This window comes from Aeromonas sp. R7-1 (assembly GCF_040908115.1).
GTDB lineage: Bacteria > Pseudomonadota > Gammaproteobacteria > Enterobacterales > Aeromonadaceae > Aeromonas > Aeromonas caviae.
Genome location: NZ_JBFODD010000019.1, coordinates 57,672 through 114,165, shown reverse-complemented (window position 1 = coordinate 114,165; position 56,494 = coordinate 57,672). Strand labels below are relative to the sequence as shown.

51 protein-coding genes (2 of these 51 only partly in view) are annotated in these 56,494 nt (G+C 60.6%); 26 read left to right on the top strand and 25 right to left on the bottom strand.

Going from position 1 to position 56,494, the window contains the following annotated elements:
- Positions 1 to 1,327 carry the 5' portion of a ribulokinase gene (locus AB5Y51_RS03225; RefSeq protein ID WP_368178047.1) on the bottom strand. Its footprint begins 350 nt before the window's first position, so 1,327 of the gene's 1,677 nt are visible here — the first part of the coding sequence; its start codon is at positions 1,325 to 1,327; its stop codon lies beyond the left edge, outside the window.
- 360 nt (positions 1,328 to 1,687) lie between these two features.
- Between AB5Y51_RS03225 and AB5Y51_RS03220 the strand changes: the two genes are divergently transcribed.
- From AB5Y51_RS03220 to araC, 4 genes are all read left to right on the top strand, one after another.
- On the top strand, positions 1,688 to 2,671 hold the full coding sequence (locus AB5Y51_RS03220; protein WP_045524711.1) for an arabinose ABC transporter substrate-binding protein: 984 nt from the start codon (positions 1,688 to 1,690) through the stop codon (positions 2,669 to 2,671).
- 66 nt (positions 2,672 to 2,737) lie between these two features.
- Entirely contained in the window at positions 2,738 to 4,234 is a 1,497-nt protein-coding gene (gene araG / locus AB5Y51_RS03215; RefSeq protein ID WP_323922468.1) for an L-arabinose ABC transporter ATP-binding protein AraG, read from the top strand.
- 48 nt (positions 4,235 to 4,282) lie between these two features.
- Positions 4,283 to 5,284 carry an L-arabinose ABC transporter permease AraH gene (gene araH, locus AB5Y51_RS03210; protein WP_010674477.1) on the top strand — a complete coding sequence of 334 codons (1,002 nt, stop codon included), beginning with the start codon at positions 4,283 to 4,285 and terminating at the stop codon, positions 5,282 to 5,284.
- Positions 5,285 to 5,416: 132 nt separating this feature from the next.
- Positions 5,417 to 6,328 (top strand): arabinose operon transcriptional regulator AraC, encoded by a 912-nt coding sequence (gene araC, locus AB5Y51_RS03205; protein ID WP_039040092.1) that lies wholly within the window; start codon positions 5,417 to 5,419, stop codon positions 6,326 to 6,328.
- 68 nt (positions 6,329 to 6,396) lie between these two features.
- Here the strand turns inward: araC and ykgO are convergent, their stop codons facing one another.
- Together ykgO and AB5Y51_RS03195 are read right to left on the bottom strand one after the other, a co-directional pair.
- Entirely contained in the window at positions 6,397 to 6,522 is a 126-nt protein-coding gene (gene ykgO, locus AB5Y51_RS03200) for a type B 50S ribosomal protein L36 (RefSeq protein WP_010674479.1), read from the bottom strand.
- Positions 6,519 to 6,788 carry a type B 50S ribosomal protein L31 gene (locus tag AB5Y51_RS03195; RefSeq protein WP_039040091.1) on the bottom strand — a complete coding sequence of 90 codons (270 nt, stop codon included), beginning with the start codon at positions 6,786 to 6,788 and terminating at the stop codon, positions 6,519 to 6,521. The genes ykgO and AB5Y51_RS03195 overlap by 4 nt, the downstream gene beginning before the upstream one ends.
- A 225-nt stretch (positions 6,789 to 7,013) precedes the next feature.
- Between AB5Y51_RS03195 and AB5Y51_RS03190 the strand changes: the two genes are divergently transcribed.
- Entirely contained in the window at positions 7,014 to 7,268 is a 255-nt protein-coding gene (locus AB5Y51_RS03190; RefSeq protein WP_010674481.1) for a DinI family protein, read from the top strand.
- A 279-nt stretch (positions 7,269 to 7,547) separates the two neighbouring features.
- Here AB5Y51_RS03190 and AB5Y51_RS03185 read toward each other — a convergent pair whose 3' ends face one another.
- From AB5Y51_RS03185 to dcuC, 5 genes are all read right to left on the bottom strand, one after another.
- Positions 7,548 to 8,360, bottom strand: a complete 813-nt coding sequence (locus AB5Y51_RS03185; protein WP_368178046.1) for a DUF2927 domain-containing protein — start codon at positions 8,358 to 8,360, stop codon at positions 7,548 to 7,550.
- A gap of 20 nt (positions 8,361 to 8,380) precedes the next feature.
- Entirely contained in the window at positions 8,381 to 8,884 is a 504-nt protein-coding gene (locus AB5Y51_RS03180; RefSeq protein WP_010674483.1) for a M48 family metallopeptidase, read from the bottom strand.
- 131 nt (positions 8,885 to 9,015) lie between these two features.
- Positions 9,016 to 10,659 carry a hypothetical protein gene (locus AB5Y51_RS03175; RefSeq protein WP_143237441.1) on the bottom strand — a complete coding sequence of 548 codons (1,644 nt, stop codon included), beginning with the start codon at positions 10,657 to 10,659 and terminating at the stop codon, positions 9,016 to 9,018.
- A gap of 279 nt (positions 10,660 to 10,938) precedes the next feature.
- A complete protein-coding gene (locus AB5Y51_RS03170; protein ID WP_368178045.1) occupies positions 10,939 to 12,588 on the bottom strand; it encodes a bifunctional UDP-sugar hydrolase/5'-nucleotidase in 1,650 nt (549 codons plus the stop codon).
- A 90-nt stretch (positions 12,589 to 12,678) separates the two neighbouring features.
- A complete protein-coding gene (gene dcuC, locus AB5Y51_RS03165; RefSeq protein WP_010674486.1) occupies positions 12,679 to 14,031 on the bottom strand; it encodes an anaerobic C4-dicarboxylate transporter DcuC in 1,353 nt (450 codons plus the stop codon).
- Between the two features lie 323 nt (positions 14,032 to 14,354).
- On the opposite strand from dcuC, the gene AB5Y51_RS03160 reads away from it, so the two are divergent.
- A complete protein-coding gene (locus AB5Y51_RS03160; RefSeq protein ID WP_010674487.1) occupies positions 14,355 to 14,960 on the top strand; it encodes a DUF922 domain-containing protein in 606 nt (201 codons plus the stop codon).
- Between the two features lie 117 nt (positions 14,961 to 15,077).
- On the opposite strand, the gene mnmC is transcribed toward AB5Y51_RS03160, so the two are convergent.
- Complete coding sequence (mnmC, locus tag AB5Y51_RS03155) at positions 15,078 to 17,093, bottom strand: bifunctional tRNA (5-methylaminomethyl-2-thiouridine)(34)-methyltransferase MnmD/FAD-dependent 5-carboxymethylaminomethyl-2-thiouridine(34) oxidoreductase MnmC (protein WP_223952841.1); 2,016 nt, start codon at positions 17,091 to 17,093, stop codon at positions 15,078 to 15,080.
- Between the two features lie 90 nt (positions 17,094 to 17,183).
- Between mnmC and fabB the strand changes: the two genes are divergently transcribed.
- Entirely contained in the window at positions 17,184 to 18,395 is a 1,212-nt protein-coding gene (fabB, locus tag AB5Y51_RS03150; RefSeq protein ID WP_029314417.1) for a beta-ketoacyl-ACP synthase I, read from the top strand.
- A 69-nt stretch (positions 18,396 to 18,464) separates the two neighbouring features.
- Here fabB and AB5Y51_RS03145 read toward each other — a convergent pair whose 3' ends face one another.
- The 3 genes from AB5Y51_RS03145 to AB5Y51_RS03135 form a co-directional block, all read right to left on the bottom strand.
- Positions 18,465 to 18,989, bottom strand: a complete 525-nt coding sequence (locus AB5Y51_RS03145; RefSeq protein ID WP_042863767.1) for a GNAT family N-acetyltransferase — start codon at positions 18,987 to 18,989, stop codon at positions 18,465 to 18,467.
- Positions 18,990 to 19,086: 97 nt separating this feature from the next.
- Positions 19,087 to 19,401: a DUF4377 domain-containing protein gene (locus AB5Y51_RS03140; RefSeq protein ID WP_042863768.1), complete on the bottom strand. Its 315-nt coding sequence runs from the start codon at positions 19,399 to 19,401 to the stop codon at positions 19,087 to 19,089.
- A 93-nt stretch (positions 19,402 to 19,494) separates the two neighbouring features.
- Positions 19,495 to 20,781: a citrate synthase gene (locus AB5Y51_RS03135; protein ID WP_010674492.1), complete on the bottom strand. Its 1,287-nt coding sequence runs from the start codon at positions 20,779 to 20,781 to the stop codon at positions 19,495 to 19,497.
- Between the two features lie 423 nt (positions 20,782 to 21,204).
- Here AB5Y51_RS03135 and sdhC point away from each other — a divergent pair, with 423 nt between their 5' ends.
- From sdhC to sucD, 8 genes are all read left to right on the top strand, one after another.
- On the top strand, positions 21,205 to 21,594 hold the full coding sequence (gene sdhC / locus AB5Y51_RS03130) for a succinate dehydrogenase cytochrome b556 subunit (RefSeq protein ID WP_029314418.1): 390 nt from the start codon (positions 21,205 to 21,207) through the stop codon (positions 21,592 to 21,594).
- Complete coding sequence (gene sdhD / locus AB5Y51_RS03125; protein WP_010674495.1) at positions 21,588 to 21,932, top strand: succinate dehydrogenase, hydrophobic membrane anchor protein; 345 nt, start codon at positions 21,588 to 21,590, stop codon at positions 21,930 to 21,932. Before sdhC ends, sdhD begins: the two co-directional genes overlap by 7 nt.
- Before the next feature lies 1 nt (position 21,933).
- On the top strand, positions 21,934 to 23,700 hold the full coding sequence (gene sdhA, locus AB5Y51_RS03120) for a succinate dehydrogenase flavoprotein subunit (RefSeq protein ID WP_042015499.1): 1,767 nt from the start codon (positions 21,934 to 21,936) through the stop codon (positions 23,698 to 23,700).
- A gap of 17 nt (positions 23,701 to 23,717) precedes the next feature.
- A complete protein-coding gene (locus tag AB5Y51_RS03115) occupies positions 23,718 to 24,434 on the top strand; it encodes a succinate dehydrogenase iron-sulfur subunit (protein WP_010674497.1) in 717 nt (238 codons plus the stop codon).
- Between the two features lie 114 nt (positions 24,435 to 24,548).
- Positions 24,549 to 27,359: a 2-oxoglutarate dehydrogenase E1 component gene (gene sucA / locus AB5Y51_RS03110; RefSeq protein ID WP_010674498.1), complete on the top strand. Its 2,811-nt coding sequence runs from the start codon at positions 24,549 to 24,551 to the stop codon at positions 27,357 to 27,359.
- A gap of 87 nt (positions 27,360 to 27,446) precedes the next feature.
- On the top strand, positions 27,447 to 28,640 hold the full coding sequence (gene odhB / locus AB5Y51_RS03105; protein ID WP_042863770.1) for a 2-oxoglutarate dehydrogenase complex dihydrolipoyllysine-residue succinyltransferase: 1,194 nt from the start codon (positions 27,447 to 27,449) through the stop codon (positions 28,638 to 28,640).
- A gap of 106 nt (positions 28,641 to 28,746) precedes the next feature.
- A complete protein-coding gene (sucC, locus tag AB5Y51_RS03100) occupies positions 28,747 to 29,913 on the top strand; it encodes an ADP-forming succinate--CoA ligase subunit beta (protein ID WP_005300220.1) in 1,167 nt (388 codons plus the stop codon).
- Complete coding sequence (gene sucD, locus AB5Y51_RS03095) at positions 29,913 to 30,785, top strand: succinate--CoA ligase subunit alpha (protein ID WP_005300222.1); 873 nt, start codon at positions 29,913 to 29,915, stop codon at positions 30,783 to 30,785. Before sucC ends, sucD begins: the two co-directional genes overlap by 1 nt.
- Before the next feature lie 122 nt (positions 30,786 to 30,907).
- Here sucD and AB5Y51_RS03090 read toward each other — a convergent pair whose 3' ends face one another.
- Complete coding sequence (locus AB5Y51_RS03090) at positions 30,908 to 31,366, bottom strand: hypothetical protein (protein ID WP_085735108.1); 459 nt, start codon at positions 31,364 to 31,366, stop codon at positions 30,908 to 30,910.
- Complete coding sequence (locus tag AB5Y51_RS03085) at positions 31,366 to 31,602, bottom strand: hypothetical protein (protein ID WP_323942557.1); 237 nt, start codon at positions 31,600 to 31,602, stop codon at positions 31,366 to 31,368. The genes AB5Y51_RS03090 and AB5Y51_RS03085 overlap by 1 nt, the downstream gene beginning before the upstream one ends.
- A gap of 326 nt (positions 31,603 to 31,928) precedes the next feature.
- Here AB5Y51_RS03085 and AB5Y51_RS03080 point away from each other — a divergent pair, with 326 nt between their 5' ends.
- Entirely contained in the window at positions 31,929 to 32,384 is a 456-nt protein-coding gene (locus AB5Y51_RS03080; RefSeq protein WP_103260003.1) for a YcgN family cysteine cluster protein, read from the top strand.
- A gap of 720 nt (positions 32,385 to 33,104) precedes the next feature.
- Here AB5Y51_RS03080 and pflB read toward each other — a convergent pair.
- From pflB to ycaO, 3 genes are all read right to left on the bottom strand, one after another.
- Positions 33,105 to 35,387 carry a formate C-acetyltransferase gene (pflB, locus tag AB5Y51_RS03075; protein ID WP_010674504.1) on the bottom strand — a complete coding sequence of 761 codons (2,283 nt, stop codon included), beginning with the start codon at positions 35,385 to 35,387 and terminating at the stop codon, positions 33,105 to 33,107.
- Between the two features lie 41 nt (positions 35,388 to 35,428).
- Entirely contained in the window at positions 35,429 to 36,277 is an 849-nt protein-coding gene (gene focA / locus AB5Y51_RS03070) for a formate transporter FocA (protein ID WP_368178044.1), read from the bottom strand.
- Positions 36,278 to 36,658: 381 nt separating this feature from the next.
- Entirely contained in the window at positions 36,659 to 38,419 is a 1,761-nt protein-coding gene (gene ycaO / locus AB5Y51_RS03065) for a 30S ribosomal protein S12 methylthiotransferase accessory factor YcaO (protein WP_039039001.1), read from the bottom strand.
- Positions 38,420 to 38,749: 330 nt separating this feature from the next.
- Here ycaO and AB5Y51_RS03060 point away from each other — a divergent pair, with 330 nt between their 5' ends.
- A complete protein-coding gene (locus tag AB5Y51_RS03060; RefSeq protein ID WP_039039002.1) occupies positions 38,750 to 39,433 on the top strand; it encodes a B3/4 domain-containing protein in 684 nt (227 codons plus the stop codon).
- A 225-nt stretch (positions 39,434 to 39,658) separates the two neighbouring features.
- On the opposite strand, the gene sugE is transcribed toward AB5Y51_RS03060, so the two are convergent.
- On the bottom strand, positions 39,659 to 39,973 hold the full coding sequence (gene sugE, locus AB5Y51_RS03055) for a quaternary ammonium compound efflux SMR transporter SugE (RefSeq protein ID WP_039039004.1): 315 nt from the start codon (positions 39,971 to 39,973) through the stop codon (positions 39,659 to 39,661).
- Between the two features lie 340 nt (positions 39,974 to 40,313).
- Here sugE and asd point away from each other — a divergent pair, with 340 nt between their 5' ends.
- Complete coding sequence (asd, locus tag AB5Y51_RS03050) at positions 40,314 to 41,426, top strand: aspartate-semialdehyde dehydrogenase (RefSeq protein WP_104455834.1); 1,113 nt, start codon at positions 40,314 to 40,316, stop codon at positions 41,424 to 41,426.
- A gap of 116 nt (positions 41,427 to 41,542) precedes the next feature.
- On the opposite strand, the gene cspD is transcribed toward asd, so the two are convergent.
- Positions 41,543 to 41,761, bottom strand: coding sequence for a cold shock-like protein CspD (cspD, locus tag AB5Y51_RS03045; RefSeq protein ID WP_010674510.1), 219 nt, complete (start codon positions 41,759 to 41,761; stop codon positions 41,543 to 41,545).
- A 228-nt stretch (positions 41,762 to 41,989) separates the two neighbouring features.
- On the opposite strand from cspD, the gene clpS reads away from it, so the two are divergent.
- Both clpS and clpA read left to right on the top strand, forming a co-directional pair.
- Entirely contained in the window at positions 41,990 to 42,307 is a 318-nt protein-coding gene (clpS, locus tag AB5Y51_RS03040) for an ATP-dependent Clp protease adapter ClpS (RefSeq protein WP_005325410.1), read from the top strand.
- A 60-nt stretch (positions 42,308 to 42,367) separates the two neighbouring features.
- Positions 42,368 to 44,620 (top strand): ATP-dependent Clp protease ATP-binding subunit ClpA, encoded by a 2,253-nt coding sequence (gene clpA, locus AB5Y51_RS03035; protein WP_010674511.1) that lies wholly within the window; start codon positions 42,368 to 42,370, stop codon positions 44,618 to 44,620.
- Positions 44,621 to 44,689: 69 nt separating this feature from the next.
- Here clpA and infA read toward each other — a convergent pair whose 3' ends face one another.
- The 3 genes from infA to aat all read right to left on the bottom strand — a co-directional run bounded on the left by infA (position 44,690) and on the right by aat (position 46,397).
- Positions 44,690 to 44,908, bottom strand: coding sequence for a translation initiation factor IF-1 (infA, locus tag AB5Y51_RS03030; protein WP_005300033.1), 219 nt, complete (start codon positions 44,906 to 44,908; stop codon positions 44,690 to 44,692).
- 68 nt (positions 44,909 to 44,976) lie between these two features.
- A complete protein-coding gene (locus AB5Y51_RS03025) occupies positions 44,977 to 45,693 on the bottom strand; it encodes an arginyltransferase (protein ID WP_010674512.1) in 717 nt (238 codons plus the stop codon).
- Positions 45,690 to 46,397, bottom strand: a complete 708-nt coding sequence (aat, locus tag AB5Y51_RS03020) for a leucyl/phenylalanyl-tRNA--protein transferase (protein ID WP_279975804.1) — start codon at positions 46,395 to 46,397, stop codon at positions 45,690 to 45,692. Before aat ends, AB5Y51_RS03025 begins: the two co-directional genes overlap by 4 nt.
- A gap of 17 nt (positions 46,398 to 46,414) precedes the next feature.
- Between aat and AB5Y51_RS03015 the strand changes: the two genes are divergently transcribed.
- On the top strand, positions 46,415 to 46,885 hold the full coding sequence (locus tag AB5Y51_RS03015) for a glycine zipper 2TM domain-containing protein (protein WP_010674514.1): 471 nt from the start codon (positions 46,415 to 46,417) through the stop codon (positions 46,883 to 46,885).
- 83 nt (positions 46,886 to 46,968) lie between these two features.
- Here AB5Y51_RS03015 and AB5Y51_RS03010 read toward each other — a convergent pair whose 3' ends face one another.
- The 3 genes from AB5Y51_RS03010 to ald form a co-directional block, all read right to left on the bottom strand.
- Positions 46,969 to 48,210 carry a diguanylate cyclase gene (locus AB5Y51_RS03010; protein ID WP_029314438.1) on the bottom strand — a complete coding sequence of 414 codons (1,242 nt, stop codon included), beginning with the start codon at positions 48,208 to 48,210 and terminating at the stop codon, positions 46,969 to 46,971.
- Positions 48,211 to 48,268: 58 nt separating this feature from the next.
- Complete coding sequence (gene trxB / locus AB5Y51_RS03005) at positions 48,269 to 49,219, bottom strand: thioredoxin-disulfide reductase (RefSeq protein WP_010674516.1); 951 nt, start codon at positions 49,217 to 49,219, stop codon at positions 48,269 to 48,271.
- Positions 49,220 to 49,402: 183 nt separating this feature from the next.
- Positions 49,403 to 50,518, bottom strand: coding sequence for an alanine dehydrogenase (gene ald, locus AB5Y51_RS03000; protein WP_010674517.1), 1,116 nt, complete (start codon positions 50,516 to 50,518; stop codon positions 49,403 to 49,405).
- 150 nt (positions 50,519 to 50,668) lie between these two features.
- On the opposite strand from ald, the gene lrp reads away from it, so the two are divergent.
- The 5 genes from lrp to serS form a co-directional block, all read left to right on the top strand.
- Positions 50,669 to 51,160: a leucine-responsive transcriptional regulator Lrp gene (lrp, locus tag AB5Y51_RS02995; protein ID WP_005300047.1), complete on the top strand. Its 492-nt coding sequence runs from the start codon at positions 50,669 to 50,671 to the stop codon at positions 51,158 to 51,160.
- A gap of 189 nt (positions 51,161 to 51,349) precedes the next feature.
- The gene (locus tag AB5Y51_RS02990; RefSeq protein ID WP_103260007.1) at positions 51,350 to 53,854 is read left to right on the top strand and encodes a DNA translocase FtsK; all 2,505 of its coding nucleotides are present in this window, start codon (positions 51,350 to 51,352) and stop codon (positions 53,852 to 53,854) included.
- A gap of 71 nt (positions 53,855 to 53,925) precedes the next feature.
- Positions 53,926 to 54,534: an outer membrane lipoprotein chaperone LolA gene (gene lolA / locus AB5Y51_RS02985; RefSeq protein ID WP_039039163.1), complete on the top strand. Its 609-nt coding sequence runs from the start codon at positions 53,926 to 53,928 to the stop codon at positions 54,532 to 54,534.
- 70 nt (positions 54,535 to 54,604) lie between these two features.
- Positions 54,605 to 55,942 (top strand): replication-associated recombination protein A, encoded by a 1,338-nt coding sequence (locus tag AB5Y51_RS02980; protein WP_368178043.1) that lies wholly within the window; start codon positions 54,605 to 54,607, stop codon positions 55,940 to 55,942.
- Positions 55,943 to 56,223: 281 nt separating this feature from the next.
- Positions 56,224 to 56,494, top strand: the beginning of a protein-coding gene (gene serS / locus AB5Y51_RS02975) for a serine--tRNA ligase (RefSeq protein WP_039039009.1). Its footprint extends 1,025 nt past the window's final position; the window shows 271 of its 1,296 coding nt (coding positions 1–271); it begins with the start codon at positions 56,224 to 56,226; its stop codon lies off the right edge, out of view.

The window sequence follows — 56,494 nt, the reverse complement described above, 5'->3', positions numbered from 1 at the left end:
TGCTGCGGGCACCGAAGGCGGTGGAGGCCACCAGGGCGCCGAAAAGATCGGGGGCATCGGTGCCGAGGTTGATCCCCGTGAGGGTGCCCTGCAGGCGCTGGTTGGCATAGGGGGTGCGCCGGCCGTTGAACCAGTCGAGCACCACCGGCAGGTGCGCCAGGTCGCGCTGCTGATCCCAGGCGGCGGCGAGGCTGGGTAACAGGGCCTGCTTGTGGCGCTCGATGGCGGTATGCAGCTCCGGATACTGGGCGGCGAGGCTGTCAAGGGGCCAGCCGAGCTGGCGCTGATACCAGGCATAGATGTCACCGAACGCCGATTGTCCCGCCTCCAGCCCCACCATGCCCGGCACCACGCTGCCATCCACCTGGCCGCAGATCCCGGCAATGGCCCGATCACCGATGTTGGCCTCGTCGGCGATCAGGATGTCGCAGGTGGAGGTGCCTATCACCTTCACCAGCGCATTGTTGCCGGCCCCGGCCCCCACCGCGCCCATGTGGCAGTCAAAGGCGCCGCCGGCGATCACCACCTCGCAGGAGAGGTGCAGCCGCTCCGCCCACTCCGGGGTCAGGGTGCCGACCGGGAGATCGGCGGTCCAGCTGTCGGTAAAGAGGGGGAAGTCGAGATCCTCCGTCAGCAGGGGATCCAGCGCGTTGAGGAAGTCGGCGGGGGGCAGGCCGCCCCAGCTCGGGTGCCAGAGGGACTTGTGGCCGGCGGCACAGCGCCCGCGCTTGAGGGTGGCCGGGGCCTGGGTGCCGCTCAGGATGGCGGGGACCCAGTCACACAGCTCGACCCAGTTGCAGGCGGCGGCGCGCACGGCGGCATCGGCTCGGGAGACGTGCAGGATCTTGGCCCAGAACCACTCGGAGGAGTAAATGCCGCCGATGTAGCGGCTGTAGTCGGGGAATTGGCCGCCGTGGCACAGGGCGGTGATGGCCTCCGCCTCCTCGATGGCGGTGTGATCCTTCCACAGCACGAACATGGCGTTGGGGTTGTCGGCAAACTCCGGACGCAGGGCCAGCACGCGCCCCTCTCTGTCGATGGGGGCGGGGGTGGAGCCGGTGCTGTCCACCCCGATGCCGCGCACGGCGGTACGCTGACTCGGCGTGAGCTGGCTCACCACCGCCACCACTGCCTGCTCCATGGACTCCAGATAGTCGAGGGGGTGGTGGCGGAACTGGTTGTTGACCGGTTGGCAGTAGTGGCCTGCCTGCCAGCGCGGGTAATAGACGACATGGGTCGCCAGCTCGGCGCCGTCCTGGCAGCGCACGGCGAGTGCCCTGACCGAGTCGCTGCCGAAATCGAGTCCGATGACGATGTGTTCAGACATAAGTGCTCCTGACCATCAATGAGGGGTGACTGGGGGGAACCATAGGAGATGGGCAGGAGGGGCGGTTAGCCATTGGCTGCTGGAAATATGGATTTTAACGCTGTCAGTGCGACAGGGTGACGGCTCTCTAAAATTCAATATGTGACGAAATTGCTAATTATATAGACGAAATGGCTGCAATCTCATGGCGTGATCCTGCTCTCCATTTTTAATTGTGAAAACGATTACAACTTGGTTCGCTCAACCAGCAACAACAATAACGTCCTGTTTAAGCATGTTTTTATATGGCTGCGACTTGATTGACTCAACGAGCAGCACTGCGTGGATACATGGATTGATAGAACCGTTGGAGACATTCGCATGAACAAAATCGTTAAAGGCATGATCGCGATGGGGTTCGCCCTTGGTATGGCAAATTCTGCTTTCTCGGCCGAAGCGCTGAAGCTGGGCTACCTGGTCAAGCAGCCCGAGGAGCCCTGGTTCCAGACCGAGTGGAACTTCGCCGACAAGGCGGGCAAGGATCTGGGCTTCGAGGTGATCAAGATAGCCGTCCCCGATGGCGAGAAGACCCTCAATGCCATCGACAGTCTGGCGGCGAATGGCGCCAAGGGTTTCGTCATCTGTACCCCGGATCCCAAACTCGGTGCCGCCATCATGGCGAAGGCCAACAGCATGGATCTGAAGGTCATCACGGTGGATGACCAGTTCGTCAACGCCAAGGGCCAGCCCATGGAGCAAGTGCCGCTGGTGATGATGGCCGCCACCAAGATTGGCGAGCGTCAGGGTCAGGAGCTCTACAAGGAGATGCAAAAGCGCCAGTGGGACGTAAAGGCGACCGGGGTGCTCGCCATCACCGCCGACGAGCTCGACACCGCCCGTCGCCGGGTCGAGGGCTCCCTGAGCGCGCTCAAGGCCGCCGGTTTCCCCGAGGGCCAGATCTTCCGCGCGCCCACCAAGAGCAACGACATTCCGGGGGCGCTGGATGCCGCCAACTCCATGCTGGTGCAACACCCCGAGGTCAAGAACTGGCTCATCGTCGGCATGAATGACAACACCGTGCTCGGCGGCGTGCGCGCTACCGAAGGGCAGGGCTTCAAGGCGGAGAACGTCATCGGCATCGGTATCAACGGGGTGGATGCGGTGAACGAGCTCTCCAAGTCCAGCGCCACCGGCTTCCTCGGCTCCCTGCTGCCAAGCCCGGACGTACACGGCTACAAGAGCATCCAGATGCTCCATGACTGGGTCGTCAACGGCGCCGAGCCTGCCAAGTTCACCGAGGTGACCGACGTGGTGCTCATCACCCGCGACAACTTCAAGGCCGAGCTGCAAAAGAAAGGGCTGTGATCCCCATCCCTTGATACCCATGCCGGCATGGCGGAGTGCGCCGTGCCGGCTGGCTGGAGTCATCTCATGAATCAAGTTCCATATCTGGAGTTTTGCGGCATCAGCAAGGAGTTTCCCGGCGTCAAGGCGCTGCAGAACGTCTCCTTCGCCTGCCAGCAGGGCACGGTACACGCGCTGATGGGAGAGAACGGGGCCGGCAAGTCCACCCTGCTCAAGATCCTGAGCGGTTTTCAGGCGCCCACCCGCGGGGTGGTGAAGCTGGCGGGTCAGGAGAAAGTGTTCCAAAACACGGTCGATGCCCTTGAGAGCGGGATCGCCATCATCTATCAGGAGCTGCACCTGGTCCCTGAAATGAGCGTGGCGGAGAACATCTACCTGGGGCAGTTGCCGACCCGGCGCGGCGTCATCGATCGGGAGAAGCTCTATCAGGATGCGGCCAGGCAGCTGGCACGCCTCGGGATGGATGTCTCCCCCGAGACGCCTCTCAAGTACCTGTCGCTCGGGCAGTGGCAGATGGTGGAGATCGCCAAGGCCCTGACCCGGGACGCCAGCGTCATCGCCTTCGACGAGCCGACCAGCAGCCTGTCGTCCCGCGAGATTGAGCAGCTGTTTCGGGTCATCCGCCAGTTGCGGGACGAGGGCAAGGTCATCCTCTACGTCTCTCACCGCATGGACGAGATCTTCGCCCTGTGCGATGCCATCACGGTGTTCAAGGATGGCCAGTTCGTGCGCACCTTCGCTTCCATGGCCGAGGTGGACCGGGATCTGCTGGTCAAGACCATGGTGGGGCGCGAGCTGACCGACATCTATGGCTACAGCCCAAGGCCGCTAGGCGAGGCGGGCCTCAAGGTGGAGCACCTGATGGGGCCCGGCCTCAAGGCGCCGGTGTCGCTCGAGGTAAAGAGAGGGGAGATCCTCGGCATCTTCGGGCTGGTGGGGGCCGGGCGCAGCGAGCTGATGAAGCTTATCTTCGGCGCCGAGACACCTCGAGGGGGCGAGATATCGGTGTTTGGCAAACAGGTGGTCATTCAGAGCCCCATCGACGCCATTCGCAGCGGCATCATGCTCTGCACCGAAGACAGGAAGGCGCTCGGCATCATTCCCATCCATTCGGTGCAGGAGAACATCAACATCAGCGCCCGCCGCCACCGCGCGTGGGGAGGCTTCTGGATCAACCAGAAGTGGGAGGACGAGAACGCGAGGCTGCGGATCCGCGACATGCGGGTCAAGACCCCGTCTCCCCAGCAGGCCATCATGAACCTCTCCGGCGGCAACCAGCAGAAGGCCATTCTGGGGCGCTGGCTGTCGGAAGACATGAAAGTGATCCTGCTCGACGAGCCGACCCGGGGCATCGACGTCGGGGCGAAGAACGAGATTTACAACGTGATTTACGATCTGGCCAAGGTGGGCATTGCCGTGGTGGTGGTCTCGAGCGAGCTGCCGGAGGTGCTGGGCATCGCGGATCGGATCCTGGTCATGCGGGAGGGGGAGATCGCCGGCGAGCTTTCCCACGACGAGGCCAACGAGGTCAAGGCGCTCAATCTGGCCATGCCGGCCCGTTGATCTGCTGACCGCAACGAGATAGCACCCGGAATTTTCAGGAGAAATACCATGACAACAACGACCTCGGTCGGCCAAGCCGCCAACGACACCGCGGCGAGCGGTACCCGCCTGCAACTGACCCGCATCTGGGATCAGTACGGCATGCTGGTGATCTTCGCCATCCTGTTCCTGCTCGCCTGCGTACTGGTCCCCAACTTCGCCAGCCTGATCAACATGCGGGGGCTCGGGCTTGCCGTCTCCATGTCGGGCATGGTGGCCTGCGGCATGCTGTTCTGCCTCGCCTCCGGCGAGTTCGACATGTCGGTGGGCTCAGTGGTGGCCTGCTCCGGCGTCGCCTGCGCGGTGGGCATCAACGCTACCGAGAGCATCCCCCTCGGCATTCTGGCCGGTCTCTCGGTGGGCCTTGTCTTTGGCCTCATCAACGGCATCGTCGTGGCCAAATTCAAGATCAACGCCCTCATCACCACCCTTGCCACCATGCAGATGGCGCGCGGGGTGGGCTACATCATCTCCGACGGCAAGGCGGTGGGCATCGTGGAGGAGGGCTTCTTCGAGCTTGGCAACTCCGCCCTGCTCGGCATCCCGACGCCCATCTGGCTGACGGCGGTCTGCTTCGTGTTGTTCGGGCTGTTGCTCAACAAGACCACCTTCGGGCGCAATACCCTGGCCATGGGTGGTAACGAGGAGGCCGCACGTCTGGCCGGGGTCAACGTGGTGCGCACCAAGATCATCATCTTCACCATGACCGGGCTCATCGCCTCGCTCGCCGGCATCATCCTCGCATCCCGCATGACCTCGGGTCAGCCCATGACCTCCATCGGCTTCGAGCTGGTGGTGATCTCCGCCTGCGTGCTGGGTGGGGTCTCCATGAAGGGGGGGATCGGCAAGATCTCCTACATCATCGCCGGGGTGCTGATCCTGGGGCTGATGGAGAACGCCATGAACCTGCTCAACATCTCCCCGTTTGCCCAGTACGTGGTGCGTGGCCTCATCCTGCTCGCCGCCGTGCTGTTCGACCGCTACAAGCAGGTGCGCAAAGCCCGTATCTGAGCGATGTTTTTCCTCGTCACCGGGCCGGCCTCGCGCCGGCCCGGTATTTTCCCCGGCAAGCTGTGAGCCAGTTCAACAATTTCACAACGAACAGCTTGCGAACTTAGGGGGTTCCTACGCCGGATCTCTACAATGGCCCATGTCGACTTTTTTACCGAAACCCTGTTTTCCGCCATGTCCTCGATGCAAAAAGAGAAGCCGAAACAACTCAATCCCCTGCTGCCTGGCTACGCCTTCGACGTCTTCCTGGTCTCGGGGATGACTCCCATCGAGCAGGGGAGCGCGCTGGATTTCACCATCGACAGGCCCCACGGCATGAAGGGGTTCATCGTCAATCTGACCATCAAGGGCAAGGGGCAGATCTTTCAGGGGGACAAGGCCTTCACCGTGGAGCCCGGGGACCTGCTGCTCTTTCCACCCGCGGCGGTGCACCATTACGGCCGGGCGCCGGATGCCCGGGAGTGGTATCACCGCTGGGTCTATTTCCGTCCGCGGGCCTATTGGGCTGACTGGCTCAAGTGGCCCCAGGTGACGGAGCAGGTGGGGCGACTGCAACTGGCGGACAACCAGCTGCTCACCGAATTCGACGCCCTCTTCCTCGACATCGAGGAAACCCACAAGCAGCTGCGGCCCATGTCGGAGCAGCTCGCCATGAACCTCTTGGAGCGGTTGCTCATCCGCTGCTACGAGGCATCGTCCCAGAATGCCTATCCCGCCATCGATCACCGGGTCCACGAGGCGTGCCAGATCCTGAGCGAGTCCCTCTCGGCCGAGATCTCGGTGGAGGCGCTGGCGGAGCAGGTGTTCTTGTCCCCCTCGCGCCTCGCGCACCTGTTTCGCGAGCAGGTGGGGGTGAGCATAGTGCGCTGGCGCGAGGATCAGCGCATCATGCGGGCCAAGCTGCTGCTGCAGACCACGCCGCTGTCGGTCGCCACCATAGGCCAGCAAGTGGGCTATGACGATCAGCTCTACTTCTCGCGGGTGTTCCGAAAGCGGGTAGGGGTCAGCCCCACCGAATACCGCAAGTGCGCCACCCCGCTGTGAGCAGAGCCCAGAGATGACAAAGCCCTCATGACGAGGGCTTTTGTTATCCATGAGGGGCGGATGCGCAATCAGCCTTGACGAGCCTTGAACCTGGGATTGCTCTTGCAGATGACGAACAGCTTGCCGCGCCGACGCACGATCTGGCAGTCCGGGTGACGCGACTTGGCGGATTTCAGGGAGGCGAGGACTTTCATTGTTTCTCTTTTCCTTTGCTGAAGAACTGACCGAATCGCTGGCCGAAGCGAGCGACCTGACCTTCCTTGCCGACCTGCTTCTGTTTGCCGGTATAGAAGGGGTGGGACGCGCTGGAGACATCCAGCGTCACATAGGGGTAGGTGTTGCCATCTTCCCACTCTCTGGTGCGATCGGTGGCCAGCGTGGAGCCGATCAGAAAGTAGGTATTGCTGGCGAGATCGTGGAACAGAACCTTGCGGTATTCAGGGTGAATATGGGGGCGCATGATTGCCTCTTTTGTTATGTTATAACAACAAGTGAATAATGCGATGGATGAGAATCAATATCAACTGTTTTTTCCATGATGACAGCGATGGGGGAAAATCGGGGCCGTTCGGCTGCACATCGTCAGCAAGAAGGCATGGGCGGTGAGGGCCTATGTGCAGCCACCATCTTTACTTTTCAAAATTACTGTATAAAAATACAGTAAACTATCATGGAGACGTACCTTATGCGCCTGGAAATCATCATAGACAGAAAACACCAGATCCCCACCTCGACCATGGAGGCCTTGCGCCAGGAGCTGCTCAAGCAACTGGGTGAGCGCTTTCCCGATCTGCATGTGCGGGTGGCACCGGGTAGTGCCATGGCTCTGACGGTCAGTCGCGCCAGCAAGGAAGACAAGGAGCTGGCCGAAGCCATGGTGCAGGAGGTGTGGGAAAATGCCGATAGCTGGATGCCGGAAGAAGAGGCTCTGGAGGCCTGAAGATAAGCTCTCAGCGGCAAACATCGTCGTGATCCGCCAGGGCGCGAGGAGGAACCTCCAGTCGGGTGATGATCCCTGTACCGGCTTTGCCGAACCGCTCTTCAAAACACGCAGCCATGGGCTGCGTGTTGCGTTGATGGGGTAAGCGCATGACCATGAAGGCGAAAGGCGAAAGGCGAAAGGCGAAAGGCGAAAGGCGAAAGGCGAAAGGCGAAAGGCGAAAGGCGAAAGGCGAAAGGCGAAAGGCGAAAGGCGAAAGAGTAATGTCTCTGGCTGCGCTCAGAGTCCCGCCCAACGCTTGAGGCTGTCGACCTGCACCCGTTGGGTGGCCTGTGCTATGTCGCCATTGGCACGCAGTGCCTTGAGGGCGGTGGGGAGCGCCGCGCGTACCTCGTCTGATGTCATACCCGGTTGCAATGCCGGGTGGTAGGCAAGCTTGAGCAACACGTAATCGAGCCCGGTCAGAAAGCTGTCGATGCTGTTGTCATTGAAGATGGAGGGGAACACCTTGTCCGAGTCGTTGGGCAGTCCCATCACCTGGCTCAACTCTTCCACTACGCAATCCAGAAAACGGCCCTTTGCCCGGCTGTAATCCACCGGAATGATGATGGTGGCACGGGTGATCTCGTAGCGAGCGTTGGTGGCGAAATTGGCCAGGCAGATCCCCTCCTTGAGGGCGATGCGCACCGACTCGTCCTGGCGCATGGTGCGCGCAGCCCAGCTCGCCATCTGTTTGTGCCGGGTCATGATGAGGGTGAGATTGGGGTTGTCGCTGACAATCTCGATGGGGTGACCGGTGATCCTGCTCAGGTGACGGGTCTGTACCTTGACGACCTCGGCCTGCAGCGGCTTGTCGCCGAATTCGTTGACGAGCTTGAGACGAACAGGGCCCGGCCAGCGGGAGAAGTGCTCCTGTTGTTCATGGCCATACTCCCGTTTCATGGCGATTTCCATGAAGCTCTGGACAAGGTAGTCATCACGCTGCCAGCGTTCGGTGGCCGACAGCGGCAGTGAGAAGAGCCAGAGCATCAGCCCCGGGAGCAACCAGTGCCCATGGCGAACGGGCTGGACAGGTGTGTGCCATGGGCGCATCTTGCCTCCTTGCAAGGGGATCAGCGGGCGGTACGCTCGATATCACGCCAGGTGAGCCAGAGCCTGAGATCGAACTCCAGTTGATGATAGTCCGGTTCCATGTGCTGGCAGAGCTGGTAGAAAGCCTTGTTGTGATCCTTCTCCTTCAGGTGGGCCAGCTCATGCACCACTATCATCTTGAGAAAGGCGGGATGGGCCTCCTTGAACAGGGCGGCGATGCGGATCTCGTTCTTGGCCTTGAGCTTGCTGCCCTGCACCCGGCTGACATAGGTGTGCAGTCCCAGGGCATCCTTGATCACGTTGATCTTGCCGTCGAAGATCACCTTGGAAAGCGGCGCCGAGCTTTTCAGGTAGCGGTTCTTCAGCTCCATGGTATAGGCGAGCAGCGCCTTGTCGCTCTGGACGAGGTGGGTTTGCGGGTAGCGCTTGGCCAGCATCTCGCCGAGTTTGCCCGCCGCAATCAACTGCTGTACCTGAGCCTTGAGTGGCTCCGGATAGCCCCCCAGATAAGTCAGCTCCGCCATGATTCTTCCCTCTGCCGCGAAAAAGAGCGCCATTGTAGTCAGGATGGGGCGCCTTGAACATGGTCGGCCCCCCTCTTTATGACGACAACGAAAAGGGGCCATCACCAGGATGGCCCCTTCTGTGTGCCTGATTAGCGGCGCCGGTACAGGCCCGGGTCCACCTCTTCATACTGGCCTGCCAGATACTGGTAGAAGGCAAGGTGGGAGGGGGAAGTCGGAGTCTTGAGCTCCTGTGCCACCCGCTCCGGTTTGGCGATGATGAATTTGGGTTGTTGGCGCTGGATGTCAGCCAGCACCCGCTCGCGCACATCGTAGGGCGGGTTGACGTTGGCAAAGAACAGATAGGCGGAGGCCGGCTGGCGATCGGTCCAGAGGTAGTATTGCGGCTGGATGCCATCGACCCAGATCTTGTCGGTGGGCGCCGTCTCGGCCAGGATACGATCGACCCTGACCTGGGCGGGGGGATTGAACGGCCTGCCCTTGAGATTGCCTTCCCAGGCGTTGTTGACCAGCAGCGCCAGCATGGCCAGCGAGGCGAGCCAGGGGGTGGCGCTTCGCACGTCCCAGGCGCGCCAGAGCGGGACCAGAATGAGCACGGGCAAGGCCCACAGCAGGCTGTTGCCGAGCACCTCGCGCACCCGTTCCAGAGACCACTCCTTGGTACTCCAGCCGTAACCGAGCTGCTGGGCCAGCAACCAGCTGGCGGTCAGCACCACCAGGGAGATGCAAAGTAGCCCCAGGGCATCGGATCGCTGCTCGCTTCTGTCCAGCAGGCAGGCGAGCGGCAGCAGGCCAAGCTGCAGATAGAGCACGTCATAGTGATCGAACACATGGCCGGAGACCGAGTTGGCGATCAGGGTGAACAGCACCCCCAGCAGGGTGGCGCACAGCGCGGGGAGATACCACTCCTGGCGGCGCCCGAGCATCAGGACGAGGAAGGCGGGCAGCAGCATGATGAGGCCGGTGCGCAGCAGACCGACGGCGCCCACCTCAGGAGAGAAGCCGTTGCCGTAGCTCCCTTCGAAGAAGATGCCGAAGGCGTAGTATTTGAACTCGGCCAGCACGTCGTGGTGCTGGAAGTAGGCATAGAGCGGGCCGCCGACGAGAGCCAGTCCAAGCAGGCTGGAAAAGAGCAGGGCAAAGGCGCAGCGCCACTGCTCGCGCAGGCACCAGTGACAGAAGAGCACCAGATACCAGGCACCCCAGAAGGCGCCGTTGTTGGTGCGCATCCAGGCCACGATGGCGAAGGTGAGTGCGGCGACCAGGGCCGGTCCCCAGCTGAATCGCTTGTCCAGCAGCATGGTGATGAAAGCCCACTGGGCGATGAGGGCCAGATGGAATGTCCAGTCCTCAGTCATGTTGCCGTAGTAGTAGCGAGTGCTGTAGAGCGCCAGCAGGGCCAGCATGCTGCCAAGTCGCGCCCGCACCGAGAGCCCGAGCTGCGAAAAAGCCTGCCAGCTCGCCATGAGGCCCAGCCAGCAGAGCACCCACTCCAGCAGCCAGATCCCGAAGAAGCCACCAAGGCCATAGCCCAGAGCATCGAGGGCGAAGATCATGGGACCCTTGATGTCGATCATGTCCCGATAGAGTACGCCCCCCTCGCTCCACATCTTGCCCATTACCGCAAACAGGGAGGCATCAAATCCCGGGGCCATGCCGTGGAACAACGGATTGCGCAGACAGAACAGCAGAGCCATCAGGGCGGTGAGCAAGATGACCGACGGCCTGATCCCGGGATTGTGGCGGTGCGGGGTAAAGCGGATGGCATGATTCATGGGTGACCTGTTCCTGCGGGAAAGACTGAAAAAGCGGGCTTATCTTGCCGAGCCGGGCTGCACGATGCAATGGAAGAAGTGTAGGCACCTGAAATAATTCGTAAAAGTATCGTTTTCACGCCTCTGGCTGCACTGGCAGGCCCCATCACAAGACAGGGCTGGCGCAGTTGGGCGTCACAGCCTGAGGTTGCATGGTAGGGGGCCTGCGCCTGGGAGCGGATCAGGATTCCCCTATGCGGGGGAAAGGCGGCACCGACCCGGGATGGGTCGGTGCCAGATTCACTGGCCGTGATACTCCACCAGGGCCGACAGGGGGCTGAGTTCCGGCAGGTGGCGTGCCCAGCGCAGGAAGGCATCCGCCAGGGTGATGCCGAGCTCCTGATTGTGCTGGGTCAGGGTGCGGGCAAGGGCCGTGTAGCCCTCCTTGCCGGAGGCGGTATAGGCACTGGAGACCCCGCGATAGATGGCATCCGGCTCGACGTGCTGCCACTGACCCGGGCTGGCTTCCCATTCCAGGCGAGTGATCCTCTCCCCTTTGGGTCTGTCGGCCTGATAGCAGAAGCGCACCCCGGCGGTATAGGGGAAGCTGCCGCTGCCATTGCCCGTCACCCCGTTGTTGGTGGCGTTGTCGATGGCCCCCTCCAGCGCCTCGGCCAGTTCATGGCCGTGCACCCGGTAGAGGGTGAGGGGAATGGCAAAGGGCAGCAGGCGTCCAGCAACGTCTGCTTCGGTCAGGGGGCCGGGCTCGAGGGAGCAGCGTACGCCCCCAGCATTGTGCAGGGCAAAGTCCACCTGACCCACCTGTTCGCGGGCACTGGCCAGCATGGCGCTCGCTACCAGGGGGGCGACCTGGCTGCCGGCGGGCAGGCTGGCATCGGGCAGGCGCTGGTGGTGGAGCGGATCGGCGAGCCGGGTCACTACGCGCCGGGTCATGGTTTCGAGCTCGGGGCGATAGCGTCTGGCCAGATGCTGTTCGAGCTCGGGGGCCGGTTCGCAGAAGTGCAGCCCCGCAGGAGGCGGGGAAGCAAAGGGCCAGGGATCCCAGGGTAACCACTCCAGCTGGCCGCGGCTTTGGCACACGCGTCCCTGCTCGTCGAAGGTGAGTTCGCACACCCCGAGACAGAGGGCGCTGTGGGCGGCGTGCAGGATGGCCACCCCGTTCACCATGAGGGGATAGTTGCCTTCGCTGTCGAGCCCGAGCGGCGCCAGATCCCCCAGCAGGCTGTGGGTGTGCCCGCCGACGATGAGGCTGAGCTCGGGGAAGCGGGTCGCCAGTCGCTTGTCCTGCGCCAGACCCAGGTGGCTCAGCAATATGATGTGGTTGATCCCCTCGGCCTTGATCTCGCCGAGGGCACGGCTCAAGGTCTCTTCGATACCGTGGAAACGGGTGTGGGGATCGGGGCTCGCGATGGCGGCCATCTGCGGCAGCGTGATGCCGAGCAGGGCGAAGGGCACGTCGTCGATGACGCGCTTGTGCCAGGGGCGGCTCGCGTCAAACAGCCGCGGCAGTCCCTGCAGCCGCAGCGGGGCATCGGCGGGCTCCTGACGGTTGTCGATGTTGGCGGCGAGCACCGGGAAATCGAGCTGGCGCAAAAACTCCACCAGCGGCCCGTTGCCCAGATCGAATTCGTGGTTGCCGATCACCATGGCATCCGGTCGCAAGAGGGCCAGCAGGTCCGCATTGGCCCGCCCTTTGAAGCGGTTGAAGTAAAGTGACCCCTGGAAGGTATCGCCGCCATGCAGCAGCAGGCAGGTCTGGCCGGCTGCCTCGGCCTGTTGGCGCAGGGCGGTGAGCCGGGTCAGGATGCGGCCATAGCCGCCGCACTGGGTGCGCCATTCGGACTGGCCATCGGGGGAGAAGCGCATGGGGGCGCCATCGAAATGGGAGTGGCAGTCGCTGAAGTGGGCAAGTTGAACCGTCATACTCAAGGCTCGGTCCTCCTTAGGAAAAAAGAGCACCGAGTCTACTGCATGGGGTGGGGGGGATACCAGCCCGGCGGCAGCCGGGCCGGTAAAGAGTCAGGCGGGAACCATGATCTGGGTGGCGAGGATCACCACCAGCAGGCCGACGGCCACCGGCAGCGAGGTACGTTTGACCACCTCGAACGGAGAGAGATTGCCCATCCCCGCACAGGCGACCACCACCCCGGAGACCGGCGAGATGGTGCGGCCGAGGTTGGATGCCTGCAGCATGGGGATCACCAGATAGGCGGGGTTGACGCCGAGGCTGGTGGCCAAATGGGGGATGAGCTCCACGAAGGCGTAGAAGGGGGCGTTGCCGGAACCCGTGGTAAAGGCCGCCAGGGTGGTGATGACCACCAGCACCAGCATGATGACGATGCCGCCGGTACCGAAGCTCTGGGCCAGATCCAGGAGGTTGGCGATGAAACCAAGCCCCATCAGACCCTGGGCAAAGACCCCGGCACCCACCAGCAGCATCACCACGCCGGCGAAGGCGTCGGCCATGTTGCGCCAGCACACCTGCAGTCCGTCCAGCAGCTCGCGGCCGTTGCGCTTGCGCACCAGCTCCAGCAGGGCGGCCAGCACCAGGCAGATGACGATGATGGTGACGATATCGAGCTTGGGCCCCAGTTTGCCGTCAAACAGCAGCACACCGATGATGGGGGTGAAGGGCAGGATGGCGTAGAAGCCGGGGGCGTCGGTGACGAGATCGCTCGGGGCGACCGCGGCGTTGTGCTCCCCGGCCTTCTGATCCAGATAACGCTGCCAGAAGAAGTGGGTCACCGCCATGGCGGCGATGGCCACCAGGGAAATGGGCAGGGTCAGCTTGAAGGCAAACTCGATGAGCTCCATGTTCGCGGCCTGGGCGGCCATCACCACGTCCCCCGAGGTGGGGGAGAGGATGATGGCGGCCGGCGAGGCGCACACCGCCGCTGCCGCGCCACGGGAGATCCCCATGTTGACCATCAGCGGGAAGAGGGTGGCCATCAGCAGAACCCCGAGGCCAGTCGCGGAGCTCACCGCCAGCGACATGGCGCAGGCGACCAGATAGGCGGCCACCAGCAGGATGTAGGGGGACTTGATGACACCGAGGGGCTTGCTCGCGAGCTTCACCAGTATGGTGTTGGCGCCGATGTGGCTCATGTAGCCAGCAAAGCCGCACAGCACCATGATGAGCATGCCGAGGCCACCCCCCCTGTCGACCAGCAGGAAGCGCACGTATTCGAAGATGTCGGTGGCCATGTGGCCGGTGGAGGGGACGCTCGCCGGCAGCACCGCCTTGCCCATCAGGGCGGTGATCGCCAGCAGCAGCAGGCCGCCGCTGAGCAGTACCCCGGTGGCGGAGTAGCCCTTGAAGATGTAGCGACCCACGGCCAGGGTGACCAGGGTGCCGATCAGAAGTTCTATCATAAAACCTTCCCAAGAGTTGAAGTGAGGGGGTGGCCTGCCAGGGCTCACCAGAGGGTTGCGCTGGACTATCCGGTATCGGCCAACAAAAACACTGCGGATATTACCCACTAAGGAGTATTTCACCATCCATTCGATGGCAGCTTGTGATCTCGACTGCAAATCCCCGCCTGAGCCGGGGTGATGACTCGCACGTTTGCAGCAACCGGGTGCCAAGAGCGGATGACAGGGGGCTGGATCAGGGGTAATCTCCCAATCGGGTTATTAATTCATTGATTATTAATTGAAATTAAGCCGGGACTCACAAGGAGCAAAGCCGCGGACAGATGGGACTCTTCAGCAAGACAGGGGTGACGGTGGCCCTCATTTATGCCGCCTCAATCGGTGCTGTACCTTCCCACTATGCCGGTGTGAAGGTCGCCCCCGATATCAAGGTCGACTTCCAGTTCTATCGGGTCTCCGGGGCCGATGTGGGGGCCGTGATGCGCCAGATCACCGCCTTGTCGCCCACCCAGGCGGACGGGCACATCGGCAAGGCCAGCTATCAGCTCTCCTGGCAGTTGCAGACGAAGGCGACGGCGGCGCGCTGCGAGCTGGAGCAGGCCAGCGTCCGTGCCCGCATCCAGGTCAGGGTGCCCAACTGGATGGACAAGGCCCGTGCGCCCGCGAAGGAGCGCCAGAAGTGGGACAAGCTGGTGGCCGCCATGTTTGACTACGAGAGCCGTCACAAGGACATCCTGCTGGAGAGCGTGAGCCAGCTTGGCACGCGCCTCGCCCAGTTGCCGGTGACCCGGGATTGCCCAACCCTGGAGCATCAGGGCTGGCAGGCAGGGCAGGCGGTGCTGGAGGCCACCCGGGCGCGGTTCGACACCCTGGCCAGCCAGACCGATCAGGGGCGCAAGCTGGGGGTCGTCTGGCCCAGGGCTGGCTGATGACACGTGTACAGGCCCATGGACGCTCATGGGAAACATAAAAAACGGGCTGATTGAGCCCGTTTTTTATTGGTGTGTCCAATGGCGTGGAGGCGGGCAGCCCCGGCTCCTGGGTGGCTAGTCGCGCAGTGGCTTGCCCCTGCGCAGCCTTCGCACCCAGTAGCGGGCGGGATGGAGCGCCTCCAGCAGATCGGCGGCCAGCGGCAGGGGATCGCCGCAGATCTCGCTGGCGACCAGTTCGCCGCACAGGGGCGCCGAGCACAGACCTCGGGAGCCGAGCGCCCCCAGCACGTAGAGGCCGGCGTGCAGGGGTAGTGCGCTCTGCTGATCCGCGGGGGCGTTGACGTCATGATCCGCCAGCGCCGCCAACCGGGCGACGGGCCCGGCTACCGGCAGGTGATCCCGGCTGGCGCAGCGCACCCCGATGCGGGCCTGAGCACCGCTCACATCCACCTCGGCAGGCCAGCGCTGCTGGGGCACACAGGCTTGCAGCCGCGCCTTGTTCTGCTCCTGCTCGTCGGTGCGGTATGCAAGGTCGGTCTGGTTGCGGCCATAGCTGGCCCCGATGCAGTGCGCGCCGTTGTGGGCCGGGGTGAGGTAGCCATCGTAGCAGAGCACGCTCTTGAGCTGGCTCAAGCCAGCCGTGGTCGGCACATGGCTCACCTGGCCGCGCACCGGATAGAGAGGAAGCTCGGCAAAGGGGAGAAGGGTTGGCAACTGATGCCCGGCCGCCACCACCAGATTGGGGGCGTGCCACTGGCGGCCATCCCGGCTCTCCACTCGCCAGCCATCGGCCTCTTCGGCAATGCGGGTTACAGCGGCATTGAACACCACTTCCAGCCGCCCGCTGGCCTGCGCCTCCCTGATGGCGGCGCGGGTGAGATCCGCCGGACAGAGCCAGCCCCCTAGGGGATAGCTCACGCCATCCGCATCGCAGGGCAGGCCGACCACCTGTTCAACCTCCGCTGCCGAGAGTGGGTGCATCAGCTCGGGGGGGAAGGGGCCCTGGCTCATCTTGGCAAGCTTCGCGGCGGATTTGTCGTCGTAGCCGAGTTGGGTGACGCCACACAGCGAGAAGGCGACGGGGTGGTGCTTTGCCAAAGCCAGCAGCCGGTTTCTGGCAAAGCCGAAGGCCAGCGAATAGAAGCGCGACAGGGCATCGTGTTCGCCGTTAAGCAGGGGGTAGAGGGCTCCTTGTCGATTGCCGGAGGCGCCGCTGGCCGGTTCGCCATCTTCGCACAGCAAGGTGACGTGCCGACCCCGCTCCACCAGAGAGAGCGCCGTCATGGCGGAAGCGATGCCGCCACCGATGATGAGCACCTCTCCCTCCCGCCCTGCGGGGCGGGCATACCAGGGGGCGATGCTCTGCTGCGGCACTTTGCCTTCCCGAACACCCGCCAGCATCTCCCGCTTGCTTCCGTGGCCCTTCACCTTCTTCATGGCAAAGCCGGCGGCAATCAGCCCCCGTCGCACGAAACCGGCGCAGGTAAAGGTCGAGAGGGTGGCATCGGGGCGGGCGAGGCGAGCGAGATCGTCGAAGAGATCCTGGGTCCACATCTCTGGGTTCTTGGCAGGGGAGAAACCGTCCAGATACCAGGCGTCCACCAGACCGGTTGCCGGATGGGGCACCTGAGGCAGCATCTCCTTGATGTCGCCAAACCAGAGATCGAGGCGGATGCGGCCATCGGCAAAGAGCAGGCGATGGCAGCCGGAGACCGGCAACGGCCACTGGTCGATGAGAGGCTGGCTCAAGGGGGCGAGCTCGGGCCAGGCGGCCAGGGCCTTGCGCAGATCGGCCTGGGTAAGGGGGTATTTCTCGACGCTGATGAAGTGCAGCCGGGATCCGTTGCCGGACAGGGGGGCCTGTTCCAGAAAGGCGGCCATTGTGGCCAGAAAGTTAAGTCCTGTACCGAAACCTGTTTCACCAATCACGAAACTGTCACTATCGTGGTGCGAAAATCGCTCTGGCAGTCGATTTTGCTGCAAAAAGACGTAGCGGGTTTCACTTAGACCGTTATCATTGGAAAAGTATACATCCCCGAACTCACTGGAGACTGGAGTTCCCGCTTCGTTCCAGTCCAATCGGGCATGATGTAAGGATGTTTGACTCACGTTTTCCTCGGCTCGCGTCACAAAATCGCGGGCATTCTACGTGAAAGCAGACCAGTTTGGCAGCCGAAAGCGGGTAGACTCGGTGCCAGTTTTTCCAGACGAGATGAATTAATGAGAAGAGCAGTGATCACCGGTATCGGCGTCATCTCCAGTATCGGCAACAACAAGGAAGAGGTGCTGGCCTCCCTGAAAGCAGGCAAATCCGGCATCACCTATTCCGAGCAGTTCGAGCAGTACAACCTGCGCAGCCGTGTCTGGGGTAACATCAAACTCGATCCGTCTGAACTGATCGACCGTAAAGTCATGCGTTTCATGGGTGACGCCGCGGCCTACGCCTACCTCTCCATGCAGCAGGCCATAGAAGATGCCGGCCTGCCGGAAGAGATGGTCTCCAACGAGCGTACCGGCATCGTGACCGGTTCCGGCGGCGCCTCCGGCAAGAACACCTCCGAATCTGCCGATATCGCCCGTGAAAAGGGCGTCAAGCGGGTGGGTCCCTACATGGTGCCGCGTACCATGTCCTCCACCACCTCCGCCTGTCTTGCCACCCCGTTCAAGATAAAAGGTGTCAACTACACCATCAGCTCCGCCTGTGCGACCTCTGCCCATTGCATCGGTCACGCCCTGGAACTGATCCAGCTTGGCAAGCAGGACATCATCTTTGCCGGTGGCGGCGAGGAGCTGGACTGGTCTTCCACCATCCAGTTCGACGCCATGGGCGCGCTCTCCACCAAGTACAACGACAACCCAGAAAAAGCGTCCCGCACCTATGATGCGGACCGCGACGGCTTCGTCATCTCCGGTGGAGGCGGCATCCTGGTGGTCGAGGAGCTGGAACACGCCCTGGCCCGTGGTGCCCACATCTACGCCGAAATCACCGGTTACGGTGCGACCTCCGACGGCTACGACATGGTGGCCCCGAGCGGTGAAGGCGCCGTGCGTTGCATGAAGATGGCGATGCAGGGTGTCGGCAAGGTGGACTACATCAACACTCACGGTACCTCTACTCCGGTTGGTGACACCAAGGAGCTGGAAGCCATTCAGACCCTGTTTGGCAGCAATGCACCCAAGCTCTCCGCCACCAAGGCGATGACCGGCCATGCCCTGGGCGCCGCCGGCGTGCACGAGGCCGTCTACTCCCTGCTGATGATGGAACACGGCTTCATCGCCCCCAGCATCAACATCGAGAACCTGGACGAGAAAGCCGTGGGCCTGCCCATCGTGCGTGAATACGAAGCGGCCGACCTCAATACCGTCATGTCCAACAGCTTCGGCTTTGGCGGTACCAACGCCTCTCTGGTGTTCAGCAAGTTCAAGGCTTGATCTCCCTGTGGGGAGCACAACGCGAAATAGAAAAAGGCGCCGAAAGGCGCCTTTTTTATTGAATTTTTTTTATTGAACTCTGCTGATGGTTCCCGGTTTGGGACCGCTGTCTGCCAGGGGCAACCGCATATAGACAGCCCCGTCACCATACTCCACCAGCGACTTGCCGGTGTCGGCGGGCACAAACCCCTGCTTGCGCCAGAAGGCCGGGGCATCCTGAACCGCCACCAGGCCTGCATGGCGATATCCAGCACGGCTCGCGAAAGCGAGCGCCCTTGCCAGCAGTCGCTGTCCGACACCCAGGCCGCGTGCCTTGCTCGAGACAGCGAGATCGTGAAGATAGAACTCGTCGTGACCGGCCAGCGCCTTCATCGGCACCGAGAGGGGCGGGGGCTGGTGGGCACGCCAGGGGTGGCAGAGCAGGTAACCCAGCACCTTGCCCTGACGCTCGGCCACCCAGCAGCAGGCGGGGGCCAGCTCGGTCTTGTTCTGCATCACCTCGAGGGGCTCGGGTTCGAACTGGTGATAACACTCGTGCTGGATGGCCATGATGGCGGGCCAGTCCGGGGTGCGGATGGTGCGGATCGTGATCATGATGCGGGTCGGGTCCGTACTCAAACCGTGGCAAAAAGGGGTGACAGCATACCCCAGAGAGCACACAAACGAAACCGGGTTACCTGTCAGCGACTCGTCAGCGAACCGGCTCCTTGCTCACGACCTTGATCAGCTGGTAGCGCAAGGAAGGGGCATCGGCCGGCACATCGGCAAGTTGCTCCTTGCTCACTTCCAGTTGATAGCGAAAGCCCGGTTCAAAGGTGAAGCCTTCGATCTGCTGATAGAAGAGGCTCCAGTTCTCTCCCGGCTGACTGCGCACCTGCATGCACTTCATGGGGGCGACACCGACGCAGTCTGCCAACTTGTCCTGGATATAGAGGGTTTCGGTGGTCGGGGCGCTCTGGCAGGCGCTGAGCAGGAGGGCGGAGCTGAGGAGCAGGGGAGATTTCATGATGAATGTCCTTGGCGTAAAAGGGCGCGATTAAACCTGCAAAAGAAAAGGCGGTCAATGACCGCCTTTGTAACAAACCATGACAGATCGGGCTCAGCGCTGGTCGAGGGGCACGAACTCGCGCAGGGGCTGACCGGTGTAGAGCTGACGGGGACGGCCGATCTTCTGATCCGGGTCCGAGTGCATCTCGTTCCAGTGGGCAATCCAGCCGATGGTACGGGAGATGGCGAAGATCACGGTGAACATGGACATGGGGATGCCGATGGCCTTCATGATGATGCCGGAGTAGAAGTCCACGTTCGGGTAGAGCTTCTTCTCGATGAAGTAGGGGTCGGACAGCGCGATGCGTTCCAGCTCCATGGCCACGTCCAGCAGCGGATCCTTGATCTGCAGCTCAGTAAGCACCTCGTGGCAGGTTTCGCGCATCACGGTGGCACGGGGATCGTGGTTCTTGTAGACCCGGTGACCGAAGCCCATCAGACGGAACGGATCGTTCTTGTCCTTGGCGCGGCCGATGTACTCGGGAATGCGATCCACGGAGCCAATCTCTTCGAGCATCTTGAGGCAGGCTTCGTTGGCACCACCGTGGGCCGGGCCCCACAGGGAGGCGATCCCCGCGGCGATACAGGCAAACGGGTTGGCGCCGGAAGAACCGGCCAGACGCACGGTGGAGGTGGAGGCGTTTTGCTCATGGTCCGCATGCAGGGTGAAGATGCGGTCCATGGCGCGCTCGACGATGGGGTTGACCTTGTACTCTTCGGTCGGCACGCCAAACATCATGTGCAGGAAGTTGCCTGCATAGGAGAGGGCGTTGCGCGGCTGCATGAAGGGCTGGCCGATGGAGTACTTGTAACACATGGCGGCCAGGGTCGGCATCTTGGAGAGCAGACGGAAGGCACAGATCTCGCGATGCTCCTCGTTGTTGATGTCGAGGGCGTCGTGATAGAAGGCGGACAGTGCGCTGACCACGCCGCACATGACGGCCATGGGGTGGGCGTCGCGGCGGAAGCCACGGAAGAAGAAGGCGATCTGCTCGTGCACCATGGTGTGGCGGGTGACCAGACGTTCAAATTCCGCATATTGGGTCTTGGTGGGGGCCTCGCCGTACAGCAGGATGTAGCAGACTTCGAGGTAGCTGGCCTGGGTGGCCAACTGGGCGATGGGGTAACCGCGGTGCAGCAAGACACCCTGGTCGCCATCAATGTAGGTGATGGAAGATTTGCAAGAACCGGTGGCCATGAAGCCGGGGTCGAAGGTGAAATATCCTTGCGTGCCCAGCTTTCTGACATCGATCACATCGGGTCCAACGGTACCGGAGAGGATCGGCAGTTCAACCGGCTCTTTTCCGGGCAGATGTAGGGTGGCTATCTTATCAGCCATAGCACGTCTCCTTTGCTCTTTTATAATTTGGTTCCAGCCCTACTTTATTACGACTGTTATGACGCTGGCAAAGGTTCTTACCCGTACCACGGCGGCTGGAGCGCCTTATTTGAACCAGAGAACCATGTCTTTGTCAATTTTGCTGGATGATCATTAATGACTTGTTAAAGCTGTTGTGAGATCTGGTTTACGGTTTTGGATTTTCTGTGTAGCTATTTGATTGTCATTGGTTAAGGCCGCCGATATACTGCGCCACGTGGGTGATGGTCGTCGGTGTTTGAAACGCTTTCGCAAAGCCAGATGTGATATCGAAAATGTTATTTTTGGCTTTCCTGAGTTGTTTTGGTAACAAAAACCTAACAAATGCCACTCCTCGCCCTCAAAGCGTGTGAAAACAATAACTAACGTGCTCAATGGAGCTGAGTGGGCAAAGCCGTGAAAAACAAACAGAGACCTGTAAACCTCGACCTACAGACGATCAGCTTTCCTGTCACCGCCATCGCTTCCATCTTGCATCGTGTCTCAGGGGTCATCACCTTTGTGGCATTGGCCATCTTGCTGTGGATGCTTGGTACTTCACTCGCCTCTCCCGAAGGATTTGAATCGGTCGTTGCCATCATGGACAACTTCCTGGTCAAGTTCGTGCTGTGGGGGATCCTGACCGCGCTGGCTTACCACATCGTGGGCGGTCTGCGGCACCTGGTCATGGACATGGGCTATTGGGAAGAGCTGGAATCCGGTAATCAGAGTGCCCGTGTGGCCTTCGTGATCACCGCGGTTTTGGCGGTATTGGCGGGGGTACTGGTATGGTAACCAATTCTGCAACTTTCGGGCGCAGCGGTGTTCATGATTACATCCTGATCCGCGCCACCGCCCTCATCATGACGTGCTACGTCCTCTATCTGGTTGGCTTTGTCGCGTTCAACGACATCACCTACGAGGTGTGGACCGGCTTCTTCTCCAACACCTTCACCAAGGTCTTCACCCTGCTGACGCTCGTATGCGTCTTGATCCACGCCTGGATCGGTCTGTGGCAGGTGCTGACCGACTATATCAAGCCGGTCGGACTGCGCGGTGCGCTGCAGTTTGTGCTGGTGGTGGTGCTGTTTGTCTATGTGATGACTGGTTTCGTCGTGCTGTGGGGTGTGTAAGGTGACTATTCCAACTCGTGAATTTGATGCGGTCGTAATCGGTGCCGGTGGCGCCGGTATGCGCGCCGCGCTGCAGATTGCCCAGTCCGGCAAGAGCTGCGCCCTGTTATCCAAGGTTTTCCCGACCCGTTCCCACACGGTCTCCGCCCAGGGCGGGATCACGGTCGCCCTGGGCAATGCCCACGACGACAACTGGCAGTGGCACATGTATGACACCGTCAAGGGCTCCGATTACATCGGTGATCAGGAAGCCATCGAATACATGTGCAAGACCGGCCCCGAGGCCATCTATGAGCTGGAGAACATGGGCTTGCCTTTCTCCCGCTTTGACAACGGTACCGTCTACCAGCGTCCGTTCGGCGGTCAGTCCAAGAACTTCGGCGGTGAGCAGGCTGCCCGCACCGCGGCGGCAGCCGACCGCACCGGTCACGCCCTGCTGCACACCCTGTATCAACAAAACGTCAAGAATAAGACCACCGTCTTCTCCGAGTGGTATGCCCTGGATCTGGTGAAGAACCAGGATGGTCATATCGTCGGCTGTACCGCCATCGACATGGAGAGCGGTGAAGTCGTCTACTTCAAGGCCAAGGCCACCGTGCTCGCCACCGGCGGCGCCGGTCGCATCTACCAGTCCACCACCAACGCACACATCAACACCGGTGACGGCGTCGGCATGGCGCTGCGCGCCGGGGTCGGCGTGCAGGACATGGAGTTCTGGCAGTTCCACCCCACCGGCATCGCCGGGGCAGGGGTACTGGTGACCGAGGGTTGCCGTGGTGAAGGCGGCTACCTGCTGAACAAGGACGGTGAGCGCTTCATGGAGCGTTATGCGCCAAACGCCAAGGACCTGGCCGGTCGCGACGTGGTGGCCCGCTCCATCATGATCGAGATCCGCGAAGGCCGTGGCTGTGACGGTCCCTGGGGCCCGCACATCAAGCTCAAGCTGGATCATCTGGGCAAAGAGGTGCTGGAATCCCGCCTGCCGGGCATCTGCGAGCTCTCTCGCACCTTCGCCCACGTGGATCCGGTCAAAGAGCCCATCCCCATCATCCCGACCTGCCACTACATGATGGGCGGCGTGCCGACCAGCGTGAACGGCCAGTGCCTGACCCAGGACAAGGATGGCAACGACGTGCCGGTTGTCGGTCTGTTCGCGGTGGGCGAGATCGCCTGCGTCTCCGTGCACGGTGCCAACCGTCTGGGCGGCAACTCGCTGCTGGATCTGGTGGTGTTCGGTCGTGCTGCCGGCATGCACCTGGTGGAGACCCTTGGCTCGATGGAGCACGGCGCGGAAGCCACCGACGCCGACATCGCCAAGGCGCTGGAGCGCTTCAACCGCTGGGAAAACAACCGTGACGGGGAAGACCCGGCCCAGATCCGCAAGGACCTGCAGCGCTGCATGCAGAACAACTTCTCCGTGTTCCGGGAAGGGGATGCCATGGCAGAAGGGCTGGCCGAGCTGAAACTCATCCGCGAGCGTCTCAAGAACGCCCGTCTGGACGACACCTCCAAGGAGTTCAATACCCAGCGCATCGAGTGCCTGGAGCTGGACAACCTGATGGAGACCGCCTATGCCACCGCGGTGGCAGCGAACTTCCGTACCGAGAGTCGTGGCGCCCACAGCCGCTTCGACTTCCCGGAGCGTGACGATGAGAGCTGGCTGTGCCACAGCCTCTATCATCCGGACACCGAGTCCATGACCCGTCGCGCTGTCAACATGTCACCCAAGACCCGTGAGGCGTTCCCGCCCAAGGTCCGGACTTACTGATTGCGGAGCTAAGCACAATGAACGTCACATTCTCTGTCTACAGATACAATCCGGACGTTGATAACGTCCCGTATATGAAGGATTATCGTCTTGATATTCCTGAAGGTTCCGACATGATGGTGCTCGACGCACTGATCCAGCTCAAGGAGCTGGATCCCACCCTCGCCTTCCGCCGCTCCTGCCGCGAAGGGGTCTGTGGATCTGACGGTCTCAACATGAATGGCAAAAACGGTCTGGCCTGCATCACGCCGCTCTCCGATCTCTTGAAGAAGGGCAGCAAGGTCGTCATTCGACCCTTGCCCGGTCTGCCGGTGATCCGGGATCTGGTGATCGACATGACTCAGTTCTACACCCAGTGGGAGAAGGTCAAACCCTTCCTCATCAACGACGAAAAACTGCCGCCCGTGCGTGAGCACCTGCAATCCCCCGAAGAGCGCGCCAAGCTGGATGGCCTGTACGAGTGCATACTCTGTGCCTGCTGCTCCACCTCTTGCCCCTCCTTCTGGTGGAACCCGGACAAGTTCATCGGTCCGGCCGGCCTGCTCGCCGCCTATCGCTGGCTGGCGGACAGCCGCGATACTGCGGCCAGTGAGCGACTGGGCAACCTGGATGACGCCTTCAGCGTGTTCCGCTGCCACGGCATCATGAACTGCGTGAACGTCTGTCCCAAGGGCTTGAACCCGACCAAGGCCATCGGTCAGATCAAGTCGATGTTGCTCAACCGGGCCGTGTAGTATCGGGGCCAGGGCGCCTTGCGCCGGGCCCGACCTCTGGATAGCCATCCCGCCCCGGGATGGCTATGACCCTACAAGCTGCAGTGCAGCGAACAAGATGTACAAGGGATAGAAATGCATAACGGCGTGATGAAGGCCTGGTTGGAGTCATCTCACCTGGCTGGTGCGAATGCAAGCTACATTGAGGATTTGTACGAATCCTTCCTGGAAAACCCCGACTCCGTTGCCGACGAATGGCGCAGCCTGTTCCAGTCGCTGCCCCAGGTCAACGGACATGCAGTAGAACAACCCCACTCCCAGGTTCGCGACTATTTCCGCCGCCTGGCCAAGGACTCCTCCCGTTACAGCGCTCCCGTCTCCGATCCCCAGGTGGATGCCAAACAGGTTCGCGTACTGCAACTGATCAACGCCTTCCGCTTCCGCGGTCACCAGAACGCCAACCTGGACCCCCTGGGTCTGTGGCAGCGCGAGCCGGTCGCCGAGCTGGATCCGGCCTTCCACAACCTGCAAGGTGCAGACATGGAGGCCACCTTCAATGTGGGCTCCTACGCCATCGGTCGCGAGACCATGGTGCTCTCCGATCTGTATGCCTCGCTGAAGAAAACCTATTGCGGCAGCATCGGCGCCGACTACATGCACCTTACCTCCACCGAGGAGAAGCGCTGGCTGCAAGACAGGCTGGAATCCATCGAAGGGAAGGGCAACTATACCCTCGAAGAGAAGACCCGCTTCCTCGAGAGCCTGACCGCCGCCGAAGGGCTGGAAAAATACCTGGGTGCCAAGTTCCCGGGGGCCAAGCGTTTCTCCCTGGAAGGGGGCGATGCCATGGTGCCCATGCTCAAAGAGCTGATCCGCCGCGCCGGTGAGCAGGGTTGCAAGGAAGCCGTCATCGGCATGGCCCACCGCGGTCGCCTCAACGTGCTCATCAACGTGCTGGGCAAGCGCGCCCAGGACCTGTTCGACGAGTTCGCCGGCAAGCACGGCGAATCCTGGGGCACAGGGGACGTGAAGTACCACATGGGCTTCTCCTCCGACTTCGCCACCCCGGGCGGCAACGTCCACCTGGCGCTCGCCTTCAACCCGTCGCACCTCGAGATCGTCAACCCCGTGGTCATCGGCTCCGTGCGTGCCCGTATGGATCGTCGCGGTGACAAGGACGGCTCCAGCGTCCTGCCCATCACCATCCACGGTGACTCCGCCATCGCGGGGCAGGGGGTCGTTGCCGAGACCTTCAACATGTCCCAGACCCGAGCCTATGGCGTGGGCGGCACGGTGCGCATAGTCATCAACAACCAGGTAGGCTTCACCACCTCCTATATCCGTGACCTGCGCTCCACCGAATATTGCACCGACATCGCCAAGGCGGTGCAGGCCCCTGTGCTGCACGTCAACGGGGATGACCCGGAAGCCGTGGTGCTGGTGACCCAGATCGCCCTGGATTACCGCAACACCTTCAAGCGCGATGTGGTGATCGAGCTGGTCTGCTACCGTCGTCACGGCCACAACGAGGCTGACGAGCCGAGCGCGACCCAGCCCCTGATGTATCAGAAGATCAAGCAGCACCCGACTCCGCGCAAGATCTACGCCGATCAGCTGATCGCCGAAGGAGCCATCGCGCCTGAGCTGGCCACCACGCTAGTCAACGACTATCGCGATACCCTGGATCGGGGCGAGCGGGTGAGCAAGGAATGGCGCCCCATGGAGCTGCACTCCGTGGACTGGACCCCGTATCTGGGTCACGACTGGGCCATGGCCTATGACAGCACTGTGCCCATGGATCATCTGAAGGCCCTGGGCGAGCGCATCAGCCAGTACCCGGCCACCCATGTGCTGCAACGCCAGGTCGAGAAGATCTACGAAGACCGTCGCCTGATGGCCGCCGGTGAGAAGCTGGTGGACTGGGGCTTTGCCGAGACGCTGGCCTACGCCACCCTGGTGGACAAGGGCTCCCGCATTCGCTTCACCGGGGAAGACTCCGGGCGCGGCACCTTCTTCCATCGCCACGCCGTGCTGCACAGCCAGACCGATGCCAGCACCTACACCCCGCTGTGCAACCTGCATGACGAGCAGGGTCCGTTCGAGGTGTACGACTCCGTGCTGACCGAGAACGCGGTATTGGCGTTCGAGTATGGCTACGCCAGCGCGGAGCCGGCCGGTCTCACCATCTGGGAAGCCCAGTTCGGTGACTTCGCCAACTGCGCCCAGGTGGTGGTGGATCAGTTCCTCTCCTCCGGCGAGCAGAAGTGGGGCCGGATGTGCGGCCTGACCATGCTGCTGCCCCACGGTTACGAGGGTCAGGGCCCGGAGCACTCCTCCGCCCGTCTGGAGCGTTACCTGCAGATGTGCGCCCAGCACAACATGCAGGTGTGCGTGCCCTCCACCCCGGCGCAGGTGTTCCACATGCTGCGTCGTCAGGTAGTGCGCCCCATGCGCCGTCCGCTCATCGTGATGACGCCCAAATCCCTGCTGCGCCACCCGCTGGCGGTGAGCAAGCTCGAAGAGCTGGCAGAGGGCACCTTCCAGAACGCCATCGGCGAGATCGATGCGCTGGATCCCAAAGGCGTCAAGCGCGTGGTGTTCTGCTCCGGCAAGGTCTACTACGACCTGCTCGATGCCCGTCGCAAGGCGGAGCAGCAGGACGTGGCCCTGGTACGGATCGAGCAGCTCTACCCCTTCCCGGAAGAGGAAGTGCGCGCCATCCTGGCCGATTACAGCCATGTCACCGACTTCGTCTGGTGTCAGGAAGAGCCGCAGAACCAGGGCGCCTGGTACAGCACCCGTCATCACTACGACAGCGTGCTGCCAAGCCATGCCCGTCTGCGTTATGCCGGTCGCCCGGCCTCGGCCTCACCGGCCGTCGGTTACATGTCCGTCCACGCCAAGCAGCAAAAAGCCCTGGTGGAAGACGCCCTTACCCTGGAATGAACGAGTTGTGGATGAGAGGGCCCGTGTCGGGACCCTCTCTGACCTGGAACAAGCCTGCTGGCCAAGAAGTAACAAGGAACTGATTACATGACTATCGAGATCAAGGTACCGGACCTGCCGGAATCAGTGGCGGATGCCACCATCGCGACCTGGCACAAGAAACCGGGTGATCTGGTTGCCCGTGACGAAGTGCTGGTTGACATCGAAACCGATAAAGTCGTGCTGGAAGTGCCCGCGCCGGAAGCCGGCGTACTGGGCGACATCCTGCAGAGCGAAGGGGCGACCGTGCTCTCCCGCCAGCTGATCGCCATGCTCAAGCCGGCCCCCGTTGCCGGTGAAGCGACCAGCGAGAAGCCGGTGGAAGCCGTGGCCGATGACGCTGCCGATGGCCTGAGCCCCTCCGTGCGCCGCATGGTGGCCGAGCACGACATCGACGTCGCCAAGCTGACCGGCACCGGCAAGGGGGGTCGTGTCACCAAGGAAGACGTGGAAGCCTTCATCAAGAATCTGGGCAAGGCTCCCGTGGCTGCGCCGACTGCTGCCGCTCCCGTGGCTGCCGCACCGGTTGCCCCGCTGGCCGGTCGCACCGAGAAGCGTGTGCCCATGACCCGTCTGCGCAAGCGCATCGCCGAGCGTCTGCTGGAGGCCAAGAACACCACCGCCATGCTGACCACTTTCAACGAGATCAACATGGCGCCCATCATGAAGCTGCGCAAGCAGTACGGCGAGATCTTCGAGAAGAAGCACGGCATCAAGCTCGGCTTCATGTCCTTCTATGTGAAGGCCGTGGTCGAATCCCTCAAGCGCTACCCGGAAGTGAACGCGGCGCTGGACGGTGACGACATCGTCTACCACAACTACTTCGACGTCAGCATTGCCGTCTCCACCCCCCGTGGTCTGGTGACCCCGGTGCTGCGCGATTGCGACAACATGAGCCTGGCGGACATCGAGAAGGCCATCAAGGATCTGGCGGGCAAGGGCCGTGACGGCAAGCTGACCGTGGATGAACTGACCGGTGGCAACTTCACCATCACCAACGGTGGCGTGTTCGGCTCCCTGATGTCCACCCCCATCATCAACCCGCCCCAGAGCGCCATTCTGGGCATGCACAAGATTCAGGACCGCCCCATGGCCGTCGACGGCAAGGTCGAGATCCTGCCGATGATGTACCTGGCGCTCTCCTACGATCACCGCATCATCGACGGCCGCGAGTCCGTGGGCTTCCTGGTCTCCATCAAGGAGCTGCTGGAAGACCCGACCCGTCTGCTGCTGGATGTCTGAGCAAGCGTGACTGAAAGATAACGAGGGGCCGCCCAGGCCCCCATTCACAGGGGATTGAGAAACACGAGCCCCGGACGGAAATACCTACAACACGGATAGAGCATCTATGAATCTGCATGAATATCAGGCAAAACAGCTGTTTGCCGAGTATGGCCTGCCGGTCTCCGAAGGTTATGCCTGTGCCACCCCGCAGGAAGCGGCCGAAGCGGCCGACAAGATTGGCGGCAACACCTGGGTCGTCAAATGTCAGGTCCACGCCGGTGGCCGTGGCAAGGCGGGCGGCGTCAAGCTGGCCAAGAGCAAGGACGAGATCCGCGCCTTTGCCCAGAACTGGCTCGGCAAGAACCTGGTGACCTATCAGACTGACGCCAACGGTCAGCCGGTTACCAAGATCCTGGTTGAATCCTGCACCGACATCGCCAAGGAACTGTACCTGGGCGCCGTGGTGGACCGTGGCTCTCGCCGCGTGGTCTTCATGGCCTCTACCGAAGGTGGCGTGGAGATTGAGAAAGTCGCCCACGAAACCCCGGAACTCATTCACAAGGCGGCCATCGATCCCCTGGTAGGCCCGCAGCCTTATCAGGCCCGCGAGCTGGCCTTCAAGCTGGGTCTGGTCGGCGATCAGATCAAGCAGTTCACCAAGATCTTCATGGGCCTGGGCCAGATGTTCCTGGACTGCGACTTCGCCCTGCTGGAGATCAACCCCCTGGTCATCACCGACAAGGGCAACCTGCACTGCCTGGACGGCAAGATCAACATCGACGCCAACGCCCTGTATCGCCAGCCCAAGCTGCGCGAGATGCACGATCCGTCCCAGGATGACCCCCGCGAAGCGCACGCCGCCCAGTGGGAGCTGAACTATGTGGCGCTCGATGGCAACATCGGCTGCATGGTCAACGGCGCCGGCCTGGCCATGGGTACCATGGACATCGTCAACCTGCACGGCGGTTCCCCGGCCAACTTCCTGGACGTCGGCGGCGGCGCCACCAAGGAGCGCGTGACCGAGGCCTTCAAGATCATCCTCTCCGACAGCAAGGTACAAGCCGTGCTGGTCAACATCTTCGGTGGCATCGTGCGCTGCGACATGATCGCGGAAGGCATCATCGGTGCCGTGAAGGAAGTGGGGGTGAAAGTGCCCGTGGTGGTGCGTCTGGAAGGCAACAATGCCGAACTGGGTGCCCGTAAACTGGCCGACAGCGGCCTCAATATCATCGCCGCAACGAGTCTGACTGACGCAGCTCAGCAAGTGGTAAAAGCAGCGGAGGCCAAATAATGAGCGTTCTGATCAACAAAGACACCAAGGTGATCTGCCAGGGCTTTACCGGCGGTCAGGGTACCTTCCACTCCGAACAGGCCATTGCCTACGGTACCCAGATGGTTGGTGGCGTCTCCCCGGGCAAGGGCGGCACCACCCACCTGGGCCTGCCTGTGTTCAACACCGTCCGTGACGCCGTGGAAGCTACCGGCGCCACCGCCTCCGTCATCTATGTACCGGCCCCGTTCTGCAAGGACGCCATCCTGGAAGCCATCGATGCCGGCATCAAGCTCATCGTCACCATCACCGAAGGCATCCCGACCCTGGACATGCTGGACGTCAAGGTGAAGCTGCAGGAAACCGGCGTGCGGATGATCGGGCCCAACTGCCCGGGCGTCATCACCCCTGGTGAGTGCAAGATTGGCATCATGCCCGGCCACATCCACAAGCCGGGCAAGGTGGGCATCGTCTCGCGCTCCGGCACCCTGACGTACGAAGCGGTCAAGCAGACCACGGACGAGGGCTTCGGCCAGTCCACCTGCGTCGGTATCGGTGGCGACCCCATCCCGGGCTCCAACTTTATCGACATTCTGGAGATGTTCCAGAACGACCCGCAGACCGAAGCCATCGTGATGATCGGCGAGATCGGCGGTAACGCCGAGGAAGACGCGGCGGCCTACATCAAGGCCCACGTCACCAAGCCGGTAGTCTCCTACATCGCGGGCGTCACCGCCCCGGCTGGCAAGCGCATGGGTCATGCGGGCGCCATCATCGCCGGTGGCAAAGGCACTGCGGCCGAGAAATTTGCCGCCCTGGAAGATGCCGGCGTGAAAACCGTGCGGTCGCTCGCCGATATCGGCAAGGCCCTGCGTGAAGTAACCGGCTGGTAAGTCAGCCTGTTATCTCTAATTGAAAAAGCCGCCCAATGGGCGGCTTTTTTATGGCTGACTATCTTAAATAGTAATCGGTGTTCGTGAATGTCAGAATAAGCAGTGTTACTCGAATCTATGAGCTAAGACCCATAAGGTGAAATGGTGGTTTCAACCTCTCTATTGCGGCCTCTTTCATCATCCCAAACCAGCTTGATTGTTACCGCAGATGGAGCTCCCATTGCAGTAGCAACAATCAGATCAAAGTTTCCGCCTGGTTGTATGACATCAATAGGAAGCGCATCATCCATGATCGAAAACTCTCTAACAACAGGGCATTCTAACGTTATATTTCTAGCTGGTGACTTTCCTTTGTTGTAGATTTTTAAGCGATGTCCTTTGCCGATTTTAACAACACGAGCATTGAGATCTGCGCTGATAGCGTCTACTGCGTCATCTTGTTCTCTACGTAATAGCAGCTTGTTTAAATGATCAGCTGTGTTCGCAAACTCATTCTGACGCCGATTAAACTCCATTGTTTTGTATGCAGAGTAAGCAGATAGGAGCAACGCCAGAAGAGCAATTATATCGGTTAGAGTCATTATTTAGTTCCTTTAAAAAGCTTTTTAAAGTCTTTTTTTAAATCAGCTAAAAACTCCTGTTTTAGTTCCTCAATCGCCGTTTCTGTTGAGATGGTGTTCTGCTCGATTAGAGAGTCTTTATCGAACTCACTTTTGCAATCAGAACAAACGAAAAATAGATCTGAAACAGTTTCAAACTGAGTGTTCCCACATACAGGGCAAAGTATGACAACCTCGATCGAGTAATCTTTCTTCATGCAGTTATCCTTACGTTGCAGATTTTTAAAATGCAACGAAATAACAGTTATTGAGGCACCTATCGTAACTACTGGGTCAACCTATGAGATTCGATGAGTGCAGCGTAATCAGACGTTCGCAAAGATAATATCAAACTCTTACAAGTTATTTTCGAGTAAGGCTCAGGATCCAAATTACAAACTGTTATCTTACGTGCAGCTAAGCCCTACGTTTACTCGCAATTTCTGACCTTTCGCTTCTTTGACACTTTCCCACTCAACTTGAAAAATTGGGCCAAAAAGCGTATAACCACGCGCTTGTCAGTGTATTGAGTGAGCCAACTTTTATGCAGCAGAGTGAACCCGTGCAGAACGCCCCCTTTTGGCAGGTGAAGAGTCTGCAAGAGATGACCATGACGGAGTGGGAGTCCCTGTGCGACGGCTGCGGCAAGTGCTGCCTGAACAAGCTCATTGACGAGGACACCGAGGAGCTGGTGTTCACCAACGTGGCCTGCAATCTGCTCAATACCAAGACTTGCCAGTGCTCCGATTACGGCAACCGCTTTAAGAAAGAGCCGGACTGCCTGCAGATCACCCACGACAAGATTGCCGAGTTCAACTGGCTGCCCTCTACCTGTGCCTACCGCCTGCTGGCGGAAGGGCAGACCCTGCCGACTTGGCATCCCCTTATCACCGGCAGTCGCAGCGCCATGCACCAGGCTGGCCAGTCGGTGCGCGGCAAGGTAGTGCACGAGGCGCAGGCTGGTGACTGGGCCGACCATATCATTACCTGGGCGAGCTAAGCCTTAATCCGCCGTTTATTGCTTACTACAGGGGCAGGGGAGTGAGACTTCGCTGCCCCTGTTGTTTTTGGGATATAAGGGATGCGTTTTTGTGATAAAGGCAGTGTAAAGTTCTGCTGTGAGATGAGCGTAGTGAGGGGGATGAGAAGCCGTCTCTAACGCCGTCTGTATTCGTTCAATCGCTTTTAGACACAAGGGCAGCAGAGTCCACACTCCGCTGCCCTTGTTGCTTTCTGGCGTCTTCTGGCGATGTAGTGTTGTTCTCCTCAGCCTGGCCCTCTCCCAAGGGGAGAGGGAAGGGGGCGGGGGATGTTTTACAGCGTCCGCGACGATAACGTTTCTCTGTTCTGCTGTTCTGCTGTTCTGCTGTTCTGCTGTTCTGCTGTTCTGCTGTTCTGCTGTTCTGCTGTTCTGCTGTTCTGCTGTTCTGCTGTTCTGAGTACCTGAGTACCTGAGTACCTGAGTACCTGAGTACCTGAGTACCTGAGTACCTGAGTACCTGAGTGCCTGAGTGCCGGTGGGCACATCCGTGCATCAAGCGCAGGAGGGGAGTGGAGAGGGGCATCATAGAGAGGGGCGTTAGGAGGCTAACGTCTGGCCGAGCCTGCGGCTCAGAGCCTGTGAGTCTGCGGGCCTGTGAGGTAGGAACCGGTTGCACACCGGCTAACGGCCATAAAAAAACCGGCGCCTTGGCGCCGGTTTTTGTTCACCGAGACGCTATTACAGAGAAGCGGTGAAGGTACGGGTGATGACGTCTTGCTGTTGCTCCTTGGTCAAGGAGTTGAAGCGAACGGCATAACCGGATACGCGGATGGTCAACTGCGGATATTTCTCCGGGTTTTCCATGGCGTCCAGCAGCATTTCACGGTTCATCACGTTGACGTTCAGGTGCTGACCACCTTCCAGGTTGGCTTCGTGGTGGAAGTAACCATCCATCAGGCCGGCCAGGTTGGCTTTCTGGGCTTCCATGTCTTTGCCCAGCGCATTCGGCACGATGGAGAAGGTATAGGAGATACCATCTTTGGCGTAGGCGAACGGCAGCTTGGCAACGGACGTCAGGGAAGCAACGGCACCCTTCTGGTCACGACCGTGCATCGGGTTGGCACCCGGGCCGAACGGCGCACCGGCGCGACGACCATCCGGGGTGTTACCGGTCTTCTTGCCGTACACCACGTTGGAGGTGATGGTCAGCACGGACTGGGTCGCCACGGCACCGCGGTAGGTGTTGAGCTTCTGAATCTTCTTCATGAAGCGCTCGACCAGGTCGCAGGCGATGTCATCGACGCGAGCGTCGTTGTTGCCGAACTGCGGGTACTCGCCTTCGATTTCGAAGTCGATGGAGACGCCATCGGCATCACGTACCGGCTTGACCTTGGCGTACTTGATGGCAGACAGGGAGTCAGCGGCGACGGACAGACCGGCGATACCACAGGCCATGGTGCGATAGACGTCACGGTCGTGCAGCGCCATCAGGGAGGCTTCGTAGCTGTACTTGTCGTGCATGTAGTGGATGATGTTCAGGGCGGCGACATACTGCTTGGCCAGCCAGTCCATGAAGTGATCCAGTCTGTCCATCACGTCGTTGTAGTCGAGGTACTCGGAGGTGACCATTTCGGTCTTAGGACCGACCTGGATCTTGAGCTTCTCGTCCATACCGCCGTTGATTGCATACAGCATGGTCTTGGCCAGGTTGGCACGGGCACCGAAGAACTGCATCTGTTTGCCGACGATCATCGGGGACACACAGCAAGCGATGGCGTAGTCATCGTTGTTGAAGTCCGGACGCATCAGGTCGTCGTTCTCGTACTGAACGGAAGAGGTCTCGATGGATACCTTGGCACAGTACTTCTTGAAACCGACCGGCAGCTTCTCGGACCACAGGATGGTCAGGTTCGGCTCAGGGGACGGGCCCATGGTGTACAGGGTGTTCAGCATACGGAAGCTGTTCTTGGTGACCAGGGTACGGCCATCAACGCCCATACCGGCCAGGGTCTCGGTGGCCCACATCGGGTCGCCGGAGAACAGTGAATCGTATTCCGGGGTACGCAGGAAGCGAACCATACGCAGCTTCATGACCATGTGGTCCATCAGCTCCTGGGCTTCTTGCTCGGTGATCAGGCCTTTTTGCAGGTCACGCTCGATGTAGATGTCCAGGAAGCTGGAGGTACGACCGAAGGACATGGCCGCGCCGTTCTGGGACTTGACCGCCGCGAGGTAGGCGAAGTAGGTCCACTGGACGGCTTCTTTGGCGGTCTTGGCCGGTACGGAGATGTCGCAGCCATATTTGGCAGCCATCACCTTCATCTGGGCCAGGGCACGGTGCTGCTCGGAGATCTCTTCGCGCAGACGGATGGTGGCTTCCAGGTTGACACCGTTTTCCAGGTCAGCCTGCAGGGACTTGAACTGAGCCAGTTTGTCGGCCATCAGGAAGTCGATACCGTACAGGGCAACACGGCGGTAGTCACCGATGATGCGGCCACGGCCGTAGGCATCCGGCAGACCGGTGATGACGCCGGACTTGCGGCAGTTCAGGATGTCTTTGGTGTAGACGTCGAACACGCCCTGGTTGTGAGTCTTGCGGTACTCGGTGAAGATCTTCTCGACCATGGGGTCAAGCTGGCGACCGTACACTTCGCAAGAGGTCTTGACCATCTTGATACCGCCGTTGGCGATGATGGCGCGCTTGAGCGGTTTGTCGGTCTGCAGACCAACGATTTGCTCCAGGCTCTGGTCGATATAGCCGGCATCGTGAGCGGTAATGGTGGAGGGCAGGTCGGTATCAAAATCGACCGGCGCGTGAGTGCGGTTCTCGATCTTGATGCCTTCCATGACCTTGTCCCACAGCTTGGTGGTGGCTTCGGTCGCGCCAGCCAGGAAGGACTCGTCACCTTCATACGGGGTGTAGTTCTTCTGGATGAAGTCACGGGTGTTGACAGAGGTCTGCCATTCACCGGCTGCGAAGCCTTCCCATGCTTTTTGGAACTGTTCGTTAAGTTCTGCCATTTTCATTACCTCTCAAGGTATTTATGTGTCTGCCGCCATCCTTAATGATGGCGACGGAAGATAAACCAGTAAGTCAGCCCAACCATGACGCCACCACCAATGATATTACCTATGGTGACAGGGATGAGGTTGTGCAGGACGAAGTTGGACACGGTCAGGTCGGCAAAGGTTGCCGGATCCTGGCCGATGGCCTGCCAGAATTCCGGGCTCGCGACGCTGTGGATGGCGATACCGACCGGGATCATAAACATGTTTGCGATGCTGTGCTCAAAACCGGAGGCCACGAACATGGCGACGGGGAGCAACATCACCATCACCTTGTCGGTGGCGCTGCGGGCGCCGAAGGCCATCCACACGGCGAGACACACCATGAGGTTGCAGAGGATGCCAAGAGCCACGGCCTCGAAGAAGGTGTGATGGATCTTGTGCTGGGCCACTTTCATGGCGTTCAGACCCCACTGACCATCCGCTGCCATGTATTCCGCCGACATGATGATGAGGCCGACGATGATGAGACCGCCGATGAGGTTGCCGAAGTAGACTAGTCCCCAGTTCTTGAGCAGCTGGGCCCAGCTGATGCGATTCGCCGCCTTGACTACCAGAGTGAGGGTAGTGGAGGTGAACAGTTCGGCGCCGAGCAGGACGCAGAGGATGAGACCGAGGGAGAAGCAGATGCCGCCCACCAGCTTGGACATGCCCCAGGCCATGCCGCTTGAGCCCGTGGTGACGGTGATATAGAAGACGAAGGCGATGGCGATGAAGGCGCCAGCGGTGATGGCCAGGGGAATGACCTTGTATGCGGGCTTGGTGGCCTTGGCATAGGTAATGTCTTCGGCCAGGGCGGCGATGGCTTCGGGCTTCAGACAATCAAAGGGAGATTCTGCTTTCAATTCTCAGTACCTGCATATTTTGCCTGTGGAAATCATAACAAAGGGGCTGATCCCCAAAATTGACTCCGATCAAGAATTACAGATTGTGAATGTAATTTTACTACAGGATTTTTCGCCATCCGGAAGCGTTTCTTTACACCAGGTTTCAGGTGAAACAGAAATGAGTCTGTTATTAATTTTATGATTTTTAAGAACTTATAAAGGACACCCTGAAAAACGTACCGGCAAGGCACCTGTGCAGCCGCACTGCACCATGAGTGCCAAATTAACAACCCCCTAAGAGGTATTTTTTGTCTTTTATTTCATCTTTGTGGCACGGCCAGCCAAAGCGTAGACCATAAAACAGAAGGGGCCATAAGGCCCCTTCGTCACGCTAGCATATCAGTTCCAGGTATGGATTCGTTTGGCTTTTTGCAATTTCTCGTAAGCGGCCAGCAGTTTCTGGTGCAGCGGGAACTGGGAGAGGGAGAGATCGGCGGCTTCCAGACCGTGGAAGCGCGCCTCGCCGCGGGCGTTGGCCCACGCCTGTGCCAGGGTCTCTTCCCCGAACATGCGGGCGAACACCGGGCGGTACTGCTCGGGGTCGCGTTCCTCGTCGAGGAAAAGCTCGACGCAGGCGCGCAGGGCGCGGTAGTAAGCGGCGCGATCCGCCGGGAACACCGACTGGTTGAACTCCATGGTCCAGTCGATGAGGTCGAGGGCGCTCTCCAGGTCACCAGCGGCCAGCGCCAGCATGGCTTTGAGCTCACCGACGCGCAGGGTGTGCAGGGCAGTGCCCTTGGCGGCGGCGATGCCGAGCAGCTCGCGTACCCGGGTGCGCTCGTCGTGACCCTCTTCATCCAGCTGGTCGAACAGGGCCATGTACTGCTCTGCGTCCCACTCGAGCGCCGGCAGCGCCAGGATGGTCTCCCGCAGGTGGGCCCCCATGGTGTTATTGGCCAGCAGCAGATCTTCCACCGGATAGATGTCGGACATGCCGGGCACCAGGATACGGCAGGCGTAGACACCCAGGTGCTCGTAGTCGGCGATGTAGACCGGCTGCTCCAGCTCGTGGAAGATGCCGATCAGGTGGTCGAACTCCTCTTGCGAGGTGCCACGGAAGTCCCAGTCGGCAAACTCGAAGTCGGACTCTTCCTTGAACAGATCCCAGCTGATGAGGCCTGAGGAGTCGATGAAGTGGGTCTCCAGGTTGTGGTGATCCGCCACCTGCTCGTTGTCGAACGACGGCGGCACGAAGACGTCCAGATCCTTGAGGCTGCGCCCTTGCAGCAGTTCGGTGACGGTGCGCTCGAAGGCGACCTCGAAGCGCGGGTGGGCGCCGAAGGAGGCAAAGCAGGTGCCGTTGCTCGGGTTGAGCAGCACCACGCAGATGACCGGATAACGGCCGCCGAGGGAGGCATCGAAGCTGTAGATGGGGAAGCCTTCGGCCTCCAGTGCATCGATGGACGCCTTGATGCCCGGGTAACGGGCGATCACCTCGCCCGGGATCTGGGGCAGGCTGATGGCCTCGGCGATGATCTTGTTCTTCACGTGGCGCTCGAACACCTCCGACAACCCCTGGGTGCGGGCCTCGGTGCGGGTGTTGCCGGCACTCATGCCGTTGGAAACATACAGGTTGCCGACGATGTTCATCGGGATGTAGACGGTCTGGCGGTCGGACTGGCGCTCGAAGGGCAGGGCGACGATGCCGCGCTCCTCATTGCCGGATTGCAGGTCCACCAGCATGTCGGCGGTCACTTCCCCGTCCGGGTTGTAGAACTTGCGGGTGAAGGAGTCGAGCAGACCAGTGGGAAGCTGATCCCCCTCGATGGGGAACCACTTCTCGTTCGGGTAGTGGACGAAGTCGCCATTGGCGACCTGCTCGCCCAGGTAGAAGTCGGCGAAGAAGTAGTTGGTGGAGAGACGCTCGAAATACTCGCCAAGGGCGGAGGCGAGCGCCGCCTTCTTGCTGGCACCCTTGCCGTTGGTGAAGCAGAGGGCGCACTCCTTGTCCCGGATGTGCACGGACCAGACGTTGGGCACGGGGTTGAGCCAGGAGGCCTCTTCGATATCAAACCCCAGGGCTTGCAGCTTGGTCTGGAAGCGTTCGATGGAGTCTTCCAGCGCTGCGTCCTTGCCGGGAATAAAAGTGTGGTCGGTCATCACAATGTCCTGATTTTATGGGCTCATGTTTGGACGCAGATAATAGCATGAGTGACGGGGAAAGCGGCCAGGGCAATGGTGTGGGCTTGCCCAGGTCTGCATTGGATGGGCGGGGTGTGGTAGTGGGGCCGGGCGGTGCGCTGCGGCGATTTTTCATGGGAAAGAGGGTTGGGTCATCAGTTTTACTTAACATAATTAAGATAAAGTAAATTTTATTATGACCCTGTGCCCTTCATCATGGCGTCAACCATTGGTGGGGGGAGGAAAAGAGGGAGCACCTGCGCCCGTTCCCCCCCCCCCGTCTTGATGAGCCTTGACCAGGAGTGCTGAATGTTCCCGATGATCCCCCGTATCGACCCCGAGATAGCCAGGTTGGCGCCGGGCTTTTGTGCCCTCAGCATCGTGGTGGAAGCCGCTCCCGTGATTGACACTCTGGTGGGGGAGCGGGCCCTGGCCCGGGCATGTGCGGCCCTTGGCACCGACGAGGCCCCCTGGGCCCTTGAACATCTGGCCGCCTGGGATCAGGTGTTCAAGGGGTTTGGCGCCAAGCCTGCCCGCACGCCCTGCTCGGCCCAGGCACTGCGCAAGCGGGTGCTGCGCGATGGCGTCTTGCCCGCCATCGATCCCGTGGTGGATCTCTACAACGCCATCAGCATCGAGTATGCCATTCCCGTGGGCGGGGAGGATCTGGCGGCCTATGTGGGAGCGCCGCGCCTGGTGATTGCCGATGGCAGCGAATGCTTTGACACCCTCAAAGAAGGGCTGCCAACCCAGGAGGCACCGGCTCCCGGAGAGGTGGTGTGGCGGGACGATCTCGGCGTCACCTGTCGCCGCTGGAACTGGCGCCAGGGGATCCGCACTCGCCTGAGCCTCTCTTCCCCCCGGATGTGGTTCATTCTGGAGTGTCTGCCGCCGATGCCGCGCACGGCCTTGTGGGAGGCCGGTGACAGGCTGATTGCCGGTCTCACGCAGATGATGCCTGGGGCCCGCATCGAGCAGACGCTGGTGGAGTGATTGAAGGAGCAGACGAAAAGATAAAAGGAGGCACCCCATGCTCGCCCGGGCGGTCATGGGGCGGATCCTGCTCGCCATCACGCGCCACGTCACGTCTGTGTCACCCGCCTTTCCCCACCGCCTGCCAACACACCAGCGGAAGAGAAACACGGCAACATGCCGGGCTGACATCGCCCCCTGGAGCTTGCCACGTCGGGGCCGGTGTACCCGGCCCTTTCAGCGTGCCTAACCGATGAACTTCAACCCCAGAATGCCGACGATGATGAGCAGCAGGCAGAGCACCCGGGCCAGGGTGGCCGGTTCGTTGAACAGCCAGATCCCCATCAGCACGGTGCCGACCGCGCCGATGCCGGTCCAGACCGCATAGGCGGTACCAAGGGGCAACTGTTTGACCGCCATGGCGAGCAGCAGCACGCTCACCCCCATGGCGATCAGGGTCAGCAGGGTGGGGAGGGGACGGCTGAAACCGTCGGTGTATTTGAGGCCGATGGCCCAGGCGACCTCGAACAGGCCGGCCAACAGCAGGAGCAACCAGGACATAAGGCAGATTCCGCAGGAAGCAGGGTCGTCCCTGCGTATCAGGAGGCCTCGGGGCCGTCCCCGAGGGGCAGCGGGGCTGCCGGTCGGTCTCAATGATGCCCCAACTGGAGGCAGGATGCCAACCGGCTACCCGCAGGTCGGCCAGGCCGACGGATATTGCAGCGAATGGCACAGAATATTGCGCAATTCGACTTGCGCCCGCCGTCACAATCCGTAATGTGGACAGACGCATTTTTTGCAACTCATATATTGTGAATCCCTTGTAAACGGCTGGCGCCAAGGCAGGGGGTCACGGGTACCACACACGATTTCTATAAGCAGCTATCCAGGGTAGGACATTATGAAAAAAGTAGGTTTGGTCGGTTGGCGTGGCATGGTGGGTTCGGTGTTGATGAGCCGGATGCAGGAAGAGAAGGATTTTGCCCGCATTCAACCCACCTTCTTCACCACCTCCCAGGCCGGTGAGGCCGCCCCCAATTTTGGCGTCGATGCCGGCACCCTGCAGGACGCCTTCGATCTCGAGGCGCTGGCCGCGCAGGACGTCATCATCACCGCCCAGGGCGGCGACTACACCAAGGATGTCTATCCGCGCCTGAAAGCCGCCGGCTGGCAGGGCTACTGGATTGATGCCGCCTCCTCCCTGCGCATGGAGAAGGACGCCGTTATCATCCTGGATCCGGTCAACGGCGACGTCATTGAAGATGCCCTGAACAACGGCATCAAGACTTTCGTTGGCGGCAACTGCACCGTCAGCCTGATGCTGCTGGCCCTGGGTGGCCTGTTCAAGGCCGATCTGGTGGAGTGGGTGAGCGTGGCCACCTATCAGGCGGCCTCCGGTGGTGGTGCCCGCCATATGCGCGAGCTGGTCACCCAGATGGGCATGCTGCGGGATGAAGTGGCGGTGGAGCTGGCGGATCCCGCCTCCGCCATCCTCGACATCGAGCGCAAGATCACCGAGAAGACCCGCTCCGGCACCCTGCCGGTGGACAATTTCGGTGTGCCGCTGGCCGGTGGCCTCATTCCCTGGATCGACACCAAGCTCGACAACGGCCAGAGCCGCGAAGAGTGGAAGGGTCAGGCTGAGACCAACAAGATCCTCGGCATCGACGGTGCAGCCATCCCGGTGGATGGTCTGTGCGTGCGGATCGGCGCTCTGCGCTGCCACAGCCAGGCCTTCACCATCAAGCTGAAAAAAGATGTGCCCTTGGCCGAGATCGAAGCCCTGCTGGCCGCCCACAACGACTGGGTCAAGGTGATCCCCAACGATCGCGACATCACCGCCCGCGAGCTGACCCCGGCTGCCGTTACTGGCACCCTCAGCATCCCGGTGGGTCGTCTGCGCAAGCTCAACATGGGCCCGGAGTACCTGGCCGCCTTCACCGTGGGTGACCAACTGCTGTGGGGCGCCGCCGAGCCGCTGCGTCGCATGCTGAACATCCTGCTGGCCCGCTGAGGTAGCTGCAGCAGGGAACAAGGAAGGCCTGGCCTTTCTTGTTCCCCTCTTCGTGCCTGTCCATAAAAAAGCGGCATCCCTTGGGATGCCGCTTTTTAATTTATCCAGTTTGACTCTTAGATGTTCTGTGCTTCGTTTGGCACGATGACAGAGGCATGATTTCCTTTCGGCCCCTGCTGCAGTTCAAAGTTGACTGCCTGACCTGCTTTCAAGGTCTTGTAACCTTCCATTTGAATCGTGGAGTAGTGAGCGAAGATGTCTTCACCACCGCCTTCCGGACAGATAAACCCAAATCCTTTTGCGTTGTTGAACCACTTGACTGTTCCGGTTGCCATACATCTACATCCTTTTATTGATTACCCTGAAGTCGTTGAGTAACCTGCGCCAGCCTTATATAACTAGGGCATGACCCCGTAGCAGACGGGCGCCGATTAGCAAGTAACCAATCTAGTCCAACTTTTAAGCGAGTCAAGAAGTTGTTAACAACCGATGTGATCTGGTTAACAAGTCTATTGACAATCTTGAGCGACACGGTAGTAATCTAGAGGTACCAAAGCGCAACTATGAGCAAGCAGAAAGAACTCTTTGCTAATGAAGAGATTGCAGAGGCAGAGAAAACGAAGCTGCAACCGCCACCCATGTACAAGGTCGTCCTGAACAACGACGACTACACACCGATGGAGTTCGTGGTGGAGGTGCTGCAAAGGTTCTTTGGTATGGATCTGGAGAAGGCCACTCAGGTGATGCTGAGCGTGCATTATAGTGGTAAGGGAGTCTGCGGCACATTTACCGCCGAGATTGCCGAGACCAAAGTGGTCCAGGTCAACACCTATTCACGTAACAACGAACATCCACTGCTATGTACCATGGAAAAGGCTTGAATCTGATGACTTGATGGCGATAACGACACCGCATTGTTGCTGTACTGAGGGGAGGTGCCTATGTTGAACAAAGATCTAGAAAAGACGCTGAACGAGGCTTTCAAGCTGGCCCGTGACGAGCGCCACGAATTCATGACCGTCGAGCACCTGTTGTTGGCCCTGCTGGATAACAGCTCAGCCCATGAGGCGCTGAGTTCATGTGGTGCGGATGTGGAACAGATGCGCAAAGAGATCCGCGCCTTCATCAATCAAACGACCCCGCTCATCCCCCGTGACGACGAAGACAGGGAAACCCAGCCGACGCTGGGCTTCCAGCGCGTGCTGCAACGTGCCGTCTTCCATGTCCAGTCGTCGGGTAATACCGAGGTGAGCGGTGCCAATGTCCTGGTCGCCATCTTCAGCGAACAAGAGTCCCAGGCCGCCTACTTCCTGAAAAAAGCCGAAATAAGCCGCCTGGATGTGGTGAACTTCCTGTCCCACGGGGTGCGCAAGGACAACAAGCCCGAGAGTGGTGGCAACAATGCTGAATCTGATGACGAGGTATCCTCTGCCCAGATAGAAAGCTTTGCCACCAACCTCAACCAGCTGGTGCTGGAGGGGCGTATCGACCCGCTCATCGGCCGTGATCAGGAGCTCAATCGCACCATTCAGGTATTGTGCCGCCGTCGCAAGAACAACCCCTTGCTGGTCGGGGAAGCCGGGGTGGGCAAGACCGCCATCGCCGAAGGGCTTGCCTACCGTATCGTCAAGGGGGATGTGCCCGAGGTGATTGCGGGTAGCACCATCTACTCCCTGGACATGGGTTCCCTGCTGGCGGGCACCAAGTATCGAGGTGACTTCGAGAAGCGCCTCAAGGTGCTGCTCAAGCAGATCGAACGTCAGGAGGGGGCCATCCTCTTCATCGACGAGATCCACACCATCATTGGCGCTGGTGCGGCTTCCGGTGGCCAGCTGGATGCGGCCAACCTCATCAAGCCGCTGCTCTCCAATGGTCTGCTGCGCTGCGTGGGCTCCACCACCTACCAGGAATATGCCCAGATCTTCGAGAAGGACAGGGCTCTGGCTCGTCGCTTCCAGAAGATCGACATCGTCGAACCCACAGTAGACGACACCACTCGCATTCTGATGGGACTCAAGAGCCGTTATGAGTCTCACCATGGCGTGCGTTACACCGTCAAGGCGATCCGGGCGGCGGTGGAGCTCTCCGCCAAGTACATCAATGATCGCCATCTGCCTGACAAGGCCATCGACGTCATCGACGAAGCGGGTGCAGGGCAACGCCTCTTGCCCGTCAGCAAGCGCAAGAAGGTGATCAATGTGCCGGAAATCGAGGCCATTGTTGCCAAGATTGCCCGTATTCCCGAGAAATCTGTCTCCTCCTCCGACAAGGAGGTGCTGAAGAATCTGGAGCGCAATCTCAAGATGGTGGTGTTCGGGCAGGACAAGGCCATCGAGGTGCTGACCGATGCCATTCGGTTGTCACGTTCAGGGCTTGGCAACGAACGCCGGCCTGTGGGCTGCTTCCTGTTTGCCGGCCCGACCGGGGTGGGCAAGACCGAAGTGACCCAGCAACTGGGCAAGGCGCTCGGGGTCGAGGTATTGCGATTTGACATGTCGGAATACATGGAACGCCATACCGTGTCCCGGTTGATCGGGGCTCCTCCCGGTTACGTGGGATTCGAGCAGGGAGGGCTGTTGACCGACTCCGTCCTCAAGCATCCGCACTCCGTCGTGCTGCTTGACGAGATCGAGAAGGCGCACCCGGATGTCTTCAACCTGCTGCTGCAGGTGATGGACAACGGTACCCTGACGGACAACAACGGGCGCAAGGCAGATTTTCGCAATGTGATCCTGGTGATGACCACCAACGCAGGGGTTCAGGAAACCCAGCGCAAGTCCATCGGCTTCCAGCAGCAGGACATGAGCCACGATGCCATGGCGGTGATCAACAAGACGTTCAGTCCGGAGTTCCGCAACCGGCTCGATCACACCATCTGGTTCAACCATCTCGACATGGGAGTGATCCATCAGGTGGTCGACAAGTTCATCGTCGAGCTGCAGGTTCAGCTGGATGCCAAGGGCGTTTCACTGGAGGTGTCTGAAGAGGCGCGCCACTGGTTGGCAGAGAAAGGGTATGACAGGGCAATGGGAGCAAGACCCATGGGCCGGGTCATTCAGGAGCACCTCAAGAAGCCCCTGGCCAACGAGATCCTGTTTGGTTCCCTGGTCGATGGCGGCATTGTGAAGGTCGAGCTGGTGAACAACAGCCTCAGCTTTGATTTTCAGGTCAACGTTGAAGCTGTCTCTCACTGACTGTGAGCAAGGCCGGAAATGACAAAAAACCCCAACCGAGAGGCTGGGGTTTTTTGCTGAATTCCTGGCTTAGCGAGAGCGGAAAACAATACGTCCCTTGGAGAGATCGTACGGAGTCAGAGCCACCGTTACTTTGTCCCCAGTCAGGATACGGATGTAGTTTTTGCGCATCTTGCCGGAAATATGAGCGATAACCACGTGACCATTTTCCAGTTCCACACGGAACATGGTATTGGGCAAGGTTTCGAGAATGGTACCCTGCATCTCAATACTGTCTTCTTTAGCCATTGAATCCTCTTGATAAGCCACAACAAAAAACCGCTGGATCATGCCGGATTTAAGGCTATGTGTAAAGTTTACTCGGGCTTGGTGTCGATTTTTTTCCATTCGCCCTGTACCAGCAGCTCATGGGGCAGGTATTGGCGCTTGTAATTCATCTTGCGACACTCCTCCACCAGATACCCCAGATAGAGCCACTGACGACCGGTACGTCTGGCCAGTTCCAACTGGCTCAGGATGGCGAAGGTGCCGAGCGACCGGTCGGCATAGTCGGGGTCGAAGAAGGTGTACATGGCGCTCAGAGAGTGGGGAAGCAGATCCGTGGTGGCCACGCCGATGAGGCGTCCCTCCTTGCGCATCTCCAGATAGAGGGGGGGCATCCAGTCGCAGTGCAGGAATCCCTTGTATTGGGTCCGGCTCGGAGGATACATGCTGCCATCCCGATGACGCTCACGGATATAGCGTTCATAGAGCTGGTAATACTCGGGCTTGTCGTCATAGCTCAGTACGAGTTCGAGATCTCGGTTCAACTGGCGGATGCGTTTCTGCCCACGGCTCGGGGTGAAGCGTTCACTGTGTATGCGCAAGGATTGGCAGGCGCTGCAGGCGGGGCAGTGAGGACGATAGATGTCGTTGCCACTGCGCCGGAATCCTGCCGTCAGCAGCCGTTCGTACCCGGCGGCGTTGAGCAATTCATGGTCCATCAGGACCAGCAACTGCTCCTGCTCGTGACCGAGGTAGCTGCACGGGTGCCTGGGGGTCAGCCCGACCTTGAGGATCACTTCTTCACTCATAGGCTGATTCTCCTCGGTTGCCAGCATCCCTCTTGCAACGGTTGCCGGGTCAGGGTGGCCAGGGTGGTCAGAAAGCGCTGCCTTGGCCACTCCTGGACGCCCAGCGTGACCAGAAAGTCGTTTTGCATCTGGCAGTCGATGAGGGCACCGCCGTGCCCTGCAAAGTGGCGACAGAGGGCCACCATGGCCAGTTTGGCGCCATTGTCGATGCGGCTGAACATGGATTCACCACAAAAGAGTCGGCCCAGGGAGAGGCCATAGAGGCCTGCCTGCAACTGATCATCCTGCCAGATCTCGATGGAGTGGGCATGACCGAGGCGATGAAGGCGCCGATAGGCGTCGATCATGGGGGCACTTATCCAGGTGCCGCTGGCGGTGCGACGAGGCGCGGCGCAGGCTGCAATGACGTCATCAAAGGCGCGATTGATGTAAATCTCGAAGGGGGTGCGGCGCAAACACTTCTGCAGGCTGCGGCCGATGTGGAGTTCCTCGGGCACGATGACTCCCCTGGGGTCCGGTGACCACCACAGCAGTGGCTGATGGGGTTCATTCCACGGAAAGATCCCGCTGTGGTAAGCTGCCAGCAATCGAGCGGGGGAGAGATCTCCCCCAATCGCGAGCAGCCCGTTGGGCTCTTCCAGCGCATGGCTGGGGGAGGGAAACCAGCACAGCTCATCATCCAGTTCGGTAAGATAGCGAGACATAAGGCAGAGGTTCATAGATGAAGGCCATTATCCTGATAGTATCCAGCTTGCTTGGCTTTGTCACGGCGCCGGCCTGGAGTGCGGTGTATGAACGCAACACGGCGCGTCCGGTGGAGCAGGTGGTCTTCGGCCAGGTGGATGCGGTGCGCAACATCACCCAGCGCCAGATGGTGGAATCAGAGCATTCCGGCTGGAAAACGCTGGGAGGGGCCGTGCTTGGCGGGCTGCTCGGGAACCAGTTTGGCGGTGGGCACGGGCGGGAGATTGCTACTGCGGTCGGGGCGCTGGCGGGAGCGGCGGCAGTGCAGCAGTTTCAGTCAGGGGGCAGCGTGGTGGAGAACAAGCTGGTGGAGCTGCTGATCCGCAACGAGCAGAACGGGCTCATCAACGTGATCCAGGATTACGATCCGGCCATGGTCTTTGCGCAGGGCGACAAGGTGCGCATCCTCTATTTCAACGATGGGGTGCGAGTCGACAAGACCTATTGAACGGTGAAGAAGGGATTGACCCGGCGGCCACCACACAAGGGGCGCCGGGCGGTACTACACGGAGTGTCTCTGCTGATGCTTGCTCAGACGTCCTGACAGACTATCTTGTCTCGCCCGGTATTCTTTGCCTGATACAACTGGCGATCTGCCTCGCTCAGCGCCTCGTCCATGGAGAGCCGCCCGACATTGATGACGCCGAAACTGGCGCGTACAAAGAGCGATATCTCCCGCGACAGCGGTTGCTGACGCATTTGCAGACGAAGCCCTTCCAGTCGCTTGAGCAGCACGGGAACGGGGCAGTGTGGCACCATCAGGGCAAATTCTTCGCCACCGAATCGGGCTATCATGGCATCCGGGAAGAACTGGGTGAGCAGCCTGGCCAGATGACAGAGCAGCTGATCGCCGATGGCGTGCCCCCAGTGATCATTGACCTGCTTGAAGTGATCCACGTCGAGCACGCACAGGGAGAGCTGCGCCTGATGGCGCTGATGCTCCTCGAACCACTTTTGACCCTCGTTGAACCAGTAACGTCTGTTGTAAAGCCCGGTCAGGTAGTCTCGGTTGGCCGATTCCTGGATGTTGTTGAACTGCTCAAGGGCCTCCAGGTTGTGGCTGACCCGGCACTGCAGCTCCTCGGGTTCAAAGGGCTGATTGAGAAAATCATTCGCCCCTTGCTTGAGGTAGCGTGCCGAGAGGCCGTGTTTGTCCGACACCGAGATGCCGATGATGGCGAGCTGCTGCTTGCTGTAGCGCTCGCGCAGCATTCGCACCAGGCTGATGCCGTCGATCTCCGGCATGTAGTAGTCCACCAGCATCAGGCGAATGGCGGGGTGCTGCTCGAGCTGCGCCAGCGCATCGCGGGCTGAATTGGCCTCGTGCACCTGCAACAACTGCTTGCGCAACTGGGCCGCGGTGCGGTGACGGGAGGTGCGTGAATCGTCGACCACCAAGACTTCGATGGCCTGGTTGAGGTAGAGGCGGTGCACCAGACCGACGGCATATTGCAGGGAGTGACGTGAATCCTTCATCACGTAGTCCAGCACCCCGGCCTCCAGCCAGGCTTCCCGCTTCTCTTCGCTGATGTCGGCCGTCAGGATCACCACCGGCAGCCCACGCTCCCTCAGCACATTGACAGCCTCTCCACCGGGGGCGTCCGGCAGGGTAAGATCCACCAAGGCGACCACATAATCTTCCCCATGGCAATCGCGAGCCCCTTCAAGGGTATCGAAGGCGTCGATTTCCAGCCCGGTCTGTTGCGCAATGGCCTGGGTCAGCATGCGGCGTACCGTCAGGCTGTCTTCCACTATCATTATTTTTCGTTTCATCCTGCTCCTTGCAATAAAAAAGGGCATGCCAACTGGCATGCCCTTTATATCCTTCCGATTATTGTGCGTCCAGATATCGCTCAGCATCGAGGGCGGCCATGCAGCCGGTCCCTGCGGAGGTGATCGCCTGGCGGTAGACGTGGTCGGCCACGTCGCCGGCGGCGAACACGCCCGGGATGCTGGTCTGGGTTGCGAACCCTTCCAGTCCGCCACGCACTTTCAGATAGCCGTTTTCCATCGCCAGCTGCCCTTCGAAGATCTGGGTGTTGGGCTGGTGACCGATGGCGATGAAGACCCCCATCAGCGGCAGCTCGGAGGTGGTGTCATCCCGGGTGCTGCGCAGGCGCACGCCGGTGACGCCCATGTCGTCACCCAGTACTTCGTCGAGGGTCTGATGGGTGTGTAGGACGATATTGCCGCTCTCGACCTTGTCGTTGAGGCGCTTGATCAGGATCTTCTCGGCGCGGAACTCGTCGCGGCGATGGATGAGGTGCACTTTTTTGGCGATGTTGGCCAGATAGAGTGCCTCTTCCACGGCGGTGTTGCCGCCGCCGACCACGGCCACTTCCTGATTGCGGTAGAAGAAGCCGTCACAGGTGGCGCAGGCGGAGACGCCGCGGCCCTTGAAAGCCTCTTCGGAGGGCAGACCCAGGTATTTGGCGGAGGCGCCGGTGGCGAGGATCAGCGCATCGCAGGTGTATTCACCGTTGTCGCCCTTGAGGCGGAAGGGACGTTCGGTCAGCGTCACTTCATTGATGTGATCAAAGAGGATGCGGGTATCGAACTTCTCTGCATGCTCTTTCATGCGCTCCATCAGGGCCGGGCCGGTCAACCCTTCCGCGTCCCCTGGCCAGTTTTCCACTTCGGTGGTGGTGGTCAGCTGACCACCTTGCTGCATGCCGGTGATGAGCAGGGGATTGAGGTTGGCGCGAGCGGCATAGACGGCCGCAGTGTAACCTGCCGGGCCGGATCCCAGGATCAGCAGTTTGCTGTGAGTGACTTGGCTCATGATGTGATTTCCGAGACGTGATGAGTTTGCGCGATTGTAGGTAATTCGTGATCCGTGGTCAAAGGCCAGCGCATCGATTGGGGCAATCGCCAACAAGAGGGGTGAGCCGGGGATGGCAGGCATAAAAAAACCGCCCATCGCGGGCGGATTTTCACTCATCTACCTCCCTTTGCAGGGACGCGATCAGTTCAGCAGGGTCAGGGGATCCGTGTAAGCCAGGTTGTGGGCCACGGCAACCTCCTTGCAGGTGATTTTGCCCGCCATCACGTTCAGGCCGTGCAACAGGTGGGGATCGGCGAGCAGTGCGTTGCGATAGCCCTGTTCGGCCAGCTTGATGATGAAGGGGAGGGTGGCGTTGTTCAGGGCCACGGTGGAGGTCCGCGCCACGGCACCCGGCATGTTGGCCACGCAGTAGTGCACCACCTCGTCGACGATGAAGGTGGGATCTTCATGGGTGGTGGCATGGGAGGTCTCGACACAGCCGCCCTGGTCGATGGCCACGTCCACGATGGCTGCACCGGGTTTCATGCGAGCAATGTGGTCACGGCTGACAAGTTTTGGCGCAGTGGCGCCAGGCACCAGCACGCCGCCGATGACCAGGTCCGCCGCCAGCAGATGGCGCTCCAGGGTCTCGCGGTTGGAGTAGACCACCTTGGCAGCCCCTTGGAACTCGCTGTCGAGACGGCGCAGGGTATCGACGTTGTTGTCGAGGATGGTGACGTCGGCACGCAGGCCGACGGCCATGCGGGCTGCGTTGGAGCCCACCACACCACCACCGATGATCACCACCTTGGCCGGTTCCACACCGGGCACACCGCCGAGCAGCACGCCGCTGCCGCCACGGGATTTCTCCAGTGCCTGGGCACCGGCCTGAATAGACATGCGTCCGGCCACTTCCGACATGGGGGCCAGCAGGGGCAGACCGCCACGACCGTCCGTGACGGTTTCATAGGCGATGCAGACGGCACCACTGTCGATGAGATCCTGGGTCTGGGCCAGGTCCGGCGCCAGATGCAGATAGGTAAAGAGGGTCTGGCCGGGACGCAGCATGGCCCGTTCCACTGCCTGGGGTTCCTTGACCTTGACGATCATCTCCGCCTTGGCGAAAACTTCGGCAGCGGAGGCCAGGATCTCGGCTCCGGCAGCCAGATAATCTGCGTCACTGAACCCAATGCCATTTCCTGCGCCGCTTTGGACGAAAACAGTATGGTTTCGTGCTGTCAGTTCACGTACACTGGCCGGAACCATGCCTACGCGATATTCATGGTTTTTTATTTCCTTAGGTACACCGATAATCATGCTATCCCTCGTCTATCGATTGGTGGTTTATGTTGCCTAGATGTTAAGCGACATTTGCGCCTAGTATATTCAGGTATTGACAGGATTTGTGACCATTATTATAAAATGACTGGTGATTCTTACCAAAAAATAGCCAAAGGATGGAATTAAATGATGGAAGCTAAGAGTCGGCTAAAGGATTTGGACAGGATTGACCGCAACATTCTGAATGAACTGCAAAAGGATGGCAGGATTTCGAACGTTGAGTTGTCCAAACGAGTTGGCCTGAGTCCCACACCGTGTCTGGAACGGGTTCGTCGCCTGGAGCGACAAGGGTATATCGAAGGATATGCCGCCATTCTGAACCCTCATTATCTGGACGCGTCTCTGCTGGTGTTCGTGGAAATTACCCTCAATCGTGGCGCCCCCGATGTGTTCGAGCAGTTCAACAAGGCTGTTCAGGTGCTCGAAGAGATCCAGGAGTGCCATCTGGTGTCCGGTGATTTCGACTATCTGCTCAAGACCCGCGTCAGCGACATGTCCGCTTACCGCCGCCTGCTGGGTGAAACCCTGCTGCGTCTGCCGGGCGTCAACGACACCCGCACCTACGTGGTGATGGAAGAGGTCAAACAGAGCAGTCGTCTGGTGATCAGCACCCGATAAGCGGGGTTGTGCTGTGACTTGCAAGTTCCATGACGAGTCACGATAGTCAGAAACGAGCGGCCGGTCCGCTCGTTTCTTCTTATAGAGAGTTTCAGGCCCGCCCTCAGGCACTGGCTGACAATCGGTGGGCTTTTCAGGGATACTAGGCCCCCTATCCCCGCATTCATGTTTTCACAAAGGAGCCGGAGTTTGGCCGATAAAAAGCTGTTTACTCCTTTATCAGGTACACAACGGATCTTCGAGGCCGTCTTGATCGCCATCACCCTGATGGCGGCCTATCTTTTGCTTGCCCTGCTGACCTACCATCCCGCCGATCCCGGCTGGTCGCAAACCTCCTGGCAAGGGGAGGTGAAAAACCTCGCGGGCAGCGCCGGTGCCTGGCTCGCCGACATCACCATGTTTACCTTCGGGGCCTTCTCCTATCTGGTGCCCCCCCTGGTAGTGCTGCTTGGCTGGAGCCTGTTCTGGCGCCCGAGCAAGCTGCTGGAAGTGGATTACCTCACCCTGTCGGTACGGATCATCGGCTTCGTGCTGACGGTGCTTGGCATGTCCGCCATCGCCAGCATGAACTTCAACGACTTGCAGAACTTTTCCGCCGGCGGCCTGGTGGGGGATGTGATCGCCTCCGCCGTGGTGCCGCTGTTTGGCGGCGTGGGGGCCAACCTGATGCTGCTCTGCTTCGTGGCGACCGGCATCACCCTCTTTACCGGCTGGTCCTGGCTCACCATTGTCGAGCGCATCGGTGCTGCCTGCACCGGCTCTGTCAGCGCCATCTACCATTTCCCCACCACTCTGGGCCGCTGGCTCACCGGTGGCTGGCGCCAGCCCCGCTATGAGGGGCCGGATCCCCTGCTGGAAGGGGGCGTGGGCAGCTTCCAGCAGGAAGAGGATGACGAAGACCCCCACGGCAGCTGGACACGCAACCCCAAGGCGAAGAATCGCGCTCAAAAGACAAAAGCTGACGAATGGCTGCCGGAGCTTGACGAAGACACCTTCCAGTTCGATCCGCAGTTTGACGACGAAGAGGACGAGGCTCCGGCGCCTGCCGCCAAGGGCAAGCGCGTGGCCAATGGCCGTCCGCGTCCTGCCGTGCGCCAGGAGGAAGATGACCTCGACTTGCCCTGGGCGGAGGGGGATGACGAACCCGATGCTCCCGTTGCCGCGGCGCCGGTGAAAGCCAAGCGCCGTCCCCAGCCCGGTCTGGCCCCTTTGCCGAGCATCGATCTGCTGGACAGGCCGCCCACCAAGACCCAGATGATGAGCAAGGACGAGCTGGAGCGCATGGGCCGGCTGGTGGAGGCGAAGCTCGCCGATTACAACGTGCAGGCCAAGGTGGTGGGCGTCTATCCCGGTCCCGTCATTACCCGCTTCGAGCTGGACCTGGCGCCGGGCATGAAGGCGAGCAAGATCACCAATCTTTCCCGGGATCTCGCCCGTTCTCTCTCTGCCAGCAGCGTGCGGGTGGTGGAAGTGATCCCGGGCAAGACGTTCGTCGGGATCGAGCTGCCCAACCGGGTACGCCAGACCGTCTACCTGCGGGAAACCCTCGACTGCGAGGCGTTCGCGGCCAGCCGCAATCCGCTCACCATGGGGCTGGGTCAGGACATCGCGGGGGAACCCGTGGTGGTGAACCTCGCCAAGATGCCCCACCTGCTGGTGGCCGGTACCACGGGCTCGGGCAAGTCGGTGGGGGTGAACACCATGATCATCTCCATGCTCTACAAATCCTCCCCCGAGGATCTGCGTTTTATCATGATCGACCCCAAGATGCTGGAGCTCTCGGTCTACGAAGGGATTCCGCACCTGCTGACCGAGGTGGTCACCGACATGAAGGATGCCGCCAACGCCCTGCGCTGGTGCGTAGGCGAGATGGAGCGTCGTTACAAGCTGATGTCCGCGGTCGGGGTGCGCAACCTCAAGGGGTACAACGACAAGGTGCTGGCCGCCATCGAGGCGGGGGATCCCCTGGTCGACCCCCTGTGGCGTCCGGGCGACTCCATGGATCAGATGCCGCCGGAGCTGGAAAAACTGCCCCACATCGTGGTGGTGGTGGACGAGTTTGCCGACATGATGATGATCGTCGGCAAGAAGGTGGAGGAGCTTATCGCCCGTATCGCCCAGAAGGCGCGGGCGGCCGGTATTCACCTTATCCTCGCGACCCAGCGCCCGTCGGTGGATGTCATTACCGGCCTCATCAAGGCCAACATCCCGACCCGTATCTCCTTCCAGGTGTCGAGCAAGATCGATTCGCGCACCATCCTGGACCAGGGGGGCGCCGAATCCCTGCTCGGCATGGGTGACATGCTCTACATGCCTGCGGGCACCTCAAACCCCACCCGTGTCCACGGTGCCTTCGTCGATGACCACGAGGTACACAAGGTGGTGGCGGACTGGAAACTGCGTGGGGAGCCGGATTACATCGACGAGATCCTCTCCGGCGAGTCGGACGGCGAGGGCGGCGGCGGCGACTTCGGCGGGGGCGGCGATGAAGAGCTCGATCCCCTGTTCGACGAGGCGGTGGCCTTCGTGGTGGAATCCCGCCGTGGCTCCACCTCCAGCGTCCAGCGCAAGTTCAAGATCGGTTACAACCGGGCGGCCCGTCTCATCGAGCAGATGGAAAACCAGGGCATCGTCAGCGCCCCGGGCGGCAACGGCCAGCGCGACGTGCTGGCACCGCCGCCGGTCCGTGACTAAGCCTCACATCATCCTGGCCATGCCCTCTGCGGGCGTGGCCTTTTATCGAGAACCTCCCTATGAAGAGCCTGATGAAAAAACAACTGTTGATGGGTTCCATTCTGCTGGTCGCCAGCAGCCAGGTATGGGCCGATGCGGCCAGCGATCTCAAGGAGAAGCTCTCCTCCGTCAATGTCTTCTCCGCCACATTTGCCCAGACCGTCTATGACAGCAAGGGCAAGGAGCTGCAAAAGGCGAGCGGTTCCCTGCTGGTGCAGCGACCCAACCGCTTCAACTGGCACACTACCTCCCCGGACGAGAGCCTGATCGTGGCCGATGGCAAGGATGTGTGGGTGTACGACCCCTTCGTCGAGCAGGTCACCGCCCTCAAGATGAAGGATGCGGTGCTCAATACCCCCTTCGTGCTCATCGCGGGCAACGACAACAGCCTCTGGAAGAACTATGACGTGACCCAGGAAGGGGACGTCTACACAGTCACCAGTCGCAACAAGGACGAGCTGATCGCCTCCTTTCGCATCACCTTCGACCGTCAGAACAACATCAGTCGCTTCGACGTGAAAGAGGCGCAGGGGCAGTGGAGCGAGTTCACCCTGAGCAGCTTCAACCGCAAGCCGGTGCTCAAGGGCAACGAATTTGTCTTCAAGATCCCGAAGGGGGTCGAGCTGGACGACCAGCGCTGATGCCCGGGCAGGCGCTGACCTTGTTGGCGGGCCGCCCGGCAACGGCGGCCCGCATCCTTCCTGACGGTCAATGCAGATGAGCAATTTATCCCTGGATTTCTCGTCGGACTTTCGTCCGCTGGCGGCCCGGATGCGGCCGCAAACCCTCGAGCAGTACATCGGCCAGCAGCATATCCTGGGGCCGGACAAGCCCCTGCGAAAAGCGATCCTGGCGGGGCACTGCCACTCCATGATCCTCTGGGGGCCCCCCGGCACCGGCAAGACCACGCTGGCAGAACTGGTTGCCCACTACTGCCAGGCGGAGGTGGAGCGGCTCTCGGCGGTCACCTCCGGCATCAAGGAGATCCGCGCGGCCCTCGACAAGGCGAAGGAGAACGGCTGGCGCGGGGTGCGCACCATCCTGTTCGTGGATGAAGTCCACCGCTTCAACAAGAGCCAGCAGGATGTCTTCCTGCCCCACATCGAAGACGGCACCATCACCTTCATCGGCGCCACCACCGAGAACCCCTCGTTCGAGCTCAACAATGCGCTGCTCTCCCGGGCCCGGGTCTATCTGCTCAAGAGGCTGGAGGAGCAGGACATCCTCGCCATGATCGATCAGGCGATGCAGGACCCGCGCGGTCTCAATGACCCTAGCCTGCGCTTTGCCCCCGGGGCCAAGGAGGCGCTGGCGAAAGCCGTGGAAGGGGACGGGCGCAAGTCTCTGAACTATCTGGAGCTCCTGGCCGACATGGCCGAGGCCGACAGCTCAGGGGCGCGGGTGATCGACAGTACCCTGCTCGCCGCCGTGGTGGGGGAGCACGTGGCCCGTTTCGACAAGGGCGGCGATCACTTCTACGACCTCATCTCGGCGGTGCACAAGTCCATTCGCGGCTCGGCACCGGATGCGGCCCTCTACTGGTATGCCCGCATGGTGAGCGCCGGCTGCGATCCCCTCTACATCGCCCGCCGCTTGCTGGCGATTGCCTCGGAAGACGTGGGCAACGCCGATCCCCGTGCCATGCAGGTGGCGCTCTCGGCCTGGGATTGCTTCCATCGCATCGGCCCGGCGGAAGGGGAGCGGGCCATCGCCCAGGCCATCGTCTACCTCGCCTGCGCCCCCAAGAGCAATGCGGTCTACACCGCCTGGAAGGCGGCGCTTCACGACGCCAAGAACCTGCCGGACTTCGAGGTGCCGCCGCACCTTCGCAATGCCCCTACCAAGCTCATGAGCGAGCTGGGCTATGGCGCCGAGTATCGCTACGCCCACGACGAGCCGGGGGCCTATGCCGCCGGCGAGCAGTACTTCCCCCCGGAGCTTGCCGGCAAGCAGTACTATCAGCCCACCGAGCGGGGGCTTGAGAAGCAGATAGCCCAGAAGCTCGACTATCTGCACGAGCTGGACAAGCAGAGCCCGCGCAAGCGATAGGAAAGACCTTCAAGCCCCTCGCCCGGGAAAGCGCACGGCAAAGGCATCAGGGGAGGGGGGCCTGGCAAAAACGGGCGCAATAGTCCCTGTTCGGGCGGGGGGGCGGTCTGCTACACTGCCCGTCTGACCCCGGTTGTCTTGGTCTTGCACCATCTTCTTGATTTCGAAGGCCCGATTCCGAAGGCAAAGGGGTGCGCCAACCGATGTTAACTTCCGGATCTGTTTCCCAACCCGGTCACGATGACCCGGGCCCAGATCCCATTAAAAAAAGTAGGTAAACCATGCTGGATCCCAAATATCTGCGCAGCGACATCACCGAAGCTGCCGCTCGTCTGGCGACACGTGGCTACGTTCTGGACGTAGCGGCGGTCAATGTTCTGGAAGAGAAACGCAAGGATCTGCAGTCCCGCACCCAGGAGCTGCAGGCCGAGCGCAACGCCCGCTCCAAGTCCATCGGTGAGGCTGCCCGTCGTGGTGAAGATGTTGCCCCCCTCAAGGCCGAGGTGACCAAGATCAACGACGAGCTCGAGACCAGCAAGGTCGAGCTGGAGG

Bases quoted from the DNA above. Each gene is read 5' to 3' on its own strand.
- AB5Y51_RS03160 (WP_010674487.1), top strand. From the start codon at position 14,355: ATGGGACTCTTCAGCAAGACAGGGGTGACGGTGGCCCTCATTTATGCC.
- cspD (WP_010674510.1), bottom strand. From the start codon at position 41,761: ATGGCAACCGGAACAGTCAAGTGGTTCAACAACGCAAAAGGATTTGGG.
- AB5Y51_RS03015 (WP_010674514.1), top strand. From the start codon at position 46,415: ATGAAGGCCATTATCCTGATAGTATCCAGCTTGCTTGGCTTTGTCACG.
- AB5Y51_RS03220 (WP_045524711.1), top strand. From the start codon at position 1,688: ATGAACAAAATCGTTAAAGGCATGATCGCGATGGGGTTCGCCCTTGGT.
- trxB (WP_010674516.1), bottom strand. From the start codon at position 49,219: ATGAGCCAAGTCACTCACAGCAAACTGCTGATCCTGGGATCCGGCCCG.
- araC (WP_039040092.1), top strand. From the start codon at position 5,417: ATGGCCCATGTCGACTTTTTTACCGAAACCCTGTTTTCCGCCATGTCC.
- AB5Y51_RS03090 (WP_085735108.1), bottom strand. From the start codon at position 31,366: ATGACTCTAACCGATATAATTGCTCTTCTGGCGTTGCTCCTATCTGCT.
- AB5Y51_RS03195 (WP_039040091.1), bottom strand. From the start codon at position 6,788: ATGCGCCCCCATATTCACCCTGAATACCGCAAGGTTCTGTTCCACGAT.
- lolA (WP_039039163.1), top strand. From the start codon at position 53,926: ATGAAAAAACAACTGTTGATGGGTTCCATTCTGCTGGTCGCCAGCAGC.
- AB5Y51_RS03135 (WP_010674492.1), bottom strand. From the start codon at position 20,781: ATGGCTGATAAGATAGCCACCCTACATCTGCCCGGAAAAGAGCCGGTT.
- aat (WP_279975804.1), bottom strand. From the start codon at position 46,397: ATGTCTCGCTATCTTACCGAACTGGATGATGAGCTGTGCTGGTTTCCC.
- infA (WP_005300033.1), bottom strand. From the start codon at position 44,908: ATGGCTAAAGAAGACAGTATTGAGATGCAGGGTACCATTCTCGAAACC.
- ykgO (WP_010674479.1), bottom strand. From the start codon at position 6,522: ATGAAAGTCCTCGCCTCCCTGAAATCCGCCAAGTCGCGTCACCCGGAC.
- pflB (WP_010674504.1), bottom strand. From the start codon at position 35,387: ATGGCAGAACTTAACGAACAGTTCCAAAAAGCATGGGAAGGCTTCGCA.
- sucA (WP_010674498.1), top strand. From the start codon at position 24,549: ATGCATAACGGCGTGATGAAGGCCTGGTTGGAGTCATCTCACCTGGCT.
- araH (WP_010674477.1), top strand. From the start codon at position 4,283: ATGACAACAACGACCTCGGTCGGCCAAGCCGCCAACGACACCGCGGCG.
- ald (WP_010674517.1), bottom strand. From the start codon at position 50,518: ATGATTATCGGTGTACCTAAGGAAATAAAAAACCATGAATATCGCGTA.
- AB5Y51_RS03025 (WP_010674512.1), bottom strand. From the start codon at position 45,693: ATGAGTGAAGAAGTGATCCTCAAGGTCGGGCTGACCCCCAGGCACCCG.
- fabB (WP_029314417.1), top strand. From the start codon at position 17,184: ATGAGAAGAGCAGTGATCACCGGTATCGGCGTCATCTCCAGTATCGGC.
- ycaO (WP_039039001.1), bottom strand. From the start codon at position 38,419: ATGACCGACCACACTTTTATTCCCGGCAAGGACGCAGCGCTGGAAGAC.
- clpA (WP_010674511.1), top strand. From the start codon at position 42,368: ATGTTGAACAAAGATCTAGAAAAGACGCTGAACGAGGCTTTCAAGCTG.
- AB5Y51_RS03080 (WP_103260003.1), top strand. From the start codon at position 31,929: ATGCAGCAGAGTGAACCCGTGCAGAACGCCCCCTTTTGGCAGGTGAAG.
- sugE (WP_039039004.1), bottom strand. From the start codon at position 39,973: ATGTCCTGGTTGCTCCTGCTGTTGGCCGGCCTGTTCGAGGTCGCCTGG.
- AB5Y51_RS03010 (WP_029314438.1), bottom strand. From the start codon at position 48,210: ATGAAACGAAAAATAATGATAGTGGAAGACAGCCTGACGGTACGCCGC.
- AB5Y51_RS03185 (WP_368178046.1), bottom strand. From the start codon at position 8,360: ATGCGCCCATGGCACACACCTGTCCAGCCCGTTCGCCATGGGCACTGG.
- AB5Y51_RS03190 (WP_010674481.1), top strand. From the start codon at position 7,014: ATGCGCCTGGAAATCATCATAGACAGAAAACACCAGATCCCCACCTCG.
- AB5Y51_RS03085 (WP_323942557.1), bottom strand. From the start codon at position 31,602: ATGAAGAAAGATTACTCGATCGAGGTTGTCATACTTTGCCCTGTATGT.
- clpS (WP_005325410.1), top strand. From the start codon at position 41,990: ATGAGCAAGCAGAAAGAACTCTTTGCTAATGAAGAGATTGCAGAGGCA.
- dcuC (WP_010674486.1), bottom strand. From the start codon at position 14,031: ATGATAGAACTTCTGATCGGCACCCTGGTCACCCTGGCCGTGGGTCGC.
- AB5Y51_RS03140 (WP_042863768.1), bottom strand. From the start codon at position 19,401: ATGAAATCTCCCCTGCTCCTCAGCTCCGCCCTCCTGCTCAGCGCCTGC.
- AB5Y51_RS03115 (WP_010674497.1), top strand. From the start codon at position 23,718: ATGAACGTCACATTCTCTGTCTACAGATACAATCCGGACGTTGATAAC.
- sucC (WP_005300220.1), top strand. From the start codon at position 28,747: ATGAATCTGCATGAATATCAGGCAAAACAGCTGTTTGCCGAGTATGGC.
- AB5Y51_RS03060 (WP_039039002.1), top strand. From the start codon at position 38,750: ATGTTCCCGATGATCCCCCGTATCGACCCCGAGATAGCCAGGTTGGCG.
- AB5Y51_RS03180 (WP_010674483.1), bottom strand. From the start codon at position 8,884: ATGGCGGAGCTGACTTATCTGGGGGGCTATCCGGAGCCACTCAAGGCT.
- sdhD (WP_010674495.1), top strand. From the start codon at position 21,588: ATGGTAACCAATTCTGCAACTTTCGGGCGCAGCGGTGTTCATGATTAC.
- odhB (WP_042863770.1), top strand. From the start codon at position 27,447: ATGACTATCGAGATCAAGGTACCGGACCTGCCGGAATCAGTGGCGGAT.
- AB5Y51_RS03145 (WP_042863767.1), bottom strand. From the start codon at position 18,989: ATGATCACGATCCGCACCATCCGCACCCCGGACTGGCCCGCCATCATG.
- AB5Y51_RS02980 (WP_368178043.1), top strand. From the start codon at position 54,605: ATGCAGATGAGCAATTTATCCCTGGATTTCTCGTCGGACTTTCGTCCG.
- sucD (WP_005300222.1), top strand. From the start codon at position 29,913: ATGAGCGTTCTGATCAACAAAGACACCAAGGTGATCTGCCAGGGCTTT.
- AB5Y51_RS03175 (WP_143237441.1), bottom strand. From the start codon at position 10,659: ATGAATCATGCCATCCGCTTTACCCCGCACCGCCACAATCCCGGGATC.
- araG (WP_323922468.1), top strand. From the start codon at position 2,738: ATGAATCAAGTTCCATATCTGGAGTTTTGCGGCATCAGCAAGGAGTTT.
- asd (WP_104455834.1), top strand. From the start codon at position 40,314: ATGAAAAAAGTAGGTTTGGTCGGTTGGCGTGGCATGGTGGGTTCGGTG.
- lrp (WP_005300047.1), top strand. From the start codon at position 50,669: ATGATGGAAGCTAAGAGTCGGCTAAAGGATTTGGACAGGATTGACCGC.